Genomic DNA, 52941 nt, shown 5'->3' on the forward strand with positions numbered 1-52941 from the left:
ATATGGAAAGAGTTCTTACCCAGATCGATACCAATAAGCGCAATGTTTTCCATGATGGTTCTCCGAATGAAAGCCTGTCCTCAGCATAGTACTGGGAAGGAGGGAGTGACCATCTCATTAAATATTCTCGTTTGCGGGATAAAAGTGACCTGACGCAATATTTGCGTTTTGATGCTTATTGATAATGTTGTCACAAAAAGTGAGGGTGACTGCATGGATAAATTACTTGAGCGTTTTTTACAGTACGTTTCGCTGGATACCCAATCTAAGCCGGGTGTTCGCCAGGTGCCAAGCACCGAAGGCCAGTGGAAGCTATTAAACCTGCTTAAAGAGCAGCTTGACGCCATGGGGCTGGTCAACGTCACCTTAAGCGAGAAAGGCACTGTGATGGCAACGCTGCCGGCGAATGTCCCAGGTGACATTCCGGCGATTGGCTTTATCTCCCACGTCGACACCTCTCCGGATTTTAGCGGTAAACACGTGAACCCGCAGATTGTGGAAAACTACCGCGGCGGCGACATTGCGCTGGGCATTGGCGACGAAGTGCTCTCGCCTGTGATGTTCCCGGTGCTGCACCAGCTGCTGGGCCAGACGCTGATCACCACCGACGGAAAAACGCTGCTGGGAGCAGATGACAAGGCGGGCATCGCGGAGATCGTGACGGCGCTGGCGGTGCTGAAAGAGAAAAACATCCCGCACGGGGATATCCGCGTGGCCTTTACGCCGGACGAAGAGGTCGGCAAGGGCGCGAAGCATTTCGACGTGGAAGCCTTTAACGCGCAGTGGGCCTACACCGTTGACGGTGGTGGCGTCGGTGAGCTGGAGTATGAAAACTTTAATGCCGCGTCCGTCACGATCAAAATTGTCGGCAACAACGTTCACCCCGGCTCGGCGAAAGGCGTCATGGTGAACGCGCTGTCGCTGGCATCCAGAATTCACGCAGAAGTCCCGGCGGAAGAGAGCCCTGAACAGACCGAAGGGTACGAAGGTTTCTATCACCTGACCAGCATCAAGGGCACGGTGGACAGCGCGCAGATGCACTACATCATCCGCGATTTCGACCGCAAAGCCTTCGAGGCGCGCAAGCGCAAGATGATGGAGATCGCGAAGAAGGTGGGGAAAGGGCTGCATCCCGACTGCTACATTGAGCTCATCATCGAAGACAGCTATTACAATATGCGCGAGAAGGTGATGGCGCACCCGCATATTCTCGATATCGCCCAGCAGGCGATGCGCGACTGCGATATTGAACCGCAGCTGAAGCCGATTCGCGGCGGTACCGACGGTTCTCAGCTGTCGTTTATGGGGCTGCCGTGCCCGAACCTGTTTACCGGTGGCTATAACTACCACGGCAAGCATGAGTTTGTGACGCTCGAAGGGATGGAGAAAGCGGTGAAGGTGATAGTGCGGATAGCGGAGCTGACCGCGAAGCGGTAAAAAATGCCCGGTGGCGCTGCGCTTACCGGGCCTACGATCCGAATGTAGGCCGGGTAAGGCGCAGCCGCCACCCGGCATTAAGGCAAGGAGTGCCCATGTCAAACTACCGTCGTCACTACGTCCCCGGTGGAACCTGGTTCTTCACCGTCAACCTGCAAAACCGTCAGAGCGATTTGCTTACCCGTCATATTGATAGCCTCCGTACCGCGACTGTCGCGGTTAAACGCGCAAAGCCTTTTACGATAAACGCCTGGGTTATTTTGCCCGAACATATGCACTGCATCTGGACCTTACCGGAAGGCGACAGCGATTTTTCTGCCCGCTGGCGAGATATCAAAAAGACGTTCAGCCGCAGCATCGACATGCGCCATATCTGGCAGCCACGCTTCTGGGAGCACACCATTCGAAACGAAGACGATTACCGGCGGCATGTGGATTACGTCTACATCAATCCGGTGAAGCACGGCTACGTCAGTAAGGTTATCGACTGGCCGTTTTCAACGTTTCACCGAGATGTTCACGAGGGATTATATCCTGCCGATTGGGCAGGGGAGATCGAGGATTTTGCGACGGGAGAGCGGAAGTAAAAAGCCGGGTGGCGGCTGCGCCTTACCCGGCCTACGATCGTATTGTAGGCCCGGTAAGCGCAGCGCCACCGGGCATTAAGTCGACTCAGTCCTCAAAGAACCAGTACCCGCTGTTGACCAGCGCGGCCAGCATTGCGAGGAAGGATGGATCTTCCAGCGCATCGCCAAATGTGTCGGCAGTCAACACCAGATGGCTGGCAATCGCTTCCAGCGCCGGACGGTGCGGAGAGTCAAGCTTCTCGCCGTTGACGAACACCTCATCACCAACGCGCAGCACGCGCAGCCCGCCCAGACGCGTCAGCTTGTCGCCCTGCTGAAGCGCATCATAAATCTCGTCAGCCTGATACGGCGGTTCCGGCGGCGCAACGTCCAGCTCATGACGCGACTGGCTGATAAACTCACCAAACCACTGTTTGAAGTGCTCCGGCTCGTTGATCAAATCCAGCATCATGCCGCGCAGCTTATCCAGCTCCGCTGGCAGAATATCGGCCGGATGCTCGCGGGCAGGGACGTCAGGGTCGCTATAACGGTAGCTACCCAGCTCGCGTTGCAGAACATAGTCGGCAAATCCGCTGATCATCTCGCGGCCGCTTGGCGCGCGGAACCCAACCGAGTAGTTGAGCGAGTTTTCCAGGGAGTAACCCTCGTGCGGGAATCCAGGCGGAATGTAGAGAATATCGCCCGGCTCCAGCTCTTCGTCGATAATGCCTTCGAACGGATCGACCTGAAGCAGATCCGGATGCGGGCAGTGCTGTTTCATTGGCACTTTTTCGCCCACGCGCCAGCGGCGGCGGCCCGTACCCTGAATAATAAACACGTCGTACTGGTCCAGATGCGGACCCACGCCGCCGCCCGGTACGGAGAAGGAGATCATCAGATCGTCCATGCGCCAGTCGGGAAGGGCGCGGAACGGGCGCATTAAGGCAGCCGTTGGCTCGTGCCAGTGGTTCACCGCCTGCACCAGCAGCGACCAGTTGTTTTCACCGAGGTGATCGTAACTCTCGAAAGGACCGTGGCTGACCTGCCATTTCCCGTCCTGGTGGCTGACCAGGCGGCTGTCGACTTCATTTTCCATGGCCAGACCGGCCAGTTCGTCAGGGGAGATGGGGTCGACAAAGTTGCTGAACCCGCGTTTCAGAACCACCGGGCGTTTTTGCCAGTAACGTTCAATAAACTCGGGCCAGTTAAGCGTTAAGTGATAATCCATATTTTTTTATTCCGCAGGCTCTTACTGACCTGGATTATAACGGAAGCTCGGCCCCCCGGCTGCGAGATCCTCGCATTTTTCACATAACGGGTTAACTATCGTTCGACGTGGGCTCCTGGCGACCAAAAATGACCTCCATTCGGGCGCCGCCCAGCAGGCTTTCGCCGGTTTCGATTTTTCCGTCGTACTGGTCAACAATCTCGCGGGCGACGGCTAAACCGACGCCCTGGCCTGGGCGTAGCGTATCGGCGCGCTGGCCGCGATCGAACACCACATCGCGCTTGTTGAGTGGGATCCCCGGGCCATCATCCTCAACGATGATATGCAGTTCATTTTCCGTCTGGCGCGCGGACACTTCCACGAACTCCAGACAATATTTGCAGGCGTTGTCCAGCAGGTTACCCATCACCTCCATGAAGTCGTTTTTTTCCCCGACAAAGCTGATCTCGGGCGAAATATCGAGGCTAATGTTCACCCCTTTACGCTGATACACCTTGTTGAGGGCAGAGGTGAGGTTATCCAGAAGCGGGGCGACCGGGTGCAGCTCGCGGCTCAGCAGGGCGCTGCCTGAACGCATGCTGGCGCGGTGCAGGTAGTAGCCAATTTGCTGTGAAATACGGCTGATCTGTTCCAGCATCACCGGCTCGGCATCATCGACGCTCAGCTTCGAACTGCGCATTGAACGCAGGGTGCTTTGCATAACGGCCAGCGGGGTTTTCAGGCTGTGGGTCAGGTCGGTAAGGGTAGTACGGTACTTATCATAGCGTTCGCGTTCACTTTTCAGCAGGCGGTTGAGGTTACGCACCAGGCTGGTAAGCTCGCGGGTCGTTTCCGGATTCAGCTTCTCGCGATGATGCTCTTCCAGCTCGCGAACCTCTTTTGCCAGAGATTCAATGGGGCGCAAGCTCCACCATGCCGCTATCCACAGCAGCGGGATCACCAGCAGAAGATTTGCAGCCAGAACGTAGATGAACCAGCTCCAGACCATATAAGAACGCTTCAGCTCGATCGGAATGGTGTCGATCACCACGATGGTCAGCTGAGGCATGTTCAGCGTCGCCGGGTAGAGATTAATCGCAACGGAGTGCGTCATTTCCGTTTCGGCATCATCCGCGCGGATCTCGTTCAGCTTTTGCTGCAAAGAGCGATCTTCACGGATCAGCGAGCTGGTGGTATTGAGATCGGCCTCAATTTCATGAAAACCGTTGGTTTTAAGCCATTCCGGACGAATACTTTTAACCAGCCACGGGATGTCACGCTGCGCCCACAGTAACTTACCCTTCTCGTCATAGATCAGGGCCAGCGTGGGGCTCTGCTGGTTGAGGTTTTCCGGCATTTCGACGGTGATGCGGTTGTTTTCCCATTTCGCCAGGGTATAAAACAGATTGCTTTCGCCACGCAGCAGCCGAAAGGTGGTTTTATCAAAGCTGACGCTGTAGCCCACGAGGGCGACCATGCCGTAGGAGAGCGACAGCACCAGCACGACGGCGGCCGTTGCCAGCAGAAAACGTACCCGCAGCGAAAGGGGCAGAATATGGCGCAAGATCCGTCTCATTTAGCGTAATTCGAACAGGTAGCCCTGGCCACGGACGGTGGTAATCACATCCTGCGGATACTGCGCCTGAATCTTCTTGCGCAAACGTCCCATCAGCACGTCAATGGTATGGCTCTCGCGCAGTTCCGCATCGGGATAAAGCTGGAGCATTAAGGAATCTTTGCTCACCACTTTGCCATTGTTACGGATCAGCGTCTCCATGATGGTGTATTCGAAGGCGGTGAGCTTGATTACTTCATCATTGATGGATAATTCCCGGCGGGAGAGATCGACCTGGAAAGGCGGGATGGAAATAACCTGTGACGCCAGCCCGCTGTTGCGGCGTAATAGCGCCTGCATCCGCGCCGCCACCTCTTCAATATGAAACGGCTTGGTGACGTAATCATCTGCACCCGCGCTGAGTACTTCAACCTTGTCCTGCCAGCCTTCACGGGCGGTCAGCACCAGAACCGGCAGGGAGACATCGTGGCTGCGCCAGCGGCGAATTAAGGACAGACCGTCTTCGTCAGGCAACCCTAAATCGACAATGGCGATATCCGGCAGGTGTTCATTGAGATAATAATCGGCTTCTTTTGCATCTTCAGCATCGTCCACCTGATGTCCCATCTCCTGAAGCTGGACCTTCAGGTGATGGCGTAGCAATGCGTTATCCTCAACAACCAGTACGCGCATCATCTCTTCTCCCTAGATATTTGGTATGAATAGTTTAACGCTGATTATGTTGTTGTGGGGATAAACATTGAGTAAACCGGGGAAAAGCATCCCCCTTTTCGGGCGAAAAGGGGGAGAGGGGCGTTATTTCAGCTCGTCAACCATGGTAATGGCGCGGCCAATGTAGTTCGCCGGGGTCATCGCCTTCAGGCGGGTTTTCTCTTCTTCCGGCAGCGCCAGACCGTCGATAAACTGCTTCATGCCTTCGGCGTCAACGCGCTTGCCGCGGGTCAGCTCTTTCAGCTTTTCGTACGGTTTTTCGATGCCGTAACGGCGCATCACGGTCTGGATCGGCTCCGCCAGCACTTCCCAGTTGTGATCCAGCTCGTCCAGCAGGCGATCGCGGTTCACTTCCAGCTTGCTCACGCCTTTCAGGGTGGACTGGTACGCAATCAGCGCGTAGCCAATGCCCACGCCCAGGTTGCGCAGCACGGTGGAGTCGGTCAGGTCGCGCTGCCAGCGGGATACCGGCAGTTTGCTCGCCATATGCTGCAGCACGGCGTTCGCCAGGCCCAGGTTGCCTTCGGAGTTTTCGAAGTCGATGGGGTTCACCTTGTGCGGCATGGTAGAAGAGCCGATTTCACCGGCGATGGTTTTCTGCTTGAAGTGGTTCAGGGCGATGTAGCCCCATACGTCACGATCGAAGTCGATCAGGATGGTGTTGAAGCGCGCGATGCAGTCAAACAGCTCGGCGATATAGTCGTGTGGTTCGATCTGGGTGGTGTACGGGTTCCACTGAATCCCCAGAGAAGTCACGAACTCTTCGCTGAACTGGTGCCAGTCCACTTCCGGATAGGCGGCGATGTGGGCGTTATAGTTACCGACCGCGCCGTTGATTTTGCCGAGAATTTCAACCTGTTCCAGCTGACGGTACTGGCGCTCCATGCGGTACGCGACGTTCGCCATCTCTTTCCCCATAGTGGAAGGGGTGGCTGGCTGGCCGTGAGTACGAGAAAGCAGCGGAATGTCGCGGTACTCCACGGACAGCGCTTTCACCGCGTCGATGATTTTACGCCAGTAAGGCAGCACCACCTCTTTGCGCGCGGTAGAGAGCATCAGCGCATGAGACAGGTTGTTGATGTCTTCAGAGGTACAGGCGAAGTGAATGAACTCAGACACGGCGTGCAGGGCAGGGACGCTTTCCACTTTCTCTTTCAGGAAATACTCAACCGCCTTCACGTCGTGGTTGGTGGTGCGTTCAATGGTCTTAATGCGCGCGGCGTCTTGTTCGCTAAATTCGGCAACGATTTTATCAAGGTAATCGTTTGCCTTTTCGTCAAAAGCAGGAACTTCCTTGATTGCTGCCTGGGCGGCCAGCTTTTGCAGCCAGCGTACTTCAACCTGAACACGGAACTTCAGCAAACCATATTCGCTGAAGATCCCGCGCAGCGCGCTGACTTTATCGCCGTAGCGTCCATCGACAGGGGATACGGCGGTCAGTGAGGATAATTCCATAATTCGCAACTCCGGGAGGTTAACAATGAGCAAGAATTTGTTTTGCCTGAGTGGTCAGGCGATTACGAGAAAACATTAACTGCAGGCGGCCACCGCCAACCTGGTGCCACAGCACGGCGGCGCGGATCCCTGCCAGCAGGGACGCACGCACTTTTGCCTGCACCTGTGGACTTTGCAGCACGGCAGGGGAGCCGGTGACCTGAATGCGCGGGCCGAGCGGGCTGATGACGTCAACGTAAATACCGGCCATGGCGCTGAGCAGCGTGTCGGACTGCAGGTCAAAATGGTCAAGCTGGCGCTGTAGCCCGGCAATGCGATCGCCCAGGGTATTGAGCGCGCCTTTTGCGGCGCTCAGCTTACGCTCCAGCACCATCAGGCTTAACGTGTAGCGGGTCAGCTCTGCGTTTAATCCCTGACGGCTGCTGGCGTTAAGCACGCCAAGCAGGGTTTCAAGACCGAGACGAAGATTGGTTTCACTGCCACCGAACACGCCCAGGGTCGAGCCAGGGTTGAGATCGATAACGCTGTTCAGCGAAACGTGCTGGGCGTCAGCGTCGCAATGACCCTGATGCGCAAGCTGTTGCACCAGACGGGCAGACTGGCAAATTCCCGCCAGCGCCAGGGTGATGTCATAGTAGTTCTTCGCCACACGGTCTCCTTTATGTGAGCAATCGTATTAAACAGCAGGCAGCGGCAGGCGCTGTTCAATGATCCCGCCGCCGAGGCAGATTTCGCCGCTGTAGAAGACAGCAGACTGGCCCGGCGTGACGGCGGCAACCGGCTCGTCGAAGCGCACGTCAATGCGATCGTCATCAAGCGCGGTAATGGTGCAAGGAATATCGCTCTGACGGTAGCGTGTTTTGACCGTGCAGCGCAGCGTGCCTTTCAGCGGCTCGCGGTCGACCCAGTGCAGCTGCTGCGCGATCAGGCCAACCGACATCAGACGCGGATGGTCGTGACCCTGGGCAACAACCAGAATATTGTTTTCGACGTCTTTGTCGACCACATACCACGGATCTTCGCTACCTTCTTTGGTGCCGCCGATGCCCAGGCCTTTACGCTGGCCTAAGGTGTGGTACATCAGCCCCTGGTGCTGACCAATCTCGTCACCGTCGACGGTGACGATTTTACCCGGCTGTGCGGGCAGGTAGCGTCCGAGGAAATCACGGAATTTGCGCTCGCCGATGAAGCAGATGCCGGTAGAGTCTTTTTTCTTCGCGGTGATCAGGTCCAGCTCTTCGGCGATTTTACGCACCTGCGGCTTTTCCAGTTCGCCGACCGGGAACAGGCTCTGGGCGATTTGCTCGTGGCTCAGCGTGTAGAGGAAGTAGCTCTGATCTTTATTGCCGTCCAGGCCGCGCAGCAGCTGGCTTTTGCCGTTCACGTCTGCGCGCCGCACGTAGTGGCCGGTCGCAATATAGTCAGCGCACAGGTCTTCCGCGGCGAACTCCAGGAAGGCCTTAAATTTGATCTCTTTGTTGCACAGGATATCCGGGTTCGGGGTACGGCCCGCTTTGTACTCTTCGAGGAAGAGCTCAAACACGTTGTCCCAGTATTCTGCGGCAAAGTTAACGGTGTGCAGTTCAATACCGAGCTTGTCGCAGACGGCCTGCGCGTCAGCGAGATCCGCTGCGGCAGTGCAGTATTCCTCACCATCGTCTTCCTCCCAGTTCTTCATGAACAGGCCCTCCACCTTATAGCCCTGTTGCTGCAACAGGTAGGCGGAAACGGAGGAATCGACACCGCCGGACATGCCGACGATCACTTTTTTTGGGCTATCTGACATTGGAATACTCACGACATTGAACTTCAAGGCGGCGTATTCTATCACGCCCCCCCACCATTGGCACCCTCTGTAAACGGCCAGTTAAATGCGCCGATGACATCCAGCGGCAAGCGGTCGGCGGACTGCCAGCAGCGAATGCTTTCCGCAACCAGCGGCGAGCGCAGGTTTGGCGCGTTCAGGATCTCGTCGGCAGTGACCCACAGGCAGCGGTCGATATCGTCATCCTGCGGCTCTGTGGCGCACGTTTCGCTTAGCTCGACGGCAAATAAGAAGCGCAGGAACGGAGTGCTATCGGGGGCGATCCACTGGTGCATGCGGATGAAGTGCTGGGGCTCTGCGTGAATGCCGGTCTCCTCCCACAGCTCGCGTTTCGCGGCCTGCAGGAGCGTCTCGTTGGCTTCAAGGTGTCCGGCAGGCTGGTTCCACAGCGCTTTGCCGTTAATGCTCTCTTCAACAACAAGGAATTTACCCCGGGCGTGAACCACGCAGGCAACCGTGACATGAGGTTTAAACATAGTGACTCCTTAAAAGGTAACGTCTCGCCATTCACCGTTTGCCAGCGCGTCCAGAGTGTAGCTGCCCATAGCGTAGCGAATCAGACGCAGGGTAGGGAAGCCGACGTGGGCGGTCATGCGCCGAACCTGACGGTTGCGGCCTTCATAAAGGGTAATTTTGAGCCAGCTGGTTGGAATGGATTTGCGTTCGCGGATCGGCGGATTGCGCGGCCACAGCCACTCTGGTTCATTCACGCGTTCAATACCTGCGGGCAGGGTGGGACCGTCGTTCAGCGTCACGCCGCTGCGCAATTTCTCCAGCGCTTCTTCATCCGGCTCGCCTTCGACCTGGACGAAGTAAATTTTGCCGGTGCGTTTCCCCGGCTGCGTGAGCTTCGCCTGTAGGGCGCCGTCGTTGGTCAGGACCAGCAGGCCCTCGCTGTCGCGGTCCAGACGCCCGGCCGCATAAACCCCCTGTACAGGGATGTAGTCCTTCAGCGTGCTGCGCCCGGCTTCATCGGTAAACTGCGGCAAAACATCGTAGGGTTTATTGAACAAAATAACCCGCTTCGGCTGGGTTTCCTGCGGTCGTCTGGCGGCTTGTCGGGAGCTGAATCGCTCAACCCGGTGTTTTGTAAAAGAAGTTTTCTTCATGGTATTTTCAGGCGTTATCAATTGCCGCATTATAGCCTAATAACGAAGACCTTTCATGGCGCAGGACAATCAGGTACTATCGAAGGGCTCATTACAATTTATTAACATAAGATCAGTAACAACCAGAAGCGCTCGAAGGAGAGGTTAATGGAAAGCAAAGTAGTTGTTCCGGCGGAAGGTAAAAAGATCACCCTGCAAAACGGCAAGATTAACGTTCCTCACAATCCGATTATCCCGTTCATCGAAGGTGACGGTATCGGTGTAGACGTTACCCCGGCAATGCTGAAAGTGGTTGATGCCGCTGTTGAGAAAGCCTACAAAGGCGAGCGTAAAATTTCCTGGATGGAAATTTACACCGGTGAGAAATCTACTCAAGTTTATGGCCAGGACGTCTGGCTGCCAGCCGAAACGCTGGACCTGATCCGCGACTACCGCGTTGCTATTAAAGGCCCACTGACCACCCCAGTCGGCGGCGGTATCCGTTCACTGAACGTGGCGCTGCGCCAGGAGCTGGACCTGTACGTGTGTCTGCGTCCGGTTCGTTACTATCAGGGCACCCCAAGCCCGGTTAAGCACCCTGAACTGACCGACATGGTTATCTTCCGCGAAAACTCAGAAGACATCTACGCGGGTATCGAATGGAAAGCGGACTCTGCAGACGCAGAAAAAGTGATTAAATTCCTGCGCGATGAGATGGGCGTGAAGAAAATTCGCTTCCCTGAGCATTGCGGTATCGGCATCAAGCCGTGCTCCGAAGAAGGGACCAAGCGTCTGGTGCGCGCGGCGATCGAATATGCGATCACCAACGACCGCGACTCAGTGACCCTGGTGCACAAAGGCAACATCATGAAGTTCACCGAAGGCGCGTTCAAAGACTGGGGCTACCAGTTGGCGACCGAAGAGTTCGGCGGCGAGCTGATTGATGGCGGTCCATGGCAGAAAATTAAGAACCCGAACACCGGCAAAGAGATCGTCATTAAAGACGTGATCGCCGATGCGTTCCTGCAGCAGATCCTGCTGCGTCCTGCCGAATACGACGTGATTGCCTGTATGAACCTGAACGGGGACTACATCTCTGACGCCCTGGCGGCACAGGTTGGCGGTATCGGTATCGCCCCTGGCGCGAACATCGGCGACGAGTGCGCCCTGTTCGAAGCAACTCACGGTACTGCACCAAAATACGCAGGCCAGGACAAAGTAAACCCAGGCTCTATCATCCTGTCCGCTGAGATGATGCTGCGTCATATGGAATGGTTCGAAGCCGCAGACCTGATCGTTAAAGGTATGGAAGGCGCGATCAACGCGAAAACCGTAACGTACGATTTCGAACGTCTGATGGAAGGCGCTAAGCTGCTGAAATGCTCAGAGTTTGGCGACGCGATTATCGCGAACATGTAATCCAGATTCTGGGTTAAACAAGAGCGGGGGCCTGAGGGTTCCCGTTTTTTTTGCCTCTGCCTGCGGGAGACAACACGATGTTAGCCACCGTCCTTATCGCTGTCGTTGCACTCATCCATCTCTACATTCTCGTGCTGGAAATGTTCCTGTGGAACACCAAAACGGGGCACAAGGCTTTTAATCTGCGTCCCGACTTTGCGCGCGACACCCGCGTGCTGGCGGCGAATCAGGGGCTGTATAACGGTTTTCTGGCGGCGGGCCTGCTCTGGAGCCTCTGGCTCGGCGACAAGGGGGTTCAGGTCGCCATCTTCTTCCTGGCCTGCGTGCTGATCGCCGGGCTCTTTGGCGCAGCCACCGCCAGCCGAAAAATTTTGTATGTGCAGGCTCTGCCCGCGCTCGCAGCGCTGCTTGCGTTACTTATCTGAAGCAACGCTTTGGTTGAGGTAACGCGTCCGATATACTCGTGACGTTATCCTTCCAGGCGAGAGACGAGACCGTTATGCACAACGACATCCCACTGAAATATTATGACATTGCCGATGAATACGCGACGGAAGCCGCAGAGCAGGTGGCGGAATCAGAGCGCGACGCGCTGGCACACTATTTCCAGCTGCTGCTCACCCGTTTAGCAAATAATGAGGAGATCAGCGAGGAAGCCCAGCAGGAGATGGCCGCGGAGGCCGGGATCCGTGCGGGTCGCATTGATGATGTTGCGAATTTCCTCAACCAGTGGGGAAATGAATAGCCTGCCTTAAAAACCGTTATGCTGATGCTTTGCGATACAGCTCAGCATCACGCTATCGGACCACATGCATTTTTTTCGCAGAATATGCGAAGCAGGTTTGTCGGTAAACAGCACGAAAATGACGGTCAGAAAAAAGAGTGCCACTGGGAAAAGTAAGGATAATTTCACGTTTTTAACCAAAATAAGAGTGTATTTCCAGGTAATCTACCGTCTGATTGTGACGACTATATGATTTTGCTTAAAAAATGGAAACGTGTAATTTAAAAAAAGATCGCGCCAGGCTTCGGGTTACCGAATGACGCCGGTGAGCCGCTTCGCCAGCTCGCTTCGGCTGAGCGCTTTTGAAAAATACCATCCCTGGATCAGGGCATCGGGATAGCGCTCAGCAATAAAGCGATACTGAATTTCATTTTCCACGCCCTCGAAAACAAGCGTTTTGTTCAGCTTCGCGAGGGCATCGCTGAAGATAACAAAGATGTTTTGCTTATAATGCTCGCTGATGCCATCCACCAGCGACTTATCAATTTTGATCTCATCATATTCAAGCAGCGACAGGCGGGCGAGGTTTGAATTTTGCACGCCAAAATCATCAATTGATATTTTAACGCCGAGTGACTTCAGTTCCTGACAGAATCCCTCGAGGATATCTGCCGCGGAAACGGCTTTCTCGGAAAGCTCGACCTTTAGCAAGGAAAGGGGGAGGCGGTTGGCTGAACACGCGCGGCGCAAAGTGTTAATAAACTGACCGTCTTCAATTTCCTTGCGCCCAACGTTGAGGGAAACGATCAGCTGATGCTTAATGGCCAGCGGGGCAATTTCTGCAAGGGACTTACCGATAATATTGCTGTAATATTTTTTATACAGGCCGATTTTTTTAATTAATGGAATAAACAGCTCCGGCGAGACGTCGCCGTGCTTTTGATCGCGCCATCGCGACAGAACTTCTATGCCCACGATTTTTTGATCGCGAATGCGGATAATAGGCTGGTAATTAACGCTGAAGGTATTGGTTATCACCGCTTTGATCAGCGTACGTTCCAGCGAAAAACGGTCTTCATGAATACGGAAAAGAAACAGCGTTATCGCGAGCCAGATTAAATAAAGAATGATTGCGAGAAACGTAAAGATAAACGGGGGCAACGAGGCCAGTCCTGCATCGTGATGTTTTACAATCACGCATAAATCCCACAAGGCGCTGCACTGCGTCATGGTCAGGGTGAACAGCGTCGACTGCAGCCAGCTTTGCGGCGGAAGCTCAGGGGCGGCCGAAAAAAAGGTCCGACCAAAGTCCTTGGTGGTGGCACTCAGAGAATAGCTTGCGGTAACCGGAGTGAATTTATCGTAGGCATAGCGGGAGGTGAAGATAATAATATTATTATAAATGGCCGCATTGCCTGTGAAGAAGTCTTTTCTTGAAAACTGCGCCAGAAGAAAGCCTCTCGGCGTTTTATGCAGTTCGGCAGGAAGCGCGACGGGCGTCGCGAGTTTCCCCCAAAAGGCGGTACAAACAATTTTTCCCTTTTCGATAAAACCGATATCGCCGAAATAGAGGCTGTTAAGCTTTATTTGTCTGTAGGTATCAAGACTGGCTTTATCACATCCCTGCGTCGTTATGCTTTTGAGTCCCAGCGCCACGCTTTCGGAGAGGTCTTCTGAATAACGTAAAAGCGTATGGGATATTTCGAGCTGTTTGGTTTTCTGCTGACCGATGATAACCGCATTGACCGCATACAGCGACAGAATGACCAGAAGCGTTGAAACGATCGCAACGGCAATGCGCTTTTTCATTTTCCAGTTATCCTGTCCGCTCCCTGATTTCACAAATCTTATCACAGGCAGGGCAAGGTACAAGCCTGATAGTCACAGCTGGTAATCACATTCAGGCGGCTGAACTCATACGAAAGTATCAGTTTTTTAAGACAAATCTCAGCTAAGCTTTTTTCATTGCCATAAGCAACGCCGGGTCAGGCGCAGGCGCTTTTTCCATATCCTCCATGCCTGTTTTTTCTATTAAGGAAAACATCGTGCGCAACGTGACGATCCCCCTTCTCAGTGCTCTGTTTCTCTTTCTGGGCGGCATGCTGATTATTAACTGGCAGCTATGGCAGATGGCGAAAGCGAATAATATTCACACCGCCACGGTTAGCATTCAGAAAATAGAAAACATTCTTACTGAAGCGGCCAGTGCGGCCAACACGGCGAAGCGCGTTGCGGCTCAAGGATGTACCAGTACTGGACAGCTGGCGCTGGGGACAGAAGCTGCGTTAAAACCGCATCTGCGCGCCATCATGATTCAGCAGCAGGGTAAAATCATCTGTACTTCACTTCCCGGAAATGGCGTGTTGATTATTCATCCGGAGACGTTACCTGAGAAACAATTAATGCTGGTCCCCGGTAACCGACTGGTTAACGGCATTCCGGTGCTTGTCTTCCAGATGCCCATTGCGGGAGGGCGCGTCATCGTCAGCGTCAGTGATGCGCATTTGCAGGACGTCATCGCAAACGCGTCAAACAGCGTTGACCTGGAGCTGGTGGTTGGCGAAAAACGGTTTACGCGCAGCGGTGATGTGATCGACTGGAAAGCGGCCGCCTGGGCGGGGTCACTTGCGTCATCCGCGCAATTCCCCTTTAGTCTGGCCTGGCAACCGCCTGCCTTTTTTAGCCTGACGCGGCTGCTGCAACAGGGATGGAGTCTGATACTGCTTATTCTTGCGCTATCGGTGGCGGTGGGCATTTTGATCCGCCGTTACAAGGGGAAAAGCACCTCATTTGAAGACGATTTGCGCAAGGCCATTTTACAGGGAGAGATCGAGCCTTATTACCAGCCGATCGTTAACGGCGATACTGGCGGGTTGTATGGTGTTGAAGTCCTGGCGAGATGGAAGCATCCAAAATCAGGGTTTATCCCGCCGGATGTCTTTATTCCGATTGCTGAACGAAGCGGTTTAATTATTCCCTTGACCAAAGGGATGATGGCGAAAGTTGTTACGCAGCTTAAGCCACTTTTGCCAAAGCTCCCGGACGGGTTTCATATTGGGGTGAACATCAGCGCCAGGCACATCAATGCCCCTTCTTTCCTCGGCGACTGTCGCGTGTTCGGCAACGGATTTCAGGGTAAAGAAGTCAAGCTGGTGCTTGAGGTGACCGAGCGTGAACCGCTGATCGATAACCCCCACCTGGTGGAAAATCTTAACAGGCTGCATAACGCCGGTTTTGTCATTGCGCTCGATGATTTTGGTACTGGCTATTCAGGGCTGTCATGCCTTAATGCCCTCGCCATTGATTATATTAAAATAGACAAAAGCTTTGTGAACCGGGTTTCAGATGAAAAAGACTCAACGATCCTGCTGGACTGCGTCATTGAACTGGCGAAAAAACTCTCATTACGCATTGTGGCTGAAGGCGTAGAAACGAAAGCGCAGCTGGAGTATCTAAACCGTAATGAAATTACGCTGTTGCAGGGTTATTATTTTGGTAAGCCTGTCTCCTATATCGATTTTATTAAAGTCATTTTATCTAAGCCAAGGGAGACCGTAAGTTTGTAGAGCGTAATTAAGACGAGCTTCTGTAGTATGCTTAAGTGCAATTCATTTTCCTCTTATCCTGAGCTTTGTTACAGTGACAAGAGTTGTCAGCCAGGGATGTCAGGCGTGATAAGGTGGAATAGCTCGTGCATGTGAAAAATACTTTTTACACAACAACCATTACCGTCATTATTGTCTCATTGATCATCTCGCTGTCGCTTGCCGTCCAAATTGCCACGTCAAGGCAGCAGTCAATCCAGCAAATAAATACCGGCGTCGCTAACCTGAGCCATACCCTCGATGTCTATACCGAGGGGATCATGCGCCAGAGCGAAATGTTAATTACTACCGTTTCCGACATTATCGAAATTTATGGCATGACCCCGCAGCAGGCGACCCATATTCAGCGGATGATCAATAATCAGGATAATCTTCTTACCCAGATTAATAATGTGGTTGTTTACGATGCCAGCGGCGATATCTTTACCGCACTGCACGAAAGTTTTACCGGGCCGCGCAAAGGCTCGGACAGAAAGTTTTTTATCTATCATCGGGACAATAAAGGTCAGCAGATTTTTATTGGGGAGCCGGTGGTCAGCCGCACCAACGGTAAATGGGTTATCACCATCAGTCGACGCCTTGAAACCCCCGCCGGGGCATTTAACGGCGTCGTGGTCGTGACGCTGGGTATCGAAAATTTTTTGGCGCTCTACGGGCAAATTAATATCGGTCACTCGGGCGTCATCGGCTTAACGACGCAATCAGGCGTGCTGCTGGTCCGTTATCCCTTTAAAAATACCTATATCGGCACGATTGTTTCTGATTCACCGCTCTTCAGGAAATACCTTAAGGTACAAAATACCGGGATTGCCCGTTCCGTGTCGCGGTTTGATAAAATCGACCGTATTTATGCCTATGAGAAAAACAGACGCTACGGGCTGGTTACCACCGTGGCCGTCAGCATTGATGAAGCCCTTGCTCCCTGGCGCAAGCAGGCGATTCAGCTGGCGGTACTCATTTTCGTGTTTACGGCGATACTCATCGTGGCGTCATACTTCCTGTATTCCGACCTGTCCCGAAAAGCAAAGGACAATAAGGCGCTAAAGATTATTGCCTCAGAAGATGCCTTGACCGGGCTGTACAACCGCCGCATTTTTGATGAAAAATTCCTTTCGGAAATCGCGCGTTGTGCCGCACGTGATGCACCAATTTCGATACTGATTGTGGACGTGGACTTCTTCAAAAAATACAACGATAACTACGGCCATCCGGAAGGGGACCGGTGCCTCGCGCTGCTGGGAAACAGCCTCAGGGAGAGCCTGACCCGCGATAACCAGATTGTCGCGCGATACGGCGGAGAGGAATTTGCGCTGATACTGCCGGATGCGGATATTCAGCAGGCACTTCGTCTGGCACAGACGATTATTCGCAATGTGTTCTCGCTGGACATCGCCCATGCTTTTAGCCCCTTCGGGCGGGTGACGGTAAGCGTCGGAATTTCAACCGCACGCGCCGTCGACATCGCGGGCAGCCAGCAGAATATCATTGTTGCCGCTGACCAGGCGCTCTATCAGGCGAAACGCGCGGGACGTAACCGCTACGCGTTTGTTGGGGTCTGAGCAAAAAAAAGCCCACTCTACGGTGGGCAAGAAATACTGGAAGCAATGTGAGCAATGTCGTACTGAATACCCGAGTCTTTAACTCAATTATTCAGTGTTGAGAAAGATAATCTTTCTCAACAAAAGATGCAACCCCACAGTTTATGTGCCACGCGCTTTTTTATTGATGAATAATTGCGCACTCTCTCATTGTGATGCCTATCACAAATTTCCTTTCTGAAATCCTGTGCTATCCTTTTTTGTGTCGTTGATTTAATGACAAAAACCATACAGAGAGGAAAGTTATGGGAATTTTATCCTGGATTATCTTTGGGCTTATTGCAGGTATTCTGGCGAAGTGGATCATGCCGGGCAAAGATGGCGGTGGGTTTATCGTCACCGTAATACTGGGTATTGTGGGCGCGGTAGTTGGCGGCTGGATCAGTACGCTGTTCGGTTTTGGCAAGGTCGATGGCTTTAACTTCGGCAGTTTCGCCGTGGCGGTAATCGGTGCGCTGGTTGTTCTGTTTATCTACAGAAAGATCAAAAGCTAAGGCTTAAAGCGTTGGAAAAGGCTGCCGGATGGCGGCCTTTTTACTTGCAGGGGTTACCACCAGCCGAGCTGCGTGCCGGCAAACGCCGCAATGGCAACGATCAGCATAATGACGGTTGTTTTCCGCATTTATGCCCCCGGAGCCGCGTAACCGCCGACAAAAAACCATGCTAAAAAAACCACCGCCGTGATAAATATCACGACCGGGAAGAGGATCCCTATTCTCATACCATCACCTGTTTCGGTTCCAATAACGCCGTAGAGTGTACGGGGTTAATCCATAGTGAGAAAGCGTGTTTTGCTTTTTCCTTTCTTAACCTGATACATCGCCACATCCGCGGCGCGTAACGCGCTGTCAGGATCGGTTTTGGCAGGATCCACTTCAATAACGCCAAGGCTGGCTCCAGGATAAATGATATGAACGCTGCCCAGCCAGTATTCGCCAGCAATGCAGGCGCTGAGGCGCGTTTTGAGCAGCGTAATCTGCGCATTATCCCCGTCCTGACGGGCGTGGCTCAGCGACGCGACGAGAAACTCATCACCGCCCAGCCGGCCAATAATATCGTCCTGCTGTTTCTCTTCCGTCAAACGCTTGCCCACTTCAATCAAAAACTGGTCGCCAGCCTCGTGACCGTAGCGATCGTTAATCAGCTTGAAGTCATCCAGATCGATAAACGCGATGATGGCATTTCGCTTAAGGTGCCGTGCCAGTGAAAAGAGGGTGGTCAGATCCTCAAAGATGGCGCGACGGTTGGGTAAACCGGTCAGAGCATCCGTGTAGGAGTGCGCGATGAGGGCCGCGTTGGCTTCGCGAAGCTGGGTCACCAGCGACTCTTTCTGGATGGACTGGGCAATCAGCCCGGCGAAGAGCTTCAGCACCTGTTCACCGCGCTCGCTAAGGGGCTTTTTGGCCGTGCTGGTGGCGCAGAGCGTTCCGTAGAGTGAACCATCCGCAAGATGGACAGGAATACTCATGTAGGTGGTAATGCCAAGCGCTTTTGCGGCTTCACACTCGGGCCAGCGTTCGGGGACGTCATTGCTGAACAGGGTGTCACTGTCCAGCGCGCGCTTGCACAGCGTCTCATCCCACGGGACGCTGAGTCCCTCAGGAATTGTCATCTGCTTGCTGTTGCGGGCGTAGAGGATGTGCTGCAGCCGCGCTTCGATATCCACCTTCGTCAGGTAGGTCGACTCCATGTCGGTGACAATTTCCAGCATCTCCAGCAGCTGGCGAACGAGGCTTTCAAGGGTTTGCTCGGTGGCAAGGGTTTCTGAAACGCGAGCGAGGATAATATCCGACATGACGTAGAATGACTCCCAGGCAGAAGACGTCTGCATCTGCATGTTATGCTGAGTTTTTAGGCTTCAGGCATAGTAAAACATGAATACAGAAAATTTAATATATGCAGGGAGAGGGCAGCAGCAGAGAAAAAAAAGCCCCGTTGTTGAGAGCGGGGCAAAGACATCTTGATTACGGAATGATGTTCTCTGGTCATATCGAGTACACGCCACACTATAGTGCTGAAAAGTGCAGTTAAAATGGAGAAATCATGGAGAACGCGGCGATGACCCGTTACCCTTAGACTGTAACGATGTCACAAGGATCAATAAGATGAGATTTCTGCTTTTAGCGCTGGCGCTTCCTCTGGCGGCCTGCACCGCAAAGAGTACGCCACCCGATGCGCCGAAACCGCCACACGCGATCGGTATGGCGAACCCGGCTTCCGTGTACTGTCTGGAGAAAGGCGGGGAACAGGTCCCGGTTCAAAGCCCGCAGGGCGTACGCACGGAGTGCAAATTACCGGGCGGCGAAACGATCGATGAATGGACGCTCTATCGTCGGGATCATCCGCAACCCACCAGGTGACAGACGCATAGCGCCTGCGATACACTTCTCTTTAGGATTAATCTTAGCCAGTTTCTGGCGTTCGTTACCGCGAGAGAAGTATGTTTCAGCTAAAACCGGGCAGCATGGCAGTAATCGTGGGTGCCCGCACGGCGTCTGGTCGTCGCAATATTGGTAAATCCGTTGAGCTGTTTGGCCTGTGCCAGCCTGGCCAGCGTTTCGTTAACCCGGTCAACGGCGTGATGACGCAGTTACCGGCCACCGCCGACCGCGCGCTCTGGCTGGTGACGGGTGATGTTCACGCTTTTGACAACCAGCACGGCTTTGCGTTTGTCCGCGCCGAACACCTCATGCCGCTCACCCCGGATGAAGCGCCGCAAATCCGGGATGAGATGACCATCGGCTGATTACAGGTGGCGCAGCCAGTCGGCTAAGACCAGAGCGTGGTTTTGCTCCGTGTTTTTGGCAGCAAAGAGCAGGGTGACGGTCTGCCCTTTTGCCAGCGTCGCCAGTCGCTTTCCCTCATCAGCATGCTGCGCCAGCGCTTCCCGGTAGGCCTTACTGAAGGCGGCGAAATCAATCGTTTCGCTATGAAAGGCCTTGCGTAAGTCATTCGAGGGGGTGAGCGCTTTACACCATTCATCATACGCGAGGTCCGTTTTCTTCACCCCGCGCGGCCACAGCCTGTCCACCAGTACCCGATAGCCGTCGTCCGGGCCTGCCTGCTCGTATACACGCTTGCACTGAATCATGACTCCACCCTCCCAATTTAAGGTATTGTGATAATTGCAAAAGATCGGTAGTCTGAGGTTCCTTATGTTATCTGATAATACTCTGGCATAAGGAACCTTTCATGGAACACCTCCCGGTTAAAACGACGCTGCGCATTGCCCTGGTTGGCGATTACAATCCCGCTGTTACTGCGCATCAGGCGATCCCGTTGGCGATTGACGACGCCGCCGCCGTCCTTGACCTCACCGCCGATTACGACTGGCTTGCCACCACGGAGCTGACAAGCCCCGAAGATCTGGTGGGCTACGATGCCATCTGGCTGGTTCCTGCCAGCCCCTATAAAAACACCGAGGCGGCCTTTATCGCCGCGCGCTACGCCCGTGAAAACAGCATTCCGTTTCTTGGTACCTGCGGCGGGTTCCAGCACGCGCTGATTGAGTATGCCCGCAATGTGCTGGGCTGGGCTGATGCGGCACACGCCGAAACGGATACCGAAGGCACTATGGTGATTGCGCCGCTGACCTGCTCGCTGGTGGAAAAAACCGATGCGGTTGAGCTGCGCAAAAATACGCTGATTGCGAAAGCGTACGGCAAGCCGGAAATTGAAGAGGGGTATCACTGCAACTATGGCGTGTCGCCGGAATTTGCCCAGGCGCTGGAGACAGGCGATATGCATGTGACGGGCTGGGACGACCAGGGGGAAATTCGCGCCGCGGAGCTGGTTACGCACCCGTTCTTCGTCATCACCTTATTCCAGCACGAGCGCGCGGCGCTGGAAGGGCGCCCGGTGGTGCTGGTCCAGGCGATGCTGCGCGCGGCGCGCGATTCATAACGTCATCGCTTTTTTTGCCGGGTGGCACTGCGCTTACCCGGCCTGCATTTAGCGCGGCGCAATCTCCCGGTCTCGCCCGGCCAGCATGCCGCAAATAGCCATTATCACGGCGGCCAGGGCGCAGCCCAGCAGCGGGATCCGCCAGTCTCCGGCGCTGTCGTGAATTTTCCCCATCAGCGGCGGGCCGCAGGCGGCGAGCAGATAACCGATCGACTGCGCCATGCCGGAGAGCGCCGCAGCCTGGTGCGCCGAGCTGGCGCGCAGCCCGATGAACGTCAGGCCGAGGATCATCGTGGCTCCTGTGCCGAAGCCAAACACCAGCGTCCACATCACCGCCATGTCAGGTATAAACCATAGCCCCGCCGCGCTGACTGCGCACATCAGCGCCACCGCTCCGGCAATGACGCGCTGATCTTTCAGACGGTGGAGGATCAGCGGCACGGCCAACCCCGGCACGGCCGTGGCCAGCTGCAACAGCCCGTGCACCGAGCCGGCCTGCGCTTCGCTGTAGCCGTGGCTCAGCAGTATCGCCGGCAGCCAGCCGATGATGACGTAGTAAATCAGCGAGTTAATCCCCAAAAAGAGCGTCACCTGCCAGGCGAGGGCAGAGCGCCAGATCGCGCGGTTATGCAGCGCGCCAGCGCCCGTTACCGTCGCAACGTGCTTTTGTCGCCCCTGCGGCAGCCAGAGCAGCAGCGCGGCCAGCGGAAACGCCATCAGCATCAGCAGCGCGCCATGCCAGCCCGCTTCCCCCTGTGCCAGGGGAACAATCATCGCCGAGCCAAACGCCGCCGAGATGCCCATGGTCAGGGAATAGGCACCGGTGAGCTTCGCCACCTGGCCCGGAAAGTCGCGTTTGATTAAACCGGGCAACAGCACGTTCCCGAAGGCAATACCGCAGCCGACGATCGCCGTTCCGATAAAAAGCAATGCGGCGGAGGGCAGGGAGCGAACGGCGATCCCGATGCAAATCAGCAGCAGGGCGATAAGCAGGCTGCGCTCCATGCCGATACGCCGTGCAACGCCTGCCGCGAGCGGCGAGACGAGGGCGAAAGCCAGCAGGGGCAGGGTGGTCAGCAGGCCGGTTTGCGCCGTGCTTAAGCCATAATCAAGACGAATAGTATCAAGCAGCGGGGCTGCTCCGGTAAAGGTGACGCGAAGCGTGGTGGCAATCATCAGGATGCCTGCAATCAACAGCGCGCCGTGTTTTCCTGAGGTGCGAATAGCAGTAGTCATTATGTTCTCATACGTTCAAGCGAGCGCACACAATACCGAGTTTCCCGGCGGTTGAAATCAGGCTAAAATGACAGTTTATCGCTCATATCGGACAAACTGATGATTGGCCTGGGACTGGACGGCTACGATCCTGATAGCCAGCACGACGCGGCTGCCGCGTTTCGCATCCGCGTGGTGGCGGAAGAACAGTATATTCCCCGACATCAGCACCGTAAGGGGCAGCTGATTCTGGCCCTCGGCGGCGCGATCACCTGCGAAGTGGAAAATGCCATGCTGATGGTGCCGCCCCAGTATGCCGTCTGGATCCCCGGCCAAATGCCGCACAGCAACCGGGCCACGCCGGGCGCGCAGCTCTGCTTTTTGTTCATCGAACCCGGGGCGACAGGCCTGCCCGACCGCTGCTGCACCCTGAAAATCTCGCCTCTCGTGCGGGAGCTGATTTTATCCCTGGCGGAAAAAACGCGTGAGGAGCTCTCTCTTGCGGCCACATCGCGCCTGGTGGACGTCCTGTTTGACGAGCTGCCGCGCCAGCGTCAGGAGCATCTGCAGCTGCCCGTCTCACCCCATCCCAAAATCCGGCTGATGAGCGAGAAGATGGCGGAAGATCCCGCCGCCTGGCAGACGCTGGCGCAGTGGGCAAGCCACTTTGCCATGAGCGAACGCAACCTGGCGCGGCTGGTGGTGAAAGAGACCGGTTTAAGCTTTCGCCGCTGGCGCCATCAGCTACAGCTTATTGTGGCCCTTCAGCATTTGATCGGCGGGAAATCGGTACAGCAGGTGGCCCAGTCGCTGGGCTATGACTCGACCACCGCGTTTATTACCATGTTTAAGAAGGGGCTGGGTCAGACGCCCGCGCGATATATGGCCAGCCTGACTACGACTTCCCAATAAACAGCGAGACAAGGCCTGCCGCAATCAGCGGGCCCACCGGCACCCCGCGAAAGAGCGCCACGCCCAGCACGGTGCCCACCAGCAGACCCGCCACCAGCGAGGGCTGACTGCTCATCAGGGTGACGCCGCGCCCGCCGAGCCACGAGACAAAAATCCCCACCGCAATCGCCACCAGCGATTTCCAGTTTACAAACGAGTGCAGCAGCGTTGAGGCAGGAAGCGTGCCGCTGGCGATGGGCGCCATTACCCCAATGGTTAAGATGATGATCCCGATGGTGAGGCCTTGTTTTTCTATCCACGGGAAAAAGGTGTTAAGCGGGGTCACGCGCACAATAATCAGCACCAGAATCGAGATGGCGACGGTGGTGTTATGGCTGACAAAGCCAAGCGCGGCGAGTGCCAGAAGAATAAGCAGAGTAGGGTCAAACATAGGGAATCCTTGCCAGAATAATGAACCTGTTTACTCTACGCGCAAACGCGGCAGAGAACAGTTTCAAAAAGATTTTATCGTTGTCATAACCTTGTCATTTACGCGGATTAAAACGAAAGCAGATATCGCAAAAGGGTCGCTATCATGAACGATCACATGTTTGTGGAAACGCTGATTATCTCCTCATCGTTTTTCGCTATTGCCGCTATTCTCGTCGCCTCCGTGCTGTTCCTGGAAAGGAACGGCTGACAGGGTAGCCAGCCAGTCCGGTTACGCTTTGTGGAAGGTCACCAGCTCAGGACGGGCGATGCGCAGGTAATCCTGGGTATCCATAATCACGGATTTCTCCAGCAGGCCCGCGTTAAATGCGATCTCGTCGAAGCGCTCGAACAGCAGCGGGTCGGCAACCAGCGCCAAATCAGGATGGAAGCTAAAGGGCGGGATAGCGCCGAAAACGCAGGCGGTCAGGGCATCCACTTCGGCCGGGCTGGCGAGGGAAGCCTTTAGTCCGCCAAAATGGCTGGCCAGCTGGCTCAGGTCAGCCTGCAGATCGGCGGCGAGGATCGCCAGAACGTGTTTTTTTACGCCGTTTCCCTTCACCTTGCACACCAGCGCTTTGGCACCCTGGCGCAGGTCGGTTCCGCGAATTTCACTTACCGCTTCACATTTCCCCACCGCCTCGTGCTCCATAACGCGAAAGCGCGCGCCCTGCTCGGTGAGTAAGGCAATCAGCTGCTGGTGAGTGTCTGTTCCAATAACGTCGTCAGTCATAACGATTTTCCCGGTGATAATTCAGTACGCGTTTGCCTACATTAGCACGGGATGAACGGGGTCGAAAGAAAACAGCCAGCGGGTTCGCTGGCTGTGGGGTTAGGCGTTGCTGGTCGCAGACTGCTTGTGGAACAATTCGATGATTTTTATTTTATTGTTTTATAAGGTTAATTTTTCTTCCCCAAATCATCCCCAAAACATATCCCCAAAACTCATATAACTCCAGCTTATCATTTGGCACTTTCTAAAAGTTATCCATCTCGCTAAATCACAAGTTTGTTCCATTCCAGACCACGATCATCTCCATACATTGTGCTCATCGCTTCAGTTTTATGACCAAGCAAAGTTTTGACATCAATGCCCTGTGCTTTATAGGTTCTAGATGAAAGTGAACGCTGCTCATGAAATGGGGGCAGGGCAATACAATCCTTTGGCCAGTCAATATTTGCTTTATCTCTCGCTTCTTTGAAATACTTAGATATTGTTTTTTCAGGAACGTGAGAACCAGCTTTACCGTAAGCATGATGTTTCACATGGTGTATCAGGTATGGACTCACAACTCGGTCTCGACACTTACTTACTACTTCTGCAAGCGTCATGCCAATAGCATCACACCGTAAATTTAAAGGAATAGCTAACTTCATTCCTGTTTTACTTTGAGTTATATGAAGATGATTATCCCATATATCACTAAACTTCATCGCCACTATGTCACCAATACGTTGACCCGTCACCAAAGCCAATAGCATGGAATTCTGAGCGCATGGTGGCAATGTTCCCGCGCTTTCATAGATTAGCTTCCATTGTTCGATACTGAGCCTGCTTCGCTTGACCTTTGCTATCGGATTTTTAACTGCTAAAGCAGGATTGTAGCCGGGTTCAACCTCCCCAGCATGTTGAGCCTCTTTAAATACGTCGTTAAGTACGCTCCTAATCAGCTGACCCATTCGATGTTTACCTTCAGACTTATATTCATCAATAATTTTTGCGATTAACTTCGTGTCAACATCTTTTAGGCGAACGTTAGGAGCTCTGTCAGCCAGAACTTGAGCACACAACCTCCTAGATTTTACGGTTGGTTTTTTTATTTCTCCGTCACGCATCCTTTCCATCTGAATATCTACGTACCTTTTAATCCAATCTGCAACACGAATTCCTTGTTCTTTCTTTTCGGTAATCTTCATAGCCATATCAATCAGTGCGAAAGATTGACGAGTTTCCTGCTCAGAGGTTATCCGATTCAGCTCAGTTGCAGCGGCCTTTGCTGCCTCTTCATCGGTTCCGAAACCTATAAACGTTCCAGTGACAGGATGGCGATATTGCCAGTAAATTTTTGATGTACGTTTATCCAACTTGCAATAAAGGTTGGGTATTTTAACGTTATGCTTTCTGGGGCGAGCTGCCATTTATTGCTTTCTCCACTAACTGGCGAGCCTTGTCTGATAACGATGATGAAATATCAACATTGCCTACCATGCCAATAAAACGAGCGTCCTCATCAATAACCCAGCGGCGACCTTGCTTTAAAGCTGGTGGAAAAGTTTGCTTGGTCTTGGCTATTTTGTTTAGTGCTGAGTTGCTTAATGGATATTTGAACCCATTAGGACCCGACGCCCACTCTTGTAGTGTTACTAACTGCCCCATACGTTGATCTCCACTTTACCGGCTGCACCCGGCTATCTCTTATAGAAAATGCATGATGAACAACCACCACGGAGCCCATCATTGCAGTTACGACATCTTTTTGTTTCGGTGTAATAGAGCTGGTGGACCATTTCCTTCGGCATGAGAACCGGCATCGGCACGTGGATAACCAGCTTTTTGAGTCTGTCGATTTCACCGGCCAACTCCAGTAGACGGTAGCGACAATCCTCTGCCTCCTCTCGCCACCAAGCTACATCCGCTTTAAGGCGGCGCAAGCGCCGCTGTTTGAGTTTGCTGGCCATGGTTATTTACCTAATATCCATTGGTTACCAGCATGGGCTTGAAACTTAACTGAAGTGTCTGGCAGAAGCAGTTCCTGCACAACCTCGCCGGTTTCGACAAAGTAATAATTGCTGTCAGTTACATTGTTAATAAATAAACCCTGTCGTTCAGCCTCACTAAGCCCACCAATTATTTTCATGACTTTTTTACCAATCGGACGATAGTCAGGCTCTACCCCGGCTAACTTTGCCGCCGCATAGTTATGGTGGCCATCCATTAAAATGGTGTATTGCTTACCACGCAGAACTATTGGGTACACAGAAACGATGAAGCGTTTAAATCTCAATGCACGGTCGACAACTTTTGCTTTATCAAGATAGCGCTGACTGCTAATGAGTTTGCCCTTTATCACGACTTCACCTCCTGCTGCGGTGATGCTGCTATCATCCGGCGATACACATCGTAAGTTCCGAATTGTTCATCACCAGCCTCAAGCATTTCATGGGTGGGTTCTTCTGGCACCAGCACCCAACCATCCGGAATCACCGGAGAGTTGCCATCGGCACCATGAAGCATAGCGGCGCGGCGATTCCATATCTCACGCAACTTATCTCTTGCGTCCTCGTCTGTGTGATATGCGGTGTCGGTTGATATTCCACAAGCGTTGCAAGATATCCAGTTGAGGTTATCGTCATCATAATCAAACTCAGCACGGCCGCCGCAGCATGGGCATGGAAGAAGGCCGTTTTCATCAGGCACAGATACCGGCGCTGGCGGGGCGGTGTATAACGGCTGACAAGAACCTTCAAAACACGACCTGTCAGAGCGAATGATTTTTTCGCCTGTATCAGCATCTTTAACCATCCATGCCACAGCCTCCGCTTCGAGCGATGCCAGCGCGATACGCGCCAGCTCACGCACAACTTCCGGCGGCGCGTAACGGTCATTCAGGGCATCCCACAGATGGAGCATGTTGTCGCTCTCAGGGTGAACATCCTCGTTAGTTCCGGCCAGCGTGGTAATAACCGCATCGGCTGCATCAATGATTTTCTGCGCCTGCTCTTTGGTAATAGTGCTCATGGGCTTTCCTTCAGCCATCTCTTCATCGGTTTCCCATAAAACGCGCGCCTGACCCTCACAGACTTGAATCACACCCCCACGACCGCAGGAGTTGCACTTAACGGCATCGTCATCCCACAAGCCACTTTCGTTTCCACGAGCTGTTTTGACTGTGTGTGATTTATTTCCGCAACGGCATTTGTTGAGCCAGCCGATAGTGAACGTTTTCATGATGCCTCTCCTTTACCGGCTGCGGCGACCTTTAGGCCAGCAGTTGCTAGCGCCGCCAACACATCCTCGCGTGAATACCAATCCCCATCCGGGGAAGGCGTTGGACACATTTCAACTTCGTAGCGCTCGGGTAATGTCACCTTCCGCGCCTCAAGCTCAGCAATCCGCTTCTCTGCGGCTTCCAGCGCCTTGACCAACTCATCTACGGTTCCGGCTGCTTGGCGCGCGTAATCCGTGATTGCCAGCTCGCATTCAACCTCAGTGCCGTTTTCGTTGGAGTGGCAAATAGCAAAGTAGTCTGAGTCAATTTCGTTATCAGCCAAATGCCTCAGCGTGTCGGCAACAAGTACACCGTTTTCAATCAGCAGCTCTGTCGCACGTTTGTCGATGTTGCTCATCGGGTGACCCCTTCTGTCCGTGTGCGAAAAGTAGAGACAAAACCAGCGGCGCCAGCAGCACCAATTCGCAACTCTGGTGTTGTGCTGGTCTGGGATAATTCGGTGAACCGAGCTTCTAGCTCATCAACCAGCTCATTTCTCGCCTGCGCCCGCACTTCAGCCAGGAAAGTGTTAGTTGTAGGGGTTTTGAATGAGTCAATAACAGCTTGCACACCTGCTCGCGTAGCTTCCTCTGGAGTGGCGCCATTCTCAATTGCCTTATCAGCGGCAGAGCCGCCAACTTCATCAGCGTTCATCCACACGTCAACTGACTTCAGTCCCGCATTCTCCGCTGCCAGCGCAGCAGCATCATCACGAACCTTACGCAGTTCCATAACGGCAACCTGAACAGCATAGGCGAACATAGCGGTGGGACGGTCACCCGATTTCTCACTATCGCGCTGCATATTGACTGCAATAGTCATCAGTTCATCCAGTTGTTCGCCGGTCATTGGTTTATTGGCTGTCATGATTATTTTCCTGCTTCAGTTTGTGTTGCTTAACGAAGTGGGCCACAGCCTTTGACTGGCTGGCGGCAATGGTTTTGTCACCCATGTCCAGCCAAACTGTTTTTCCGCGGTACAGTGAGGCCCGACCAATGTCTTTACCATCGAGCATCACATACAGAGTTCGTCCGCGAATTTCAGTGGTCGGGACTGGCTGAGACAAGCGATACGTTTCACGCGCTTCAGCAATGGCTTTGTGCTCGTCGATAATTGCCAGCGCTTCAGCTAGCGCCACACCTTCAAGAGTGAAAACACCTTCATCACTGATTGCAGCCTGAGCCATAAGCTCAACGAAACGGCGCGCGTTCTTGATGCTTGGTTCTGGGGCGATAGAACTGCGGGTAACTTTCGATTTCCCTTGGGCAGCAGCGACTGCTTTGTCATGCTGGAGAACCTCACCCGCCTGTTCGCCATACTCGCGAACGCGGTCCACAGCAACGTCAACAGATACGGCACCGGATTTAACTTCCCGCTGCACATCATGGTTTGCTGTGCTGAGGAGTAATAACTTCTCTACGGTGGCCAAAGACTTATTAACCAGCTTTGCTATCTCGCTGGTGGTCTGGTTGAAGGCGTTATGTAGCTCCTGAATAACAGCTGCCTGTTCCATATCGGAGAGCGGGAGTTGATTGTTGCTGGTCATGATGCGCGCCAGGCGCTGCACATCGTTACCGTTGAACGGCATGATATGGATTCGGTCTACTGGCTTGCCAGCTTCAGCGCAGCGTGCGTAGCAGCGGCGACGGCGGTGACCTTCAACAACCCACACTCCACCTTCATCACGAGCGATAACTTCCAGCGGTGGAACTGATCCGCCGCTCATCAGGTAGTTGAACAGGTCATCATCAGCCTGGCGGGTGCGTTCATCATCTTCACGCTTGTTGAAACCTTCACGAACGTGGATATCGGAAAGAGCGATAAACATCCCCGTATCGGTGCGCTTAATTACACCGGCCTTGGTCATTTGCTTGAATGAGTTAGCCATCAGTTTGAGCCCTTACCGATAATGTCTTTAAACTCGTGAATTGTTACTGCACCTTCTTCTGGATAATCAGCAGAGGAAATATGAAGTCCATATTTCCAACCATCGTCGAGGTTGACTTCACCAACCCAAAGAATGCCGGATGTGAAATCGCCATAGTTTTTACCGCCATCACCGCACTGGGAGCAGATCGATTCGATATCTTCTTCATCAAGATACATTTGTTCAGGAACCAACCTCCATCCATCAGGAATGGCCGTCGAGCGAACCTCATTCAACACAACTTCTGTTGCCGGTGACTCAATACAAGCTATGATCGCTTTCATTCCTGCGAGTAGCGCAGCCTCTTCTGTTTCGCCGTTACCATCAGCGATAGCGACTGCGGCATTGCCAGTGTCAGAATGTTTAAGCCAGTTTTCAGGTGTGCGTAGAGCAAGATTTTCAGCGGCAAGATTGCGGCGCTGTTCCATTGCCTCACAAAGTGCAACGCTGGTTTGGTCCAGACGGTTTGCCAACTCATTCATTATCTGGGCCGAAGCGGTAGGGAGGTAAACCGCAGCTTTCCGAGCGAGAGCAACAAGCGTCTCTCTGGTCATGCGTGGTTGTAACTCGGTGACGTTCTGTGTGTTCGTCATGGATAGTTTCTCCGTGTTATAAGCGCTCTGCACAGCGCTAAATTTTGGTTGCACGAATCCCTCGCCAGGTGGCGACAAAAAATAAATGGGTTTCGTTTTAGTAAGCACCCAACCAGGGCACTTAGTGAAACGGGCGGCTGCCACCGCCAGTTAGCTTCTCCACAATTGGGAGCGCGTTCTCCTGAGGTTGATTTAACGACTGAGGCCTCTCAAGGAACCGGCTGAACGCGCTTTCAGTTGTGTAAAAGGGGCGGTCGACATTAAGGACATTCACAACTGCCGACCGCCAAGACTACACACAGCATCTGGTACAGCTACTACGGGTTTACCACGGTCCTAACGTGATGTGGTTGTGATGCCGGAGCCGCTCTCCGGTTCGGCAAAGCTATGCTTACCAGGCTTTATTCACCACAACTGGAAGCGCACTCCGCCAGTTAACAAACCGATCCCCATCAGTGAAAGAGGAATGCGCTTTCATGTTATGTGCCGGGATTCCACCGGCTCCCATCTGTTTTTTAAGCCACTCAGATATCGTCTGGGCTGTCACCTGATCGCCACGCTGGTGAAGCGTCTCTGGCTGTCGTACTTGCCTGGCTTGCACATTCCGGCTACCCGCTGGATCGGGATACTGTCTAAGGAATCCCCAGACCGCTGCGGCACATGTGCCATATACCGTATTGCTAACTACCACACCGGCGCAGGTAACTTTCAGTACCCATGGTGTGATTTAAATGTACCTTTAGTTACCTTTGTGGTCAAGTGACGAATGTACTTTTTGTTACCGTGAGGGGTGAAAAAAAAGCCAGAAGGATATCTGGCATTTGAAATGAAGAACTTAGATGTTCTGAGTTATCTGAACCACTTTCCCAACAATTCGGCAGTTACCGTCTATCGGGATAGGTTTGAATGCAGGGTTAAGTGGCATCAAGTATGAGAATGGACTATCCCATACCAGCTTTTTAACAGTCGCCTCAGCTGAACCGTCAAGTATTGCTACTACAATTTTTCCGTAAAGGTCATCAAGTTGGCCATAATGAGGTTCAACAATGACGATCGACCCTTCAGGTATGGATGGCAGACCGTGAGGGTTGGTCATAGACTCCCCACGAACTACCAATCCGAAAACTTCATCAGAAACGTTTGCAGTGGTTTGCGTCCATGAAATCACATCAGAAAGCCTTGAGCATGCATAAGTATCAGTCCACATACCGGCCTGAACGGCGGAGATAATAGGAACTGCAGTTGGGGGCTTGAGAAACGGAATAACTTTGGTATCGTCCTGCGTTTCCTCACCATGACCGTAAAGAATCCATTCTGGAGTTGTCTGCAACGCCATTGCCAACTGGTGGAGGTTTTCACCATCAGGTTTGGTCGTACCACTCTCCCATTTAGTTACGGAAACACGGCTTACTCCTAAGCGTTTAGCCAGGGTCTGCTGTGTTATGTCGAGCTGTACTCGACGGGATCTTATACGGTCTTTCATCTCTGTTTTCATGTAACCAATGTTACATTGATTCCTTGTAACTGTTGTTTGCTATTTGATGTACCTTTTGTTACCTTTAAGGCGTGAGTTAACCAGGAGGAACCATGCGTAAATCAGAAGTTATTGAACACTTCGGCGGCGTATCAAAAACCGCGAGTGTTCTTGGGATTTCCCACCCGGCAGTTTGCCGATGGGGTGAAGTTATCCCTCAAAAGCAAGCTTTTGTCATCGAGCGAATTACGAAAGGAAAGCTTAAGTACGATGCCAGCCTTTACCAAAAGGCTACAGATTCAGCTGCTTGAAAGTAACTACAAAAGGAAAAACAACATGGTAGAGCCAAGCCTGAAAGAAGTAGTGAAAGCGATGTGCAAAGCGTATCCCGGTGGCCGTGAGGCAATGGCCGGTGCTCTTGGCATGTCAGTAACGCAGTTCAACAACAACCTGTACGAGAAGAATGGCTGTCGCTTCTTCGAAGTGAATGAGCTGGAGGCGATGGAGGACATTTCAAACACGTCTCTCCTGGCAGATTACTTTGCACGTCGTCGCGGCGCATTGCTGGTGGATGTTCCTCATCTGGAAGACCTGGACCGTGTCGACTTGTTTGATCGTGCTATGCGTACATCAGCTGCTCGCGGACGCGTCGATACCGTTATTCAGAAAGCACTGGAAGACGGAGTGATAGAACCCCATGAAGCGGAAGAAATTAACGAGTATCACCGGCGTCATCTTGCTGCGCGTGAAGAAGAAATCCGCGCGATTGTCGCGCTGTTTAGCCGTAAGCAAAGCCAAAAAAAGTGACGCCCGCGAGTGTGCAGCTCCGGGCGTCTTGGCGTGTCGTATTCAGTGGAGAAACTAACGCATGAACAGTTTAAACCGATTGAGACCAGCGAAGCAATTCAGATGCCTTCCACTTGTGGGAAAAGATTCCCCGTTCGGCTATGTGGAGAGATTAAACGACCAGGCTGGCGTGAACAACTACCAGCCTGAGAACGCGATGGTAGAGGCATTTGCTCAGATGAACGAGAAGGGGCGTGAGGAATGGCTGAAGTTAACCGGCGATTCAAAGACCACTACGGCGTCCCGGTCCATGTCATCAGATGGGAGCCACAGACTCGACGCGTTATATACCTTCGCGAAGGGTACGATCATGAGTGCTTCAGCCCTCTTGAGCAATTCCAGCGTAAATTTACAGAGTTAAAGGACGACCATGAGCCTGTTGATGCCATCCCGGCCAATAGTGATAAACCCTGATCTTGCGTACAGCATTGGCCTCAACGAGGCCATTGCGTTGCAGCAGGTTAACTACTGGCTTAAAGAAACCACCTCCGGACTGGAGCGTGACGGCGTGCGCTGGATTTACAACACCACTGAGCAGTGGCTGGAGCAGTTCCCGTTCTGGTCAGAGTCTACGCTGAAGCGCACATTCACTCGCCTGAAGAACCTCGGAGTTCTCAAAGTTGAGCAGCTGAACAAGTCTCAGCGCGACATGACGAACTACTACACGATCAACTACGAAAGCGAGCTTTTAGATGAGGTCAAAGTGACCAAATCGAAGAGTTCAAAATGCACTCTTCCATCAGGTCAAAATGAACCGATGGAAGAGGTCAAAGTGAAACGCTCCAACGGGTCAAAACGAACCGCTCTCATCAGGTCAAAATGCACTGATGTTCTTACAGAGAATACAACAGAGAATACTACAGATATTAAAAAACCTATTTGTCCGGTTGCCTCGCAACCAGACCGTGATGTGCTTATCACCGATCAGGCTAAACAGGTTTTAACCCATCTGAACCAGGTGACTAACTCGCGCTATCAGGTTTCGACCACCTCGTTGCAAAACATTCGTGCCCGAATCGGGGAAGGTTATACCGTTGAAGAGTTATCGCTGGTGGTGGACTACTGCAACGCCAAGTGGAGCGAAGACCTGACGATGTCTGCCTACCTTCGCCCCCAGACTCTTTTCCAGCCAACAAAGTTTCCTGGCTATCTGAAGTCAGCCAACAGCTGGGCCAAAGCAGGGCGTCCACCTCGTATTAACGGAGAGTGGGCACGAGAAGATGGCGTTTTCCGCTCCAGCTTCCAGAACACTGACTACAGCAAAGTCCCGGCAGGTTTCAGAGGAGCAAATTCATGATGAAATTAACGCCGCGTCAGAGTGATGTTCTTGATGCCATCGTGCTTTACAAGGACCGAACCGGTTTCCCGCCGACTATTCTGGAGCTTGCTGAATTAATTGGCTGTGCATCACCGAACGCTGCTGCTGAGCATGTGAAGGCGCTAAAGAAAAAAGGTTACCTCTCTATTGCTCCTGGCGCTGCCAGGGGCATTACCGTCGTCAAAACGGAATTGGATGCTGATCCGGTAGCGATCATCAAAGGCCTGCTTTCCGGTGGAGACATGGCCAGAGATAACGCGGTGGAATGGCTGAAAAAGCAGGGAGTGACTTTATGAAACTGGTGCTCCCGTTCCCTCCTAGCGTAAACACCTACTGGCGAGCCCCGAACAAGGGGCCGTTAAAAGGCCGCCATCTTATCAGTGAGAAAGGCAGGGCATATCAGAGTGCGGCATGCGCAGCGATCATTGAGCAGCTGCGTTGCCTTCCAAAACCATCATCGTCACCAGCTGCGGTGGAGATACTTCTCTTTCCGCCAGATGCACGCCGCCGCGATATCGACAATTACAACAAGGCTCTGTTTGACGCACTTACTCACGCTGGCATCTGGGAGGATGACAGTCAGGTGCAGCGAATGCTGGTGGAGTGGGGCCCTAAAGTTCCGGGTGGCAGGGTTGAAATAGCGATCACTAAACATCAACCAGCGGTAGGAGTAATAGGGTGAGAGCCATACTGACACCTGAAGTTGCGCCAATGTCCGGAGTGGTGCTGTTTCGGCCAGGAAATGAGTTGCTGTGGTTGTTTCGTCGCGGCCGGGTGGTTATTGAAACGCCATCTGAAGCTATCCAGCATCTGCCATCTGGTCTGATTCCTGAAGCTTACCAGCCACTGACAGATGATGTCAGCATGCAGGAACTTTTCCTGAACGATCGGGTTATTCTGCGTGCTGGTGGGCTTAGCAGTCTTGATGCCTGGCTGGAAAGAAAATTCGAATGTCAGTGGTCCCACAATGAATGGCACTCAAAGGACTTTACGGTGATGCGTCACGCCCCTGGAAGCATTCGCCTTTGCTGGGGCTGTGATAACCAGTTGCGTGAACAAACCACTGAAAGACTGGCGGGAATTGCCATGCAGAACCTGGTAAAATGGCTGCTCGAAAGGGTGAATATTATGCTGGGCTTTAATGCAGACCATACCCTGACTCTGCCAGAGTTCTGCTGGTGGATGGTACGTAACGATCTGGCCGACCTTATTCCTGAATCAGTGGCCAATAAAGCCCTCAGGATTAAGCCTGAATCGCATAGCTCAGTGATGCGGGAAAGTGAGATTGTTCCGTCATTACCGGCGACTGAAATCCTCCAGGAGAAAGTTAAGAAGATAGTCTCGGTGAAGGTCGATCCTGAATCACCGGAATCTTTCATGCTGAGGCCAAAGCGCCGCCGCTGGGAGAACGATAAGTACACCCGCTGGGTTAAGTCGCAGAAGTGCAGTTGCTGCAATAACCCGGCAGACGACCCCCACCACCTGATAGGCCACGGGCAGGGTGGAATGGGTACCAAAGCGCATGACCTGTTTGTGATACCGCTGTGCAGAGCGCATCACGATGAGTTGCACGCTGATCCTGTGGCATTTGAAGCGAAGCACGGCGACCAGTTGGTGCTGTTGTTTCGGTTTTTAGATCGTGCGCTGGAAATCGGCGTACTGGCGTAAGTGGAGACGCAACATGATCAATCCTTCAGAAGTTGGCAAATCCGGCGAGATGGTTCGCCTTCGCACTCTCGAAAGCATCTGGGTACAGGGAAAGCTCCGCATGTGGGGCCGCTGGTCGTACATCGGTGGGGGCTCAGGTGGGAACATGTTCAACCAGTTGCTTGCATCCGGAAAAATCACCAAGACCGCAATCAACGATGCGCTGCGCCGTATGAAGAAATCCGGCATCACTAAACCTGAGCTGGAAGCGTACCTGCGCGAAATCCTCGACAGCAAAAACAAAAGTGGACTGGCGTTCTGCTCTGATGAAGAAGGGCTGAAGGTGGATGGTGTTATTGCTTCAGTCCTCATGAATGACGACTACCGATCCCTCTATGGTGTCATCGTTGACCGTCACCGGCTACGCAAGAGCAAGCTACAGATGGCGAACGAGCTCAATGCAAAACACCCTGACTGGACCTTGATCACATGCCGCCGCCGCATAGACACGTGGGTAAGTTTGGCAGAATCGATCCTGTACGCTCCACTTTGTGACGCGTTTGGCACAAATACCGACAGATTTAAGTTGCAGGGTGAGCAAGAAAGTGCTTAAATTGTGGTAGGCTCGGGACGGTAAAGCGTACTGAGCAACAAAGGAAAATATAAACCCGCCAGCAGTGCGGGTTTTTTTGTGAGCGCGTTGATTGAATGCTTTCGCCAACAAGTACTACAATCGCTTGGTAAAAATACTCAGGAGCGAGCGAATGTACATTCTTGAGCTAATCCAGCCTGGAGATTGTCTTGGTTGTCAAGACAGGGACTTAGCAGCAAAACTTGAAAATTTGTTATGGCACCTCGAATCGGCGTTCTGTGATGCCAATATTGCATTAAATTTTTTTCTTTTAGAGTTTTCAAATGGCCCATCCAAAATTACATCTGAGCAATATCGCCAGGAATTAGAAGAACGTAAGATAATACACCACCAAGTTTGCAAAGAGTTGGGCGATCAGACACATGCAAACTATGACAAAATACGGTTCGAAGTTGATCGGCGTTTCAAAACAGAAAAGTGGAAAAATGGTGAACTTCCTAAAAGCCATCAACATCGAATAAAGTTCTTACATGCAAGAAGCTTTCTTTATGCACTAGATAATATTGATAAGTTTCTGAAGGTTCTTGCCAATTCAGATGGAGCACCACAGCGAATAGCGGAACTTCATTTACAACTGAAGAGTGACTTCCCTGATTTAACAGGTGTGAGAAACACTTCCCATCATATGGAAGATAGAGCTCGTGGCCTTGACGCTCAAAAGGTACCACAACCCCTAAAATTAAAACCAGTTAATGCCGATTTTATCGTTGGTTCTCAGGGGGATTTGATTTTGGATAATCTACATGGTTCAAAATATGGCTGCACTATGGCAAATGGGTACTATGGAGTAGTCGATGTTTCTCTCGATTCGTTATTAAAAGTGCAATCAATAATGCAAAATGTGTTTGATGCTTTTGAATGGGTTGGCTCCAGACATCACCTCCCAAGATAACATTCATAGATAGAATCTGCGAGGCTGCCTACGGGCGGCCTTTTGTTTCCCCTCGTTCCGAAATGACTCTCGGCGATGATTCATTGACTATGTGAATGAATTTGCCGTAACTTATTCTTGTGGTGAATCCTTTCTAAGCGAGAGGGCGTTCCAGTCAACTGCTATCTGCAGGTATGCGCGCGTCTTTGCTGACTGGGGTAGAGTCACCGGGAGGCACCCGGCACCATGACAACAACAATAAGATATTCAAACTCCTTGAGAGCCTGCCATAAACCGCAGGCTTTTTTTTATGGTTTTGCAAACTGCTGCTACGCTTTGAGTTGTGGGAAGTAACTGAGTGCTCTTCGGTTCTCCTTAGCCAATAGTGAATCAGCCGATACAGCTTCACTTCTGAGCATAGGTCCTACTCACACCTACCTTACAAATAGTCAACTCATTAGCCCGCTATAAAAAGCGGGCTTTTTTTATTTCAGGATGACTCCAGTACCGCACTTTGCTGGACTACGCCACGGCCATATACAGCAGGTTTATCAATGACTTAGGCGAGTTCAACATATGCCGGTGCTTTCTGAAACTTGACCCGGCTTCCCTTCTACTGGCTCCTACGAGGCTCCTGGGAATCGGGTCTTTCCGAGGAGTCATCATGGCTAAGATCAAGCTCACCAAGTCCGCAGTAGATGCGGCACAACCCCAAGCGCAAGCCATCGAGCTGCGCGACACCCTTGTTCCCGGCTTCCTGTGCAAGATTACGCCGGTCGGTCGCAAGGTGTTCATGCTCCAGTACCGAACGAACGCCGGCGAGCGACGCAAGCCGGCCCTGGGCCTGTTCGGCGAGCTGACCGTTGAACAGGCCCGCTCGCTGGCGCAGGAATGGCTGGCCCAGGTGCGCCGGGGCGGCGATCCGGCAGCGGACAAGGCCGAGGCACGCCAGGCACCCACCGTTGAGGAGTTATGCAAGAAGTTCATGGAGGACTACTCCAAGAAGCGCAACAAGCCCAGCACCCGAGTCGGCTATCAAGGCGTCATCGACCGCTGCATCATCCCGCTGCTGGGCCGCAAGAAGGTTCACGACGTGAAGCGGCCGGACGTTGCCGGGCTGATGGAGAAGCTTTCATACAAGCAGACCGAGGCGAACAAGGCGTTCAGCATCCTGCGCAAGATGTTCAACATGGCGGAGGTGTGGGGCTATCGGCCAGACGGCACCAATCCTTGCCGCCATGTCCCGATGTTCCCTGCCGGCAAGTCCACCCATCTCATCAGCGACGACGACATGGGCAAGCTGTTCCGGCAGCTCGACAAGATCGAGGTCGAAGGGCTTGAGAACTACGTCATCCCTCTGGCGATTCGCCTGCAATTCGAGTTCGCCGCCCGCCGCTCCGAAATCGTCACGCTCGAATGGGAATGGGTCGATCTGGAGAATCGGCGCGTCGTCTGGCCCGACAGCAAGACCGGAGGCATGTCCAAGCCCATGAGCGAGGAAGCCTACCGGCTGCTTTCGACGGCACCGAGACAGGAAGGTAATCCCTATGTGCTGCCGTCGCCACGCCATCCGGCGCAGCACCTGACCACAGGCGAATATTACGGCGGCTGGTGCCGCGCGCTCAAGGCGGCGGGCGCGACGCACGTGGGGACGCATGGCATCCGCCATCGCTCTGCGACCGACATTGCCAATTCAGGTATCCCGGTCAAGGTCGGCATGGCGCTGACGGCGCACAAGACCGTCGTGATGTTCATGCGCTATGTCCACACCGAGGACGATCCGGTGCGCGAGGCGGCTGAACTGGTGGCAAACCGGCGCAAGGCGATTACCGGCGCCAAGCAGCCTCCTGCGGAGGCGACAGCATGACCAGGCGCCGGTCATCTGTGGCATCGCCCGTAGCGCCGTCGGCGCTGCTGGGCGACATTCGGGCACTGATCGAGGCGGCGCGTAAGCACGCCGCCTCGACGGTGAATAGCGAGCTGACGATGCTCTACTGGCACATCGGCCAGCGCATCCACACGCAGGTCTTGGACGGGCGCCGGGGCGCTTATGGCAAGGAAGTCCTGCCTACCCTGGCGGCGCAGTTGGTGAAGGAGTACGGCAGCAGCTTTGCCGAGCAGAATCTGCGCCGTATGGTGCAGTTCGCGGCCACCTTCCCCGACGAGCAGATTCTCGTATCACTGATACGAGAATTGAGCTGGACGCACTTCATCGCCCTGATCCCGCTGAAAGACCCACTCCAGCGGGACTACTACGCGCAGATGGCGAGCGCCGAACGCTGGAGCGTGCGGACGCTGCGCGAGCGCATCGACTCGATGCTGTACGAGCGCACGGCGCTGTCCCAGAAGCCGGGCGAGACGATCGCGCAGGAACTGGCGACGATGCGCGATGCGCAGCGCATGTCGCCCGCCCTGGTCATGCGCGACCCATACATCCTCGACTTCCTGGGACTGCGGGACACATGGCAGGAAGGCGACTTGGAGGCGGCGATCATCCGCGAAATGGAATCCTTCCTGCTGGAGCTGGGCGCGGGTTTCAGCTTCGTGGCCCGACAGAAGCGCATCCCGATTGACGACGATGATTTCCACCTTGACCTGCTGTTTTACAACCGCAAGCTGCGGCGGCTGGTGGCGATGGAGTTGAAGGTAGGTGACTTCAAGGCGGCCTACAAAGGGCAGATGGAGCTTTACCTTCGGTGGCTCGACAAGCACGAACGGGAGCCGGAGGAAGCCTCGCCGCTCGGGATCATCCTTTGCACCGGCAAGAAGCGCGAGCAGATCGAATTGCTGGAGCTGGACAAGTCGGGTATCCACGTTGCCGAGTATCTGACCGCCTTGCCGCCGAGGGGCGTGCTGGTGGAGCGGCTGCAACAGGCAACGCAGCGGGCGCAGTTGCAGATCGAGCAGCGCAAGACCGACAACGAGTAGTCCTGTCCCAAGCAGTCGGGCGTCCCGGCGTGCCGCCGTCGGGTTCGCGGGCTGCGCCCCGCGCTTCGTGCCGAATCGCGGCCATCCGGCTTTGACCCCTGACGCCTCCGGCCCTCTCGGGCCTGCGTGCTCCGCTTGCCCCAAAAGCCGACTGTGTGCAGTGGGCGGGTGTGGGCGGTCTTGCTGTTCCCTTCACCGTATCACGGCGTTCTCGCCGTCAAGGGCGGCGCGTGCCATGCACGCTTGCGTCCTGGCGGCCGTCTGCGACCCCTGACTGCTTGCGCTGCGCCGTGCTGGCCACGGTTCCGGGCAATTCCGCCCGAGCAACCGGAGCACGATCATGTCGCAACTGTCCTTTTCCTCGTTCGATGCCTCGCTGATGGTGCGCGATGCACAGGGCCGCTACCTGCTGGCGACGGCCGACCAAATTCTGGAGGCCGCACGCCAGGCCATCGAGTACAAGATGCAGCGCGGTGCGTCGTTCAGTTCGCCGGTGGCGGTCAAGGAGTACCTGAGCGCCAAGTTGGCTGGTTTCGAGCATGAAGTCTTCGCTGTGCTGTTCTTGGATACGCAGCATCGCCTGATCGAATACAGCGAGCTTTTCCGAGGCACCATCGACAGTGCATCGGTGTATCCACGCGAGCTGGTCAAGGAGGCGCTGCGGCTCAATGCGGCAGCGGTCATCGTTTCGCACAACCATCCGAGCGGCAACCCCGAACCGAGCGGCGCCGACAAGGTACTGACCCAGCGGCTCAGGGAGGCGCTGGCGCTGGTGGATGTCCGCACGCTGGATCACATCATCGTGGCGGGTGGCAGCACCATATCCTTCGCCGAACGCGGTCTGATTTGACCGAGGGGGCTTCGGCCCCCTTTTTGCTGCGATGGCGGCTCTCAGATCGCTGCTTGATTGACGCGCCGGCTCAGGGCTTCGGCGCTTTCCTTGCGTTCGCTGTAGCGATCTACCAGATATGGCGCCACGTCGCGCGTGAGCAGCGTGAACTTCATCAGCTCTTCCATCACATCCACGATGCGGTCGTAATAGGCCGAGGGTTTCATGCGTCCCGCTTCATCGAACTCCTGGTATGCCTTGGCGACCGAAGACTGATTTGGGACGGTCAGCATCCGCATCCAGCGGCCCAACACGCGCATCTGGTTAACGGCGTTGAAGGACTGCGATCCACCCGACACCTGCATCACCGCCAACGTCTTGCCCTGTGTCGGGCGCACCGCGCCGACCGACAGAGGAATCCAGTCGATTTGGGTCTTCATCAAGCCGGTCATGGCACCGTGGCGCTCGGGCGAACTCCACACCATGCTTTCGGCCCATTGCACCAGTTCGTGCAGTTCCCTGACCTTTGGGTGATCGTGAGGCGCGTCATCCACCAACGGCAGGCCCGAGGGGTTGAACATCCGTGTCTCACCGCCGAGCGCGCTCAGGATGCGTGCCGCTTCTTCGGCAGCCAGGCGGCTGAACGAGCGTTCGCGCAGCGAGCCGTAAAGCAGCAGGAAGCGCGGCGCGTGGGTGGCACGCTCGGGTGCCATCAACCGCTGGGCATCGGGTTGCTGGAACAGCGCGGTGTCGATATTGGGTAGGTCGATTCTGGATTCAGACACGGCGGCCTTCCGCATTCACGACGTCTTCGCCGTCTTCCTTGCTGAATGCACCGCGCTGCGGCTGGGGCAGGATGCCCAGCACCGCTTCCGAAGGTCTGCACAGCAGTGTGCCCAGCGGCGTGACCACGATGGGGCGGTTGATGAGGATGGGGTGCTGGAGCATGAAGTCGATTAAATGTTCGTCGCTCCATTTGGAGTCATCCAGGCCCAATTCCGCATAAGGTGTGCCTTTCTCGCGCAGCACCGCACGCACTGGCACGCCCATCGCGGCGATCAGCGTTTTCAGCGTCTCGCGGTCGGGCGGTGTTTTCAAGTATTCGATGATGGTCGGCTCTTCGCCGCTGTTGCGAATCAAGCCCAGCACGTTGCGCGACGTACCGCAGTCGGGGTTGTGATAGATGGTGATCTGGCTCATGCCATTGCCTCGGTTCAGGGATTCGTGGGGTTGGCGGAATACATGCTGGCGCCCTTGAGCCGCCACCGGCGGCCCAACCGCAAGGCGACATGCACCAATAGGATGAGCACCGGCACTTCCACCAGCGGCCCGATCACCGTGGTGAAGGCGACAGGCGAAGCCAGGCCGAACGACGCGATAGCCACGGCGATGGCCAGCTCGAAGTTGTTGCCTGCGGCAGTGAAGGCGATGGCGGTGGTGCGTGGGTAGTCGGCCTGGATCAGCCGGCCCATGAAGAAACTGATGAGGAACTGGATCACGAAGTAGAGTGTCAGCGGCACGGCAATCTTTAGCGCGTCCATCGGCAGGCGCACCACGTCGGCACCTTTGAGGCTAAACATGGCCACGATGGTGAACAGTAGCGCCGCCAGCGTGATGGGGCTGATCCGCGGCAGGAATGCACGCTCGTACCAGTCCTGGCCCTTGCGTCGAATCAGCGAGCGCCGGGTCAGGTAGCCGGCCAGGAACGGGATGCCCAGGTAAATCAGTACCGCCTCGGTGATCGTCCAAAAGCCCACGTCGATGACGCTGCCTTGCAGGCCGAACACAGGCGGCAGCACCGACAGGAAGAACCAGGCGTAGGTCGAGAAGAACAGGATCTGGAAGATCGAATTGAAGGCGACCAGGCCCGCGACGTACTGGTTATCACCACGCGCCAACTGGTTCCACACAAGCACCATAGCGATGCAGCGTGCCAGTCCAATCAGGATCAGGCCGGTCATGTATTCCGGCTGGTCGCGTAGGAAAATCACCGCCAGCACGAACATCAGCACCGGCCCGATGATCCAGTTCTGCACCAGTGACAGCAGCAGCACGCGCCGGTCGGCGAAGACCTCGTGTAGCGTCTCGTAGCGCACCTTGGCCAGCGGCGGGTACATCATCAGGATCAGGCCGATGGCGATCGGGACGTTGGTCGTGCCGATCGAGAGCGCATTGAGCGCATCGGGCAAGCCGTCGAAGAACGTGCCCAATGCAACACCCAGCGCCATCGCGGCGAAAATCCAGACGGTGAGATAGCGATCCAGGAAGGACAGGCGCGATGGCGTGTTCAGCATCGAATGCCCGCTTTGGGGACTGTCGTGATTCATGAGGTTTTCCTGTTTGCCAAAGCCCGCAGACGCTCCACTCCCACCGGCTCTTCGGTCAGAAGCGGCACGACAGCATGGCGTCGGGCATGTTGTGTGGCCACGGCGTCGATTTCCCGCAACTCGTTGCGTGCGCGCTGGCGCAGCAGCGGGGAATGCGGATGTGCGGCCGCCACGCTGTTGTTAACGATCCAGGCCCACGGCTCGATGCCCGCGCGGCGCAGGTCGTCTTGCAGGTTGGCCGCTTCCAGCACGGGCGTGGTTTCGGCCAGGGTGACAATGAGCACCTTGGTCTGCTTCGGGTCTTGCAACTGCATCATCGGCGTCGTGAAGTGAACGCCCGTCTCACCCATCTGCCGGGCGATGTCGCGGTGGTATGCGCCGGTGGCGTCGAGCAGCAGCAAGGTGTGGCCCGTGGGCGCGGTGTCCATCACCACGAACTTTCTGCCCCCTTCGCGGATGGCACGGGAGAATGCCTGGAACACCGCGATTTCCTCGGTGCAGGGCGAGCGCAGGTCTTCTTCCAGCAAGGCGCGGCCTTCGGCATCGAGCTGCGCGCCCTTGGTGTCCATCACATGCTGGCGATAGCGTGTCGTGGCTTCCTGGGGGTCGATGCGGCTGAGAGCCAGATTGGGAAGCGAACCTTCCAGCGTGTCGGCCAGATGCGCAGCCGGGTCGGAGGTGGTCAGATGCACGGGCAGGCCCCGGCCCGCCAGCTCCACGGCAATGGCGGCGGCCAGCGTGGTCTTGCCCACGCCGCCTTTGCCCATCACCATGACCAGACCGTGCCCATCGGCAGCGACTTCATCGACCAGGGCGGACAAGTCCGGTGCATTGATCTGGTCGGGCAGCTCGATGGCATCGGCGCCATACGTGGCGTCGGTATCGACCAGCAGGTGGCGCAGAGCGTCGAGGCCCACGAGGTTGAACGGCTTGAGCGCGATCTGATCCCGAGGCAACGCCTGGAGGACAGACGGAATGGCGGCCAGCGTAGCCTGCTCTTTTTCGTAGATGGCAGCGGCAAGCGTATCGGTTTCGGCCTCACCGGCAGGGAATACGCCGTTGATGACCAGGTGTTGCTGCGACAGGCCGATAGCGGCCAGTTCTTCATGGGTGCGGGCCGCCTCGCGCAGCGTGGGGCGCTGCGCACGGGCAACCAGCACTAGACGAGTGCGTAAGGGATCGGCCAACGCCTCTACCGCAGCCTTGTACTGACTGCGCTGTTTTTCCAGGCCCGCCAGCGGTCCCAAGCACGACGCATCGCCTTTGCCTGCTTCCAGAAAGCCACTCCATGCGCCCGGCAGTTGCAGCAGGCGGATGGTGTGGCCGGTAGGGGCTGTGTCGAAAATGATGTGCGCGTAATCCTGCGTCAGCGCCGCATCGGTCAGCAGGGCCGTGAACTCATCGAAGGCGGCGATTTCCGTGGTGCAGGCACCCGACAGGGATTCTTCGATGCCATCCACTACCGCATCGGGCAACACGCCTCGCACTGGGCCGACTATGCGGTCACGGTACGCTTGCGCGGCTGCCTGCGGGTCGATTTCCAGTGCCCATAGATTCGGCACGGCGGCAATCGTCGTGATGTGGTTTCCGATGCGTTCGCCGAAAACCTGCCCCACGTTGGAAGCCGGGTCGGTACTGACGAGCAGGACACGCTTGCCCTGGGTCGCCAGTTGCACGGCCGTTGCGCAGGCGATGGAGGTTTTGCCGACGCCCCCTTTGCCGGTGAAAAACAGGAAGCGAGGCGGCTGGGTCAGGAAGTGCATGGGATCTCCTTGTTCAGCAGCAGCGGCCGCCAGAGCAGCAGGCGTTTTGGGCTGGCGAGGCTTCGGGCGCCTCGATGCCTGCCAAGCGGGTCAATTCGCTTCGGCTGGGGTAGCGGCCGGCCAAGGCCACCTCACCATCGACCAGAACCAGGGGCAGCGCCTCTTGGCCCGAGCGTTGTAAAAAGCCTTTCACTGTCGGGTTTTCGGCGAAAGCGAGGGGTTGCTGTGCCAGGTTGAAGCGTTCGACCTGAGCACCGTTTTGCTTGGCCCAATCCACATCGGCGGCGAAGTTCACCAAGTTTTGATCCACTTCAACGCCACATACGCCGGTGCTGCAACATAGCGCCGGGTCGAAAATCTGGATGTTTGGCATGGGGTGTCCTTTCAAATTGGTTGTTGATGAAGTGACGCTCTTCACTCTTGGCCGATGTTTCGCAACTCGCGTTGCAGCGACATGGCGTCCAGGCGTTGCAGTGGCAGCGAGAGAAACAGCTCGATGCGGCGGCGCAAGATCAGCGCGGCATCCTTGAACGCTTTGAGTCGTTGTTCTTCGCTGCCTTCGACGGCTGCCGGATCGGGCACGCCCCAGTGAGCCGATACCGGCTTGCCCGGCCAAAACGGGCACGCCTCGCCGGCGGCGTTGTCGCAGACGGTAAAAATGAAGTCGAACACCGGCGCCCCCGGCGCTACGAACTCATCCCAGCTTTTGCTGCGGTAGCCAGTCGTTGGCATGTGCAGCCTCTCCAGCGTGGCGAGCGCCAGCGGATGCACTTCGCCCTTGGGCTGGCTACCTGCCGAGTACGCCCGAAAGCGCCCTTGGCCCAGTTCGTTGAGGATGCCTTCGGCGAGGATGGAGCGTGCGGAATTGCCCGTGCAGATGAACAGTGCGTTGTATGTGGCCTTTGTGGTCATGGTGTGCTTTCTCAACAGCAGGAAGAACGGGGGCTTGCTGTGCAGCAAGCCGGTGCGGTGATCGGTGTCGTGACTGAGGCCGCCTCATGGAAGACCGGGATGCTGCCTAACGTGTGGAAGTGCTCCCAGGCAATACCCTGCGGATCGGTGACCCAATGCTTCTCGCTGCGTGCGTAGCAGCAGGTGGTCGTGCCTTCGTCGAGCAACTCCATGTCGGCGGCTTGTGCGCGGAGTTTCAAGGCGGCCAGTTCCTCGGCGTCGTCAGTCTGGATGCCCAGGTGGTCGATGCCCGGCTTGTTGCCGCGCGTGGAGATGGCGAAGTTGACCGGCGGGTCTTCGAGCATCCACTTCGCGTAGTCGCCTTCGACGCGCGCAGGCTGCGCCGCGAATAGTTGGGAATAGAAGCCGATGCTGCGGTTCAAGTCATCGACGTGCAGGTGGACGTGGAAGCGCTTCATGGAGAGTTCCTTTCAGCAGGAGGCACAGGTGGAGGGAGATTCAGTGACTTCGCATACGCCGCCCTGGCAGCAGTGCTCGGTCATGTAGCCAAGCAGACTGTTCATCTGCGCGAAGTCGGCGCGATAGATCAGGTTGCGCCCTTGCTGTTCGATGGTGACGAGGCCAGCGTGAGCCAGCTCCTTCAGATGGAAGGACAGAGAGTTGCGGGCCACGTCGAGCTGGTCTGCCAAGACGCTGGGCGTCAGCCCCTCGGGGCCTGCGACGACCAGGGCGCGGAACACGCGCAGGCGTTGGGTGTGGGCCAGGGCACCGAGGGCGGAAACAGCTTGATCATCGTTCATGGTTCGATAATACAACATTTATTGAATCATTGCGCAAGAAACCAGCAAACAGAACCTCGTGGCGCCCCGGCGTGCCGCCGTCGGGTTCGCGGGCTGTGTCCCGCGCTTCGTGTCGAATCACGGCCATCCGGCTATGCCCCCTGGCGCCTCCGACCTGGGTGCTCTGCTCGCCTAAAACCGACGCATATGGAGGTGCAAGGGAGGCGGTCTTGCTGTTCCCTTCATCGTGCCACGGCGTGCTCGCCGTCAAGGGCTGCGCGCCGATGGCGCTTGCGTCCTGGCGGCCGTCGTTGACCCCTGACTGCTTGCGCTGCGCCGTGCCCCGGAAGGGTCGGGCAATTCCGCCCGGCAACCCTTCAGGAGTTCACCATGAACAACGCACTCATCACTGACGAGCAGCGCATCGTGCTGCTGGCCAACGGCCGCGAATCCTTGGAGAACCCGGACTTCGATCCGGCCCCCGTGGTCAAGCTGTTCACGCCGGACGCCGGCGCGACCTGGCTGCTGACCGAGATTGATCCCGACGACCACGACCACGCCTTTGGTCTTTGCGACCTGGGCCTGGGGGCGCCGGAAATCGGCTGGGTCAGCTTGGGCGAACTGGCGACGGTGCGCGGCGGGCTGGGCCTGCCGATCGAGCGCGACCTGTCTTTCCGCGCCGAGAAGCGGTTGAGCGCCTACGCACGCGATGCGCGTCTGGCCGGGCGGATCGCTGTCTGACTCGGCCCTGGGAGCGCCGCAAGGCGCTCCTTGTGCTTTCTCAACCTTTGCAGGAGATCCATGCCATGAGCAGCCATCACGACTACATCATCGAAATCACGGCGCAGCACGATGCGCTCAAGCCGTTTGCGCCGGAGAACGGCCAGCCCTTGCGCTTCAAGATCGGCGACGCGGTGATCTACACCAACGAGTACGGCGCACAGTTTCGGCGCCGCGTCACCGGGTTCTACCAGCCCACCGAGCCTTCGGGGTTGTATGCGCGTGGTAGGCGCTACTACCTGAACTCGACTTCGCCGTGGATGCCGGTTGCAGAATCCAGCCTGCGCCCTGACGACTTGGCGTGATGCCTTCGCGCCCCTGACGGGGCGCTGCGCTTGCCTCCAGGGGAAAGCCCTGCGGGCCATCCCCGCCGCGCGATGCTTGGCGCCCCTCAAAGACCGCCGAACCGGCTACGCCGGATCGGCCAGACCGCAGCAATCACCGGCACAACTGGCTCTGCTTCCCGATGCTTGGCGAATGAGCTTGTGCATCGAGCCTTGAAATCCGGGCGTCCCCGGCCAAGAAACATGGCCGGTCGCGCTGTCGTGCTGCGCATCGAACCCCCTGCGGGGTTTTGCCCCTGACGGGCTTCCATCGTTCCCTCGCTCCGCTCGGCTGACGTCTCCGGCCCGGCTTCCAGCTTCGGGCCTGCGCGCTTCGCTTGCGTGCGGTTCGGCACAGAGGGATGGCCGTTGCCATGTGCAGCCGTCTTCCCTGACTTCATCACCTTCACCGCGACTGTAGCCCGCGCCCGTGTGCCGTCAAGGCGCGCAGGGCCGTGTCCTCGCTTCGCTGCGGGCCGCACCAACCCTGCGCTTGCCTCCTTGACGGCACCCGTTCGCGCGCTCCTGACCGTCGCGGGCGATGAACTCAGGAAAGACGGTGGCAACAGGGCCAACCGGGTTCCTCGTGCCGACCGCACCGAACAGCCGAAAGGCTGGGCTCCGAATCTAGGAATCCGGTGTGCGGTTTTCTTCAACAGCCTTTTCTTGTCAGGAGAAAGACCATGCAACTCGCATCCCGATTCGCTTCCCGTTCCCCTTCGCTGCGCAGCGATTACCCGCTGTCCGATGACCAGATTCGTCGCGTGGCCCCGTCCATCTTCGCGGATGCCCCGCATGAGAGCCGTTCCGAGCGGTACAGCTACATCCCCACCGCCACGGTGCTGACCGAACTTCGCAAGGAGGGATTTCAACCGTTCATGGTGACGCAGACCCGCGTGCGCGATGAAGGCCGCCGCGAGCACACCAAACACATGATTCGCCTGCGCCACGCCAGCCAGATCAACGGCGCGGAGGCTAACGAAATCGTGCTGCTGAACTCGCATGACGGCACCAGCAGCTATCAGATGCTGGCCGGAATGTTCCGCTTCGTTTGCAGCAATGGCCTTGTCTGCGGCGACACCGTGGCCGATGTGCGCGTGCCCCATAAGGGCGACGTTGCCGGTTCCGTCATCGAAGGCGCTTTCGAGGTATTGAGCGGCTTCGAGCGGGTGAAGGAATCCCGCGATGCCATGCGCGCGATCACGCTGGATGAAGGCGAGGCCGAAGTGTTCGCCCGTTCCGCGCTGGCCCTCAAGTACGACCCCACCGACAACAAGCCCGCGCCCATCACCGAATCGCAAATCCTGATGCCGCGCCGGTTCGACGACCGCCGCCCGGACTTGTGGAGCGTGTTCAACCGCACGCAGGAGAACTTGACCAAGGGCGGATTGCATGGCCGCAGCGCCAACGGACGCCGCCAGCAGACCCGCCCGGTGCAGGGCATTGATTCCGATGTGCGCCTGAATCGCGCCCTCTGGATGCTGGCCGATGGCCTGCGCCAGTTGAAAGCCTGATCCCCACGCGGCAGGGGCAGGCAGCAGCCCTTGCCGCTTTCTTCGCTGCTGCATTCCCTAACCGCAAGGAGTTTTCACCATGAACGCCATCACCCAAACCGAAGCCCGCGCCATCCAAGCCCCCGCGCTGGAAGCCGCCGACCCGACCAAGAACCTGATTCTGGTTCCGCTGTCGCGGCTGGTGCTGCGCCCCACGGGCCGCAACGTGCGCAAGACCCCGCGCATGTCCATCCCTGAACTGGCCGCATCCATCCAGCGCGTGGGCCTGCTGCAAAACCTGATCGTGATTGCATCCGCCGATGGCGAGCATTACGAAGTGGTCGCCGGTGGCCGTCGCCTCGCAGCCCTCAAGCTGCTGGCGAAGAAGCACCGTATCAGCAAGGAATGGGAGGTGCCTTGCCTGCTGGTGGCCGATGGCACGGCCCGCACGGCCAGCCTCACCGAGAACGTGCAGCGCGAAGCCATGCACCCGGCAGACCAGTTTGAAGCCTTCGCCGCACTGGTGGCCGAAGGCCGACCCATCGAGGACATTGCAGCGGATTTCAGCGTTACGCCGCTGGTGGTGCAGCGCCGCTTGAAGCTGGCGAACGTCTCTCCCCGCCTCATGGCCGACTATCGCGCCGATGCCGTGAGCCTTGACCAGTTGATGGCCCTTGCCATCACTGACGACCACACTGCGCAGGAAGCCGCGTTCTACGATGCCCCGCAATGGCAGCGCCACCCCTCGCACTTGCGCGAACGCCTGACCGAACGGGAAATCGACGCCTACCGGCATCCGCTGGTGCGCTTCGTCGGGCTGGACAGCTACGAAGCCGCAGGCGGCGGCATCCGCCGTGACCTGTTCGCCGAAGATGACGCAGGCGTGTATCTGACCGATGCCGCGTTGCTGGAACGGCTGGCGCAAGACCGGCTGGCAGGCATTGCCGCCAATGTTCGCGCCGAAGGCTGGGCATGGGTGGATGCCACGCCGGGAATGACCCATTCCGACCTGCACGCTTTCCAACGCGCACCGAAGGAGCGCCGCGAACCGAACAAGCGCGAAGCCGCACGCATCGAGAAGCTGCAAGCCAAGCTGCACGAACTGGCCGAAGCCGTGGATGCCGCGCTGGACGCCGAGGACGAGGACAAGGCCGACGCGCTGCAAGAGGAAGGCGAAGCCGTGGGCGAGCAATTGCAGGCGCTGGAAGATGGCTTGCAGGACTACAGTCCGAACGTGAAGGCCGCAGCCGGGGCTATCGTCACCATCGACCGCAATGGCGAAACCGTGATTCATCGCGGCCTGATGCGTGAGGCCGAAGCCAAGGCGCTGCGCACGCTGGAACGCTTGCGGCAGGGTTTCGGCGGCGAAGGCGAAGCCGGAAACGACGACGAAGGCGAGGACGACGAACAGCCCAAGATCGCCGCCATGTCTGACCGGCTGGCGCAGCGGTTGAGCGCCCACCGCACCGCCGCGCTGCAAATCGAAGTCGCCCGGCACCCGCAAGCCGCGCTGGCTGCCGTGGTGCATGGCATGGTGCAGACCATCTTGCAGGGCAGCCACTACGGCCACGACCTGCCGCTGGGCGTGAGCTTGAAAGTGCAAGACCGGCTGGAAGGCATGGCCCCGGACTGGCCGGAATCGCCCGCCGCCGTGGCACTGCGCGAACTGCAACAGGTGGCGGGCGAAGCCTTGCCGGAGGACAGCGCCGAACTGTTCGCCGCGCTGCTGGCGAAGCCGCAAGACGAACTGGTGCGGCTGCTGGCCGTATGCGTGGCTTCCACGGTGGACGTGGTGACGCCCCGCGCCACGGTGCAGCAACCCGGTGAGGAATTGGCGCAGGCCGTGGGCCTCGACATGGCCGCATGGTGGCAGCCGACCGCAGAAGGCTACTTCAAGCACGTTCCGAAAGCGGCGGTTCTGCAAGCCGTGGGCGAGTTCGCGCCGGAACACGTTACCCGGCTGGCGAAGTTGAAGAAGGCCGACATTGCCAGCGAAGCCGAGCGGCTGGCCGACGGCACGGGGTGGATGCCTACCATCTTCAAGCGCGAAGGACCGAAGGAGGAAGGCCCGGAGCATGACGCACCGGAGGATGCCGAAGCAATGGCGGATGAACCCACCGAGGTGCTGGCCGCTTGATCCGTGTCGAAGAAAAGCGCCCCGGCCTCGACCGGGGCGCTTCGCTGGAAAGAGAAGCTCCCATGACCCGCACCACCACCAGCCGCCCGCGCATGGCGACGGTCTATGCGCCTGGCACGGTACGCGCCCGCCAGTGGCACGGCGATGGCGACGTGCGCGGCTACCGTCCGCCCTCGGGTTGGACGGCCCGCGCCGACATCACCGACATTCACCCCATCACGGGCCGCGCCTTAGCGCGCGCCGTATGGTGGATCATCGAGACGAAGGAATAACCGCGATCAACACCGCGCCCAGGCCATTCCGTCCTGGGTGCGGTGAAAGCCAAATCCGGGCGCGGCAGTGGCCGCGCCCGGTGTCAAAGGCCAACAACCGATTCAGAACGCCGCCGCCTTCGCAGTGGCTCAGGCGGCGGCGTTGAAATGCGCGAGCGGCCTGCCCACGCAGCGCGCCAGTCAGGTTGCTGGCGTATGGCTGGCGTCCGTCATGTGCTGCAACTGGAGCACCCCCGCAGCATTTGCACAGGCGGGCACTTGACCGATCCGTAGGAGCAGAACACGCAGCAGTCTCCCGCCTTCGGCCGTAGCAACGCCTTGCACTGTTCGCACTCGTAGAAGAACTGGCAGGCATCGGTCGGCATGGTCTCGTGCCGGGCATGGCCGCAGTGCGGGCAGGTCAGCACCGACTCCAGTGTGGGCGTGCCGGTTGTCATTTGCGCAGCGTCGAAGGGTAGCCCGCGTCGGTGGTCGCCTTCACGAGCGTCGAGACTTGGGCCTGATCTGCGTCGAAGGTGACGATCGCCGTCTTCTTGGCGAAGTCGATCCTGACCTGGCTGACGCCAGGCACTCTCTCCAGCGATTTCTTCACCGTGACCGGGCACAGCTCGCAGGTCATGTTCTGCACATGGAGCGTGGTCGTCTGCGGCGTTGCGGCCAAGGCAGCGAACGGCGACAGCGCGACGAGCAGCGATGCGACTGATTTGTGCATGAGAGTTCCTTCAGAGAAACAAGGGTGCCAGCCAAGGCACCGACAACAAGGCGAGAAGCACCAGCGCGACGACCCAGAAGATCAGCCGCTGGCGCTTGAGAACGCTCGATTGGGCGCAGGCGGCGCCGGGCTCGCAGGCCGGTTGTTGAAAGTACAGACGGCTGAACGCCAGACCCACGAACAGAAACGTTACCGCAATAAACCAGGGCCGCAGCGGCTCCAGCGCAGTGAGGCTGGCGATCCAGGCACCACCGATGCCCATCATCAGCAGCACCAACGGCACCACACAGCACACCGAGGCGCCGATGGCAGCCAGTGTTCCGGCGACGAGCGAGTTCTTGAAGTTGAAGGTGGGCATGGGCGTGTACGAACGTCTTCGACACTTGCCACTTTAAACTCCGTACCATGCTACGGAGTCAAGGGGTTTGAGCCATGAGCGAGCTGACGATAGGGGGCCTGGCAGACGAGGCCGGCGTCAACGTCGAGACCATCCGCTACTATCAGCGGCGCGGGCTGATGCCGGAGCCGGACAAGCCGGCCCACGGGTATCGCCGCTACGATGCCACCACGGTCAAGCGCGTGCGCTTCATCAAGCGGGCGCAGGCATTGGGCTTCACGCTGGAAGAGATCGGCGGCCTGCTCCAACTCGACGAGGCCCAT

The 52941-nt window shown here is 56.1% G+C and carries 66 protein-coding genes and 2 pseudogenes (1 of these 68 only partly in view); 31 read left to right on the top strand and 37 right to left on the bottom strand.

Going from position 1 to position 52941, the window contains the following annotated elements; genetic code table 11:
• The first annotated feature begins 213 nt into the window (after positions 1-213).
• Positions 214-1437 carry a peptidase T gene (pepT, locus tag ACMWKK_RS14415; protein ID WP_112780775.1) on the top strand — a complete coding sequence of 408 codons (1224 nt, stop codon included), beginning with the start codon at positions 214-216 and terminating at the stop codon, positions 1435-1437.
• A gap of 95 nt (positions 1438-1532) precedes the next feature.
• Positions 1533-2024: an REP-associated tyrosine transposase gene (locus ACMWKK_RS14420; protein ID WP_112780774.1), complete on the top strand. Its 492-nt coding sequence runs from the start codon at positions 1533-1535 to the stop codon at positions 2022-2024.
• A gap of 85 nt (positions 2025-2109) precedes the next feature.
• Here ACMWKK_RS14420 and ACMWKK_RS14425 read toward each other — a convergent pair whose 3' ends face one another.
• The 8 genes from ACMWKK_RS14425 to rluE form a co-directional block, all read right to left on the bottom strand.
• Positions 2110-3231 carry a cupin domain-containing protein gene (locus ACMWKK_RS14425; RefSeq protein ID WP_112780773.1) on the bottom strand — a complete coding sequence of 374 codons (1122 nt, stop codon included), beginning with the start codon at positions 3229-3231 and terminating at the stop codon, positions 2110-2112.
• A 91-nt stretch (positions 3232-3322) separates the two neighbouring features.
• Positions 3323-4786 (bottom strand): two-component system sensor histidine kinase PhoQ, encoded by a 1464-nt coding sequence (gene phoQ / locus ACMWKK_RS14430; RefSeq protein ID WP_045326997.1) that lies wholly within the window; start codon positions 4784-4786, stop codon positions 3323-3325.
• Complete coding sequence (gene phoP / locus ACMWKK_RS14435; protein ID WP_024908594.1) at positions 4787-5458, bottom strand: two-component system response regulator PhoP; 672 nt, start codon at positions 5456-5458, stop codon at positions 4787-4789.
• 123 nt (positions 5459-5581) lie between these two features.
• Entirely contained in the window at positions 5582-6952 is a 1371-nt protein-coding gene (gene purB / locus ACMWKK_RS14440; protein WP_008500757.1) for an adenylosuccinate lyase, read from the bottom strand.
• 19 nt (positions 6953-6971) lie between these two features.
• A complete protein-coding gene (gene hflD / locus ACMWKK_RS14445) occupies positions 6972-7601 on the bottom strand; it encodes a high frequency lysogenization protein HflD (RefSeq protein WP_406542822.1) in 630 nt (209 codons plus the stop codon).
• Between the two features lie 27 nt (positions 7602-7628).
• Complete coding sequence (gene mnmA / locus ACMWKK_RS14450) at positions 7629-8738, bottom strand: tRNA 2-thiouridine(34) synthase MnmA (RefSeq protein WP_139156897.1); 1110 nt, start codon at positions 8736-8738, stop codon at positions 7629-7631.
• A 41-nt stretch (positions 8739-8779) separates the two neighbouring features.
• On the bottom strand, positions 8780-9253 hold the full coding sequence (locus tag ACMWKK_RS14455) for an NUDIX hydrolase (protein WP_045326999.1): 474 nt from the start codon (positions 9251-9253) through the stop codon (positions 8780-8782).
• 9 nt (positions 9254-9262) lie between these two features.
• The gene (gene rluE, locus ACMWKK_RS14460; protein WP_112780771.1) at positions 9263-9916 is read right to left on the bottom strand and encodes a 23S rRNA pseudouridine(2457) synthase RluE; all 654 of its coding nucleotides are present in this window, start codon (positions 9914-9916) and stop codon (positions 9263-9265) included.
• A gap of 117 nt (positions 9917-10033) precedes the next feature.
• Between rluE and icd the strand changes: the two genes are divergently transcribed.
• From icd to ACMWKK_RS14475, 3 genes are all read left to right on the top strand, one after another.
• Positions 10034-11284 (top strand): NADP-dependent isocitrate dehydrogenase, encoded by a 1251-nt coding sequence (gene icd / locus ACMWKK_RS14465; protein ID WP_112780770.1) that lies wholly within the window; start codon positions 10034-10036, stop codon positions 11282-11284.
• 77 nt (positions 11285-11361) lie between these two features.
• On the top strand, positions 11362-11709 hold the full coding sequence (locus ACMWKK_RS14470; protein WP_112780769.1) for a DUF1304 domain-containing protein: 348 nt from the start codon (positions 11362-11364) through the stop codon (positions 11707-11709).
• Between the two features lie 74 nt (positions 11710-11783).
• Complete coding sequence (locus ACMWKK_RS14475) at positions 11784-12029, top strand: DUF2543 family protein (RefSeq protein ID WP_032639754.1); 246 nt, start codon at positions 11784-11786, stop codon at positions 12027-12029.
• Between the two features lie 288 nt (positions 12030-12317).
• Here ACMWKK_RS14475 and ACMWKK_RS14480 read toward each other — a convergent pair whose 3' ends face one another.
• On the bottom strand, positions 12318-13817 hold the full coding sequence (locus ACMWKK_RS14480) for a cyclic diguanylate phosphodiesterase (RefSeq protein ID WP_112780768.1): 1500 nt from the start codon (positions 13815-13817) through the stop codon (positions 12318-12320).
• 236 nt (positions 13818-14053) lie between these two features.
• Here ACMWKK_RS14480 and ACMWKK_RS14485 point away from each other — a divergent pair, with 236 nt between their 5' ends.
• The 3 genes from ACMWKK_RS14485 to ACMWKK_RS14495 all read left to right on the top strand — a co-directional run bounded on the left by ACMWKK_RS14485 (position 14054) and on the right by ACMWKK_RS14495 (position 17705).
• Complete coding sequence (locus tag ACMWKK_RS14485; protein WP_112780779.1) at positions 14054-15574, top strand: EAL domain-containing protein; 1521 nt, start codon at positions 14054-14056, stop codon at positions 15572-15574.
• Positions 15575-15699: 125 nt separating this feature from the next.
• A complete protein-coding gene (locus tag ACMWKK_RS14490; RefSeq protein ID WP_406542823.1) occupies positions 15700-17172 on the top strand; it encodes a diguanylate cyclase in 1473 nt (490 codons plus the stop codon).
• A gap of 284 nt (positions 17173-17456) precedes the next feature.
• Positions 17457-17705 (top strand): GlsB/YeaQ/YmgE family stress response membrane protein, encoded by a 249-nt coding sequence (locus ACMWKK_RS14495; RefSeq protein WP_008500746.1) that lies wholly within the window; start codon positions 17457-17459, stop codon positions 17703-17705.
• 128 nt (positions 17706-17833) lie between these two features.
• Here the strand turns inward: ACMWKK_RS14495 and ACMWKK_RS14500 are convergent, their stop codons facing one another.
• Positions 17834-17932 (bottom strand): YoaK family small membrane protein, encoded by a 99-nt coding sequence (locus ACMWKK_RS14500; protein WP_014883431.1) that lies wholly within the window; start codon positions 17930-17932, stop codon positions 17834-17836.
• Positions 17933-17977: 45 nt separating this feature from the next.
• Complete coding sequence (locus ACMWKK_RS14505; protein ID WP_045327128.1) at positions 17978-19006, bottom strand: sensor domain-containing diguanylate cyclase; 1029 nt, start codon at positions 19004-19006, stop codon at positions 17978-17980.
• Between the two features lie 310 nt (positions 19007-19316).
• On the opposite strand from ACMWKK_RS14505, the gene ACMWKK_RS14510 reads away from it, so the two are divergent.
• Both ACMWKK_RS14510 and ACMWKK_RS14515 read left to right on the top strand, forming a co-directional pair.
• A complete protein-coding gene (locus ACMWKK_RS14510; RefSeq protein WP_045327006.1) occupies positions 19317-19571 on the top strand; it encodes a DUF333 domain-containing protein in 255 nt (84 codons plus the stop codon).
• A gap of 80 nt (positions 19572-19651) precedes the next feature.
• Positions 19652-19957: a periplasmic protein gene (locus ACMWKK_RS14515; RefSeq protein WP_045327007.1), complete on the top strand. Its 306-nt coding sequence runs from the start codon at positions 19652-19654 to the stop codon at positions 19955-19957.
• Here the strand turns inward: ACMWKK_RS14515 and ACMWKK_RS14520 are convergent, their stop codons facing one another.
• Positions 19958-20302, bottom strand: coding sequence for a DUF488 domain-containing protein (locus ACMWKK_RS14520; protein WP_045327008.1), 345 nt, complete (start codon positions 20300-20302; stop codon positions 19958-19960).
• A 101-nt stretch (positions 20303-20403) separates the two neighbouring features.
• On the opposite strand from ACMWKK_RS14520, the gene ACMWKK_RS14525 reads away from it, so the two are divergent.
• Positions 20404-21114: a CTP synthase gene (locus ACMWKK_RS14525; RefSeq protein ID WP_112780767.1), complete on the top strand. Its 711-nt coding sequence runs from the start codon at positions 20404-20406 to the stop codon at positions 21112-21114.
• A 48-nt stretch (positions 21115-21162) separates the two neighbouring features.
• Here ACMWKK_RS14525 and ACMWKK_RS14530 read toward each other — a convergent pair whose 3' ends face one another.
• Positions 21163-22350 carry a CynX/NimT family MFS transporter gene (locus ACMWKK_RS14530; RefSeq protein WP_112780766.1) on the bottom strand — a complete coding sequence of 396 codons (1188 nt, stop codon included), beginning with the start codon at positions 22348-22350 and terminating at the stop codon, positions 21163-21165.
• A gap of 99 nt (positions 22351-22449) precedes the next feature.
• Here ACMWKK_RS14530 and ACMWKK_RS14535 point away from each other — a divergent pair, with 99 nt between their 5' ends.
• Entirely contained in the window at positions 22450-23241 is a 792-nt protein-coding gene (locus tag ACMWKK_RS14535) for an AraC family transcriptional regulator (protein WP_112780765.1), read from the top strand.
• Here the strand turns inward: ACMWKK_RS14535 and ACMWKK_RS14540 are convergent.
• Entirely contained in the window at positions 23225-23671 is a 447-nt protein-coding gene (locus tag ACMWKK_RS14540) for a DUF441 domain-containing protein (protein ID WP_024908579.1), read from the bottom strand. The two genes, ACMWKK_RS14535 and ACMWKK_RS14540, sit on opposite strands and share 17 nt — an antisense overlap.
• A gap of 144 nt (positions 23672-23815) precedes the next feature.
• Here ACMWKK_RS14540 and yoaI point away from each other — a divergent pair, with 144 nt between their 5' ends.
• Complete coding sequence (gene yoaI, locus ACMWKK_RS14545; RefSeq protein ID WP_088475353.1) at positions 23816-23920, top strand: small membrane protein YoaI; 105 nt, start codon at positions 23816-23818, stop codon at positions 23918-23920.
• A gap of 21 nt (positions 23921-23941) precedes the next feature.
• Here the strand turns inward: yoaI and ACMWKK_RS14550 are convergent, their stop codons facing one another.
• The 12 genes and pseudogenes from ACMWKK_RS14550 to ACMWKK_RS14605 all read right to left on the bottom strand — a co-directional run bounded on the left by ACMWKK_RS14550 (position 23942) and on the right by ACMWKK_RS14605 (position 31713).
• Positions 23942-24442 carry a YbaK/prolyl-tRNA synthetase associated domain-containing protein gene (locus ACMWKK_RS14550; RefSeq protein ID WP_045327012.1) on the bottom strand — a complete coding sequence of 167 codons (501 nt, stop codon included), beginning with the start codon at positions 24440-24442 and terminating at the stop codon, positions 23942-23944.
• Between the two features lie 263 nt (positions 24443-24705).
• A complete protein-coding gene (locus ACMWKK_RS14555) occupies positions 24706-25848 on the bottom strand; it encodes a phage integrase Arm DNA-binding domain-containing protein (protein WP_406542824.1) in 1143 nt (380 codons plus the stop codon).
• The gene (locus ACMWKK_RS14560) at positions 25823-26086 is read right to left on the bottom strand and encodes an excisionase (RefSeq protein WP_406542825.1); all 264 of its coding nucleotides are present in this window, start codon (positions 26084-26086) and stop codon (positions 25823-25825) included. Before ACMWKK_RS14560 ends, ACMWKK_RS14555 begins: the two co-directional genes overlap by 26 nt.
• Before the next feature lie 32 nt (positions 26087-26118).
• On the bottom strand, positions 26119-26388 hold the full coding sequence (locus tag ACMWKK_RS14565) for a hypothetical protein (RefSeq protein WP_406542826.1): 270 nt from the start codon (positions 26386-26388) through the stop codon (positions 26119-26121).
• Between the two features lie 2 nt (positions 26389-26390).
• Entirely contained in the window at positions 26391-26780 is a 390-nt protein-coding gene (locus tag ACMWKK_RS14570; RefSeq protein WP_032636972.1) for a hypothetical protein, read from the bottom strand.
• Positions 26777-27232, bottom strand: a complete 456-nt coding sequence (locus tag ACMWKK_RS14575; RefSeq protein WP_406542849.1) for a Lar family restriction alleviation protein — start codon at positions 27230-27232, stop codon at positions 26777-26779. The genes ACMWKK_RS14570 and ACMWKK_RS14575 overlap by 4 nt, the downstream gene beginning before the upstream one ends.
• 12 nt (positions 27233-27244) lie before the next feature.
• Positions 27245-27448, bottom strand: a pseudogene (locus tag ACMWKK_RS14580) (hypothetical protein); the annotation flags it as partial.
• A gap of 206 nt (positions 27449-27654) precedes the next feature.
• A pseudogene (locus tag ACMWKK_RS14585) lies at positions 27655-28029 on the bottom strand (ead/Ea22-like family protein); the annotation flags it as partial.
• Between the two features lie 23 nt (positions 28030-28052).
• On the bottom strand, positions 28053-28565 hold the full coding sequence (locus tag ACMWKK_RS14590) for a hypothetical protein (protein ID WP_406542827.1): 513 nt from the start codon (positions 28563-28565) through the stop codon (positions 28053-28055).
• Complete coding sequence (locus tag ACMWKK_RS14595) at positions 28552-29586, bottom strand: chromosome partitioning protein ParB (RefSeq protein ID WP_406542828.1); 1035 nt, start codon at positions 29584-29586, stop codon at positions 28552-28554. The genes ACMWKK_RS14590 and ACMWKK_RS14595 overlap by 14 nt, the downstream gene beginning before the upstream one ends.
• Positions 29586-30218, bottom strand: a complete 633-nt coding sequence (locus ACMWKK_RS14600; RefSeq protein ID WP_406542829.1) for a hypothetical protein — start codon at positions 30216-30218, stop codon at positions 29586-29588. Before ACMWKK_RS14600 ends, ACMWKK_RS14595 begins: the two co-directional genes overlap by 1 nt.
• Before the next feature lie 835 nt (positions 30219-31053).
• On the bottom strand, positions 31054-31713 hold the full coding sequence (locus ACMWKK_RS14605; RefSeq protein ID WP_406542830.1) for a LexA family protein: 660 nt from the start codon (positions 31711-31713) through the stop codon (positions 31054-31056).
• Between the two features lie 92 nt (positions 31714-31805).
• On the opposite strand from ACMWKK_RS14605, the gene ACMWKK_RS14610 reads away from it, so the two are divergent.
• The 12 genes from ACMWKK_RS14610 (at position 31806) to radC (ending at position 40804) form a co-directional block, all read left to right on the top strand.
• Entirely contained in the window at positions 31806-32003 is a 198-nt protein-coding gene (locus ACMWKK_RS14610; protein WP_016530206.1) for a Cro/CI family transcriptional regulator, read from the top strand.
• A gap of 25 nt (positions 32004-32028) precedes the next feature.
• Positions 32029-32499, top strand: coding sequence for a YmfL family putative regulatory protein (locus tag ACMWKK_RS14615; RefSeq protein WP_049015358.1), 471 nt, complete (start codon positions 32029-32031; stop codon positions 32497-32499).
• A 240-nt stretch (positions 32500-32739) separates the two neighbouring features.
• Positions 32740-32952 carry a DUF4222 domain-containing protein gene (locus ACMWKK_RS14620; RefSeq protein WP_071994430.1) on the top strand — a complete coding sequence of 71 codons (213 nt, stop codon included), beginning with the start codon at positions 32740-32742 and terminating at the stop codon, positions 32950-32952.
• A complete protein-coding gene (locus ACMWKK_RS14625) occupies positions 32909-33835 on the top strand; it encodes a conserved phage C-terminal domain-containing protein (RefSeq protein ID WP_406542831.1) in 927 nt (308 codons plus the stop codon). The genes ACMWKK_RS14620 and ACMWKK_RS14625 overlap by 44 nt, the downstream gene beginning before the upstream one ends.
• Positions 33832-34152: a LexA family transcriptional regulator gene (locus ACMWKK_RS14630; protein WP_406542832.1), complete on the top strand. Its 321-nt coding sequence runs from the start codon at positions 33832-33834 to the stop codon at positions 34150-34152. Before ACMWKK_RS14625 ends, ACMWKK_RS14630 begins: the two co-directional genes overlap by 4 nt.
• A complete protein-coding gene (locus tag ACMWKK_RS14635) occupies positions 34149-34538 on the top strand; it encodes a RusA family crossover junction endodeoxyribonuclease (protein ID WP_047174705.1) in 390 nt (129 codons plus the stop codon). Before ACMWKK_RS14630 ends, ACMWKK_RS14635 begins: the two co-directional genes overlap by 4 nt.
• Positions 34535-35524: a DUF968 domain-containing protein gene (locus ACMWKK_RS14640; protein ID WP_406542833.1), complete on the top strand. Its 990-nt coding sequence runs from the start codon at positions 34535-34537 to the stop codon at positions 35522-35524. The genes ACMWKK_RS14635 and ACMWKK_RS14640 overlap by 4 nt, the downstream gene beginning before the upstream one ends.
• Before the next feature lie 13 nt (positions 35525-35537).
• Positions 35538-36116 (top strand): DUF1133 family protein, encoded by a 579-nt coding sequence (locus ACMWKK_RS14645; protein ID WP_077064557.1) that lies wholly within the window; start codon positions 35538-35540, stop codon positions 36114-36116.
• A gap of 151 nt (positions 36117-36267) precedes the next feature.
• Positions 36268-37047: a hypothetical protein gene (locus tag ACMWKK_RS14650; RefSeq protein WP_406542834.1), complete on the top strand. Its 780-nt coding sequence runs from the start codon at positions 36268-36270 to the stop codon at positions 37045-37047.
• A 643-nt stretch (positions 37048-37690) separates the two neighbouring features.
• Positions 37691-38893: a tyrosine-type recombinase/integrase gene (locus ACMWKK_RS14655; protein ID WP_039492445.1), complete on the top strand. Its 1203-nt coding sequence runs from the start codon at positions 37691-37693 to the stop codon at positions 38891-38893.
• Positions 38890-39954, top strand: coding sequence for a PDDEXK nuclease domain-containing protein (locus ACMWKK_RS14660; RefSeq protein WP_041106932.1), 1065 nt, complete (start codon positions 38890-38892; stop codon positions 39952-39954). The genes ACMWKK_RS14655 and ACMWKK_RS14660 overlap by 4 nt, the downstream gene beginning before the upstream one ends.
• Before the next feature lie 340 nt (positions 39955-40294).
• On the top strand, positions 40295-40804 hold the full coding sequence (radC, locus tag ACMWKK_RS14665; protein WP_008643200.1) for a RadC family protein: 510 nt from the start codon (positions 40295-40297) through the stop codon (positions 40802-40804).
• A 41-nt stretch (positions 40805-40845) separates the two neighbouring features.
• On the opposite strand, the gene arsH is transcribed toward radC, so the two are convergent.
• From arsH to ACMWKK_RS14705, 8 genes are read right to left on the bottom strand one after another with little or no spacing between them, the layout of a single operon-like run.
• Positions 40846-41568: an arsenical resistance protein ArsH gene (gene arsH, locus ACMWKK_RS14670; RefSeq protein ID WP_031668144.1), complete on the bottom strand. Its 723-nt coding sequence runs from the start codon at positions 41566-41568 to the stop codon at positions 40846-40848.
• The gene (gene arsC, locus ACMWKK_RS14675) at positions 41561-41983 is read right to left on the bottom strand and encodes an arsenate reductase (glutaredoxin) (RefSeq protein ID WP_406542835.1); all 423 of its coding nucleotides are present in this window, start codon (positions 41981-41983) and stop codon (positions 41561-41563) included. Before arsC ends, arsH begins: the two co-directional genes overlap by 8 nt.
• 14 nt (positions 41984-41997) lie before the next feature.
• A complete protein-coding gene (arsB, locus tag ACMWKK_RS14680; protein ID WP_021204056.1) occupies positions 41998-43077 on the bottom strand; it encodes an ACR3 family arsenite efflux transporter in 1080 nt (359 codons plus the stop codon).
• Between the two features lie 29 nt (positions 43078-43106).
• Positions 43107-44873, bottom strand: coding sequence for an arsenical pump-driving ATPase (gene arsA / locus ACMWKK_RS14685; protein WP_041106937.1), 1767 nt, complete (start codon positions 44871-44873; stop codon positions 43107-43109).
• Between the two features lie 13 nt (positions 44874-44886).
• Complete coding sequence (gene arsD / locus ACMWKK_RS14690) at positions 44887-45246, bottom strand: arsenite efflux transporter metallochaperone ArsD (protein WP_041106939.1); 360 nt, start codon at positions 45244-45246, stop codon at positions 44887-44889.
• A gap of 41 nt (positions 45247-45287) precedes the next feature.
• On the bottom strand, positions 45288-45785 hold the full coding sequence (locus ACMWKK_RS14695) for an arsenate reductase ArsC (protein ID WP_023094599.1): 498 nt from the start codon (positions 45783-45785) through the stop codon (positions 45288-45290).
• Positions 45786-45796: 11 nt separating this feature from the next.
• Complete coding sequence (locus ACMWKK_RS14700) at positions 45797-46243, bottom strand: ArsI/CadI family heavy metal resistance metalloenzyme (RefSeq protein ID WP_041106942.1); 447 nt, start codon at positions 46241-46243, stop codon at positions 45797-45799.
• A 12-nt stretch (positions 46244-46255) separates the two neighbouring features.
• Entirely contained in the window at positions 46256-46585 is a 330-nt protein-coding gene (locus ACMWKK_RS14705; protein WP_406542850.1) for an ArsR/SmtB family transcription factor, read from the bottom strand.
• Between the two features lie 369 nt (positions 46586-46954).
• Between ACMWKK_RS14705 and ACMWKK_RS14710 the strand changes: the two genes are divergently transcribed.
• The 5 genes from ACMWKK_RS14710 to ACMWKK_RS14730 all read left to right on the top strand — a co-directional run bounded on the left by ACMWKK_RS14710 (position 46955) and on the right by ACMWKK_RS14730 (position 51569).
• Complete coding sequence (locus ACMWKK_RS14710) at positions 46955-47305, top strand: DUF2958 domain-containing protein (protein ID WP_017677011.1); 351 nt, start codon at positions 46955-46957, stop codon at positions 47303-47305.
• A 65-nt stretch (positions 47306-47370) separates the two neighbouring features.
• Entirely contained in the window at positions 47371-47649 is a 279-nt protein-coding gene (locus tag ACMWKK_RS14715; RefSeq protein ID WP_023094601.1) for a hypothetical protein, read from the top strand.
• A 701-nt stretch (positions 47650-48350) separates the two neighbouring features.
• The gene (locus ACMWKK_RS14720; protein WP_041106944.1) at positions 48351-49181 is read left to right on the top strand and encodes a DUF932 domain-containing protein; all 831 of its coding nucleotides are present in this window, start codon (positions 48351-48353) and stop codon (positions 49179-49181) included.
• A gap of 79 nt (positions 49182-49260) precedes the next feature.
• Complete coding sequence (locus ACMWKK_RS14725) at positions 49261-51297, top strand: ParB/RepB/Spo0J family partition protein (protein ID WP_041106946.1); 2037 nt, start codon at positions 49261-49263, stop codon at positions 51295-51297.
• 62 nt (positions 51298-51359) lie between these two features.
• Positions 51360-51569 carry a hypothetical protein gene (locus ACMWKK_RS14730; protein ID WP_094098081.1) on the top strand — a complete coding sequence of 70 codons (210 nt, stop codon included), beginning with the start codon at positions 51360-51362 and terminating at the stop codon, positions 51567-51569.
• A 209-nt stretch (positions 51570-51778) separates the two neighbouring features.
• On the opposite strand, the gene ACMWKK_RS14735 is transcribed toward ACMWKK_RS14730, so the two are convergent.
• From ACMWKK_RS14735 to ACMWKK_RS14745, 3 genes are read right to left on the bottom strand one after another with little or no spacing between them, the layout of a single operon-like run.
• Positions 51779-52006, bottom strand: coding sequence for a GDCCVxC domain-containing (seleno)protein (locus ACMWKK_RS14735; RefSeq protein ID WP_080773470.1), 228 nt, complete (start codon positions 52004-52006; stop codon positions 51779-51781).
• The gene (merP, locus tag ACMWKK_RS14740; protein ID WP_041111072.1) at positions 52003-52281 is read right to left on the bottom strand and encodes a mercury resistance system periplasmic binding protein MerP; all 279 of its coding nucleotides are present in this window, start codon (positions 52279-52281) and stop codon (positions 52003-52005) included. The genes ACMWKK_RS14735 and merP overlap by 4 nt, the downstream gene beginning before the upstream one ends.
• A gap of 10 nt (positions 52282-52291) precedes the next feature.
• A complete protein-coding gene (locus ACMWKK_RS14745) occupies positions 52292-52639 on the bottom strand; it encodes a mercuric transporter MerT family protein (RefSeq protein ID WP_041111070.1) in 348 nt (115 codons plus the stop codon).
• Between the two features lie 74 nt (positions 52640-52713).
• Between ACMWKK_RS14745 and merR the strand changes: the two genes are divergently transcribed.
• Positions 52714-52941 carry the 5' portion of an Hg(II)-responsive transcriptional regulator gene (gene merR, locus ACMWKK_RS14750; protein WP_041111068.1) on the top strand. Its footprint extends 168 nt past the window's final position, so 228 of the gene's 396 nt are visible here — the first part of the coding sequence; its start codon is at positions 52714-52716; the stop codon falls past the right edge of the window.

The sequence above is a fragment of the Enterobacter sp. 01-M-03-SI-ECC genome, assembly GCF_047530215.1.
GTDB classification, from domain to species: domain Bacteria; phylum Pseudomonadota; class Gammaproteobacteria; order Enterobacterales; family Enterobacteriaceae; genus Enterobacter; species Enterobacter chengduensis.

Coding starts and splice junctions, on each gene's coding strand:
- pepT (WP_112780775.1), top strand. CDS start 214: ATGGATAAATTACTTGAGCGTTTTTTACAGTACGTTTCGCTGGATACC.
- ACMWKK_RS14420 (WP_112780774.1), top strand. CDS start 1,533: ATGTCAAACTACCGTCGTCACTACGTCCCCGGTGGAACCTGGTTCTTC.
- ACMWKK_RS14425 (WP_112780773.1), bottom strand. CDS start 3,231: ATGGATTATCACTTAACGCTTAACTGGCCCGAGTTTATTGAACGTTAC.
- phoQ (WP_045326997.1), bottom strand. CDS start 4,786: ATGAGACGGATCTTGCGCCATATTCTGCCCCTTTCGCTGCGGGTACGT.
- phoP (WP_024908594.1), bottom strand. CDS start 5,458: ATGCGCGTACTGGTTGTTGAGGATAACGCATTGCTACGCCATCACCTG.
- purB (WP_008500757.1), bottom strand. CDS start 6,952: ATGGAATTATCCTCACTGACCGCCGTATCCCCTGTCGATGGACGCTAC.
- mnmA (WP_139156897.1), bottom strand. CDS start 8,738: ATGTCAGATAGCCCAAAAAAAGTGATCGTCGGCATGTCCGGCGGTGTC.
- ACMWKK_RS14455 (WP_045326999.1), bottom strand. CDS start 9,253: ATGTTTAAACCTCATGTCACGGTTGCCTGCGTGGTTCACGCCCGGGGT.
- rluE (WP_112780771.1), bottom strand. CDS start 9,916: ATGCGGCAATTGATAACGCCTGAAAATACCATGAAGAAAACTTCTTTT.
- icd (WP_112780770.1), top strand. CDS start 10,034: ATGGAAAGCAAAGTAGTTGTTCCGGCGGAAGGTAAAAAGATCACCCTG.
- ACMWKK_RS14470 (WP_112780769.1), top strand. CDS start 11,362: ATGTTAGCCACCGTCCTTATCGCTGTCGTTGCACTCATCCATCTCTAC.
- ACMWKK_RS14475 (WP_032639754.1), top strand. CDS start 11,784: ATGCACAACGACATCCCACTGAAATATTATGACATTGCCGATGAATAC.
- ACMWKK_RS14480 (WP_112780768.1), bottom strand. CDS start 13,817: ATGAAAAAGCGCATTGCCGTTGCGATCGTTTCAACGCTTCTGGTCATT.
- ACMWKK_RS14495 (WP_008500746.1), top strand. CDS start 17,457: ATGGGAATTTTATCCTGGATTATCTTTGGGCTTATTGCAGGTATTCTG.
- ACMWKK_RS14500 (WP_014883431.1), bottom strand. CDS start 17,932: ATGAGAATAGGGATCCTCTTCCCGGTCGTGATATTTATCACGGCGGTG.
- ACMWKK_RS14505 (WP_045327128.1), bottom strand. CDS start 19,006: ATGTCGGATATTATCCTCGCTCGCGTTTCAGAAACCCTTGCCACCGAG.
- ACMWKK_RS14510 (WP_045327006.1), top strand. CDS start 19,317: ATGAGATTTCTGCTTTTAGCGCTGGCGCTTCCTCTGGCGGCCTGCACC.
- ACMWKK_RS14515 (WP_045327007.1), top strand. CDS start 19,652: ATGTTTCAGCTAAAACCGGGCAGCATGGCAGTAATCGTGGGTGCCCGC.
- ACMWKK_RS14520 (WP_045327008.1), bottom strand. CDS start 20,302: ATGATTCAGTGCAAGCGTGTATACGAGCAGGCAGGCCCGGACGACGGC.
- ACMWKK_RS14525 (WP_112780767.1), top strand. CDS start 20,404: ATGGAACACCTCCCGGTTAAAACGACGCTGCGCATTGCCCTGGTTGGC.
- ACMWKK_RS14530 (WP_112780766.1), bottom strand. CDS start 22,350: ATGACTACTGCTATTCGCACCTCAGGAAAACACGGCGCGCTGTTGATT.
- ACMWKK_RS14535 (WP_112780765.1), top strand. CDS start 22,450: ATGATTGGCCTGGGACTGGACGGCTACGATCCTGATAGCCAGCACGAC.
- ACMWKK_RS14540 (WP_024908579.1), bottom strand. CDS start 23,671: ATGTTTGACCCTACTCTGCTTATTCTTCTGGCACTCGCCGCGCTTGGC.
- yoaI (WP_088475353.1), top strand. CDS start 23,816: ATGAACGATCACATGTTTGTGGAAACGCTGATTATCTCCTCATCGTTT.
- ACMWKK_RS14550 (WP_045327012.1), bottom strand. CDS start 24,442: ATGACTGACGACGTTATTGGAACAGACACTCACCAGCAGCTGATTGCC.
- ACMWKK_RS14555 (WP_406542824.1), bottom strand. CDS start 25,848: ATGGCAGCTCGCCCCAGAAAGCATAACGTTAAAATACCCAACCTTTAT.
- ACMWKK_RS14560 (WP_406542825.1), bottom strand. CDS start 26,086: ATGGGGCAGTTAGTAACACTACAAGAGTGGGCGTCGGGTCCTAATGGG.
- ACMWKK_RS14565 (WP_406542826.1), bottom strand. CDS start 26,388: ATGGCCAGCAAACTCAAACAGCGGCGCTTGCGCCGCCTTAAAGCGGAT.
- ACMWKK_RS14575 (WP_406542849.1), bottom strand. CDS start 27,232: ATGGTTAAAGATGCTGATACAGGCGAAAAAATCATTCGCTCTGACAGG.
- ACMWKK_RS14590 (WP_406542827.1), bottom strand. CDS start 28,565: ATGACAGCCAATAAACCAATGACCGGCGAACAACTGGATGAACTGATG.
- ACMWKK_RS14595 (WP_406542828.1), bottom strand. CDS start 29,586: ATGGCTAACTCATTCAAGCAAATGACCAAGGCCGGTGTAATTAAGCGC.
- ACMWKK_RS14600 (WP_406542829.1), bottom strand. CDS start 30,218: ATGACGAACACACAGAACGTCACCGAGTTACAACCACGCATGACCAGA.
- ACMWKK_RS14605 (WP_406542830.1), bottom strand. CDS start 31,713: ATGAAAACAGAGATGAAAGACCGTATAAGATCCCGTCGAGTACAGCTC.
- ACMWKK_RS14610 (WP_016530206.1), top strand. CDS start 31,806: ATGCGTAAATCAGAAGTTATTGAACACTTCGGCGGCGTATCAAAAACC.
- ACMWKK_RS14615 (WP_049015358.1), top strand. CDS start 32,029: ATGGTAGAGCCAAGCCTGAAAGAAGTAGTGAAAGCGATGTGCAAAGCG.
- ACMWKK_RS14620 (WP_071994430.1), top strand. CDS start 32,740: ATGGCTGAAGTTAACCGGCGATTCAAAGACCACTACGGCGTCCCGGTC.
- ACMWKK_RS14625 (WP_406542831.1), top strand. CDS start 32,909: ATGAGCCTGTTGATGCCATCCCGGCCAATAGTGATAAACCCTGATCTT.
- ACMWKK_RS14630 (WP_406542832.1), top strand. CDS start 33,832: ATGATGAAATTAACGCCGCGTCAGAGTGATGTTCTTGATGCCATCGTG.
- ACMWKK_RS14635 (WP_047174705.1), top strand. CDS start 34,149: ATGAAACTGGTGCTCCCGTTCCCTCCTAGCGTAAACACCTACTGGCGA.
- ACMWKK_RS14645 (WP_077064557.1), top strand. CDS start 35,538: ATGATCAATCCTTCAGAAGTTGGCAAATCCGGCGAGATGGTTCGCCTT.
- ACMWKK_RS14650 (WP_406542834.1), top strand. CDS start 36,268: ATGTACATTCTTGAGCTAATCCAGCCTGGAGATTGTCTTGGTTGTCAA.
- ACMWKK_RS14655 (WP_039492445.1), top strand. CDS start 37,691: ATGGCTAAGATCAAGCTCACCAAGTCCGCAGTAGATGCGGCACAACCC.
- ACMWKK_RS14660 (WP_041106932.1), top strand. CDS start 38,890: ATGACCAGGCGCCGGTCATCTGTGGCATCGCCCGTAGCGCCGTCGGCG.
- radC (WP_008643200.1), top strand. CDS start 40,295: ATGTCGCAACTGTCCTTTTCCTCGTTCGATGCCTCGCTGATGGTGCGC.
- arsC (WP_406542835.1), bottom strand. CDS start 41,983: ATGAGCCAGATCACCATCTATCACAACCCCGACTGCGGTACGTCGCGC.
- arsB (WP_021204056.1), bottom strand. CDS start 43,077: ATGCTGAACACGCCATCGCGCCTGTCCTTCCTGGATCGCTATCTCACC.
- arsA (WP_041106937.1), bottom strand. CDS start 44,873: ATGCACTTCCTGACCCAGCCGCCTCGCTTCCTGTTTTTCACCGGCAAA.
- arsD (WP_041106939.1), bottom strand. CDS start 45,246: ATGCCAAACATCCAGATTTTCGACCCGGCGCTATGTTGCAGCACCGGC.
- ACMWKK_RS14695 (WP_023094599.1), bottom strand. CDS start 45,785: ATGACCACAAAGGCCACATACAACGCACTGTTCATCTGCACGGGCAAT.
- ACMWKK_RS14700 (WP_041106942.1), bottom strand. CDS start 46,243: ATGAAGCGCTTCCACGTCCACCTGCACGTCGATGACTTGAACCGCAGC.
- ACMWKK_RS14705 (WP_406542850.1), bottom strand. CDS start 46,585: ATGAACGATGATCAAGCTGTTTCCGCCCTCGGTGCCCTGGCCCACACC.
- ACMWKK_RS14710 (WP_017677011.1), top strand. CDS start 46,955: ATGAACAACGCACTCATCACTGACGAGCAGCGCATCGTGCTGCTGGCC.
- ACMWKK_RS14715 (WP_023094601.1), top strand. CDS start 47,371: ATGAGCAGCCATCACGACTACATCATCGAAATCACGGCGCAGCACGAT.
- ACMWKK_RS14720 (WP_041106944.1), top strand. CDS start 48,351: ATGCAACTCGCATCCCGATTCGCTTCCCGTTCCCCTTCGCTGCGCAGC.
- ACMWKK_RS14725 (WP_041106946.1), top strand. CDS start 49,261: ATGAACGCCATCACCCAAACCGAAGCCCGCGCCATCCAAGCCCCCGCG.
- ACMWKK_RS14730 (WP_094098081.1), top strand. CDS start 51,360: ATGACCCGCACCACCACCAGCCGCCCGCGCATGGCGACGGTCTATGCG.
- ACMWKK_RS14735 (WP_080773470.1), bottom strand. CDS start 52,006: ATGACAACCGGCACGCCCACACTGGAGTCGGTGCTGACCTGCCCGCAC.
- merP (WP_041111072.1), bottom strand. CDS start 52,281: ATGCACAAATCAGTCGCATCGCTGCTCGTCGCGCTGTCGCCGTTCGCT.
- ACMWKK_RS14745 (WP_041111070.1), bottom strand. CDS start 52,639: ATGCCCACCTTCAACTTCAAGAACTCGCTCGTCGCCGGAACACTGGCT.